The following is a 57,671-nucleotide window of genomic DNA, read 5'->3' on the forward strand; positions in this document are numbered from 1 at the left end:
CCTTGACCTCGGACAACGACATCACCGCCATGCTTCAGCAGGCCACACGCGACACGAATGCCTACTACCAGATCTCGTTTGCGGCAGCTCCGGGGGAGCATCCCGACGAATATCACCGGTTGGATGTGCGGGTCGACAAGCCCGGCCTGATCGCGCGGACGCGAACTGGCTACTATGCCGAGCCGTCAGCCGAAGCCCAGGTGTTTGACAAATAGGCTGCATTCCCACAGGCTAGATACAGATGATTTCAACCTCCACCACCGCTTGTCGCATGTGCCGCAGCTTCTGTTGCTGTATGGCCTACGCGCGTGGGTGTGAGTGTTGTCGATAGTCTTCCTCCTTATCGCAACAACCTCGATGTATCGCACCCACGCACACCCAGCGTGGGTTTTTCGTCTTGCCTTCTAAAAAATCTGAATCAGGTGTGAGTATGTCGGTTTCTACGTTTGAAGAACGAGCGGCTGAAGACGCGGTGAATACCGGCGCCCCGCGTTTAAGCCATCTCCAGCTTCTCGAGGCGGAGAGCATCCAGATCTTCCGCGAGGTGGCCGCCGAGTTTCAGAAGCCCGTAATGCTCTACTCCATCGGCAAGGACTCCTCCGTCATGCTGCGGCTGGCGCAGAAGGCCTTCTTCCCCGGTCCGATTCCGTTCCCTCTGCTGCACGTCGATACCGGCTACAAGTTCCACGAGATGATCGAGTTTCGCGACAACCTGACGCGCGAGCTTGGCCTCGACCTGAAGGTCTGGCGCAACGAGCAGGCCATTCTCGACGGCGCAAACCCGGTAGCCCTGGGAACCCAGCGGTGCTGCGGTCTGCTGAAGACCACGGCGCTTCTCGACGGCCTTCGTAACTACGGCTACGACGCAGCATTTGGCGGCGCTCGCCGCGACGAAGAGAAGTCCCGCGCCAAGGAACGCATCTTCTCCTTCCGCGATAAAGTCGGCCAGTGGGACCCCAAGAATCAGCGTCCCGAGGTCTGGAATCTTTACAACGCAAGGATCTCGCCCGGCGAGAGCATCCGGGTCTTTCCGCTCTCGAACTGGACGGAGCTCGACATTTGGCACTACATCCTGCTCGAAAACATCCCGATTGTGCCTCTTTACTTCGCAAAAGAACGCGAGATGATCGTGCGCGGCGACTCCCTGATCCCTGTCGAGCAGAGCTTCGTAAAGGCCCTGCCCGGCGAGGTCCAGTGGGTCAAGTCGCGCCTTCGTTCGCTCGGCTGCAGCCCTTGCACCGGAGCGATCCGTTCCGACGCGGACACGATCCCGAAGATCATTGCGGAGCTCGTGGGCTTCCGCTCCTCGGAGCGTGCGAATCGCGTCATCGACCACGACACCGATGGATCCATGGAGATTAAGAAGCGGGAGGGCTACTTCTAATGCCAACCCTCACCACAAGAACCTGGGGGCCGCACATCTCGCTTCTCAGATGCTGGACCGCACAACCTCAAAAGTCGGGGTGCCCCATCCATGACGGCTTCATCGTCATGGGTGGGACGTACACCGCGACCCCGTCCCACCGGAGTCCCCAATGCCATCCCTAGAAGGAGTCCTGGAAGACGTGACGGAAGACCTAAGCCCCGACTTCGCCATCGAAGAGTTCCTCCACGCCGAGCAGGCGAAGGACCTCCTTCGCTTCAGCACCGCAGGGAGCGTGGATGACGGCAAGTCGACCCTCATCGGCCGACTGCTCTACGACTCGCGCAACGTCTACGAGGACCAGGTCCGTGCTGTCACCGGGGTTGCCACTTCCAGCACCGGATCGACAAACAGCGGCATCGACTTCGCCCTGCTCACCGACGGTCTGCGCGCGGAGCGCGAGCAGGGCATCACCATCGACGTCGCCTATCGCTACTTCTCGACCCAGCGGCGCAAGTTCATCATCGCGGACACGCCGGGGCATGAGCAGTACACCCGCAATATGGCCACGGGAGCTTCAACCGCGGACCTCGCGATCATCCTGATCGACGCCCGCAAGGGGATCCTTACCCAGTCGCGCCGTCACGCCTTTATCTCCTCGCTGCTAGGCATTCGACACATCGTCGCGGCGGTGAACAAGATGGACCTCGTCGACTACTCGGAGCAGGTCTATCGCGACATCGAAAAGGATCTGCGCGAGCTGGTAGGACGCTCGTTCGCCGCAGCGAATAACGAAGCCGATCTCTCAGCTTCGAGCCACGGAGCACCCGGCCTCTTGACGGTAATCCCGGTCAGCGCGCTCGTAGGCGATAACGTCGTCGATCGCAGCGTAAACATGCCCTGGTACGACGGGCCTACGCTGCTCGAACACCTCGAAGAGGTCCCCGTCGGCGCGAACCAATCAACGGTCGGCTTCCGCCTGCCTGTGCAACGCGTCATCCGCCCCGACCAGAACTATCGCGGCTTCGCGGGACAGATCGCCGCCGGCGTGATTCGCAAAGGCGACGAGATTGTGGCGCTGCCTTCAGGCCGTCGCAGCCGCGTCGCCTCCATCACTACCTTCGATGGCGATCTCGACGAAGCCCGCGCTCCTCTGTCCATCGCCCTCACGCTCGAAGACGAGCTCGACATCAGCCGTGGCGACCTCATCGTCACTCCAGACGCGCAGCCGCAACACGCGACGGCGATTGAAGCCGCTGTCGTCTGGTTCGACGGAGCGCGGCTCGAGACGCATAAGCCGTACCTGCTGAAACACGGGCCGCAGACCGTCAGTGCGCAAGTCACGCAGGTGCTCTATCGCAACAACATCGAGACCCTCGAGCATGAGGCCGTGCCCTCGCTCGGCATGAACGATGTGGGCGTAGTGGAGGTGCATGTCACGCGCCCGCTCTTCTTCGACGCGTACACGGAAAACCGAGCGACGGGAAACTTCATCCTCGTCGACCCCGCTACGAATGCGACCGTGGCCGCCGGCATGATCCGGCGCGGCGTCACCGGCGACCACTGGCGCGCGAAGCATAAGCCAGCGCTGGTCTTCGTACCGGAGGAGCGCGCGGACGCTATGGAGCTTGCGCTGCTGGCCGAGGATGTGCCGGTGGTGCGGACGAAGGTAAAGACCCCACGCGTTTTGCAGGCTCTTCTGGCGGCTGGCGTGGTGGTCTTGATCGAAGGACTGGCGGTGGTGGAGGACAGTGCGATCGATGCGCTGGAGATGACGGAAGGGGAGCTGCTGGAGCGGTTAAATCTCTCTCCGTTCAGTGCGCCGAAGGAAGGAGACGAATGAGCGAAGTTCTTGAAGCGTCTACAGCACCACGCGTGATCGGCACAGAAGAGAAGATCTTCAACGCGGAGCGCCTGGTGCACGACGAGCTTGTGAATCTGCCGCAGGATGCCTGCGTGACCAACAGCTTCCAGGCCGAGGACATGATTGTGCTGCACATGGTGCGGCGTCTCCTGCCCAATGTGCCCGTAGTGTTTCTCGATACCGGCTACCACTTCGCAGAGGTCTATGAGTACCGCGACCGCATGGCTGCCGAGTGGGGGCTGAACCTCATCAACCTCATGCCCGAGCTGACCGTCGCCGAACAGGAGTCGCAGTTCGGAATCCTGAACCAGACCGAGCCCAGCAAGTGCTGCGGCATGCGTAAGGTGAAGCCACTCTTCGCAGCGCTCGAAGGATATGGCCTCTGGTTCACCGGCCTTCGCCGCGAGCAGGCCAAGAGCCGCGCAGCGCTAAAGGAAGTGGAAGACTTTGCTCTCCCTTCCACAAAGACGATCCGCAAGATCAGCCCGCTCACGGAGTGGACGGCGAAGGATGTCTGGCACTACGCGCGAGTGCATGAGATTCCGCTCTTGAAGCTCTACGACAAGGGATATTCGAGCATCGGATGCGAGCCATGTACCAGCCTGCCGACGGACCCGAACGATCCGCGGTCAGGCAGATGGGGCGGCCAGAAGCAGGAGTGCGGGATTCACATTCAGGCCGGGTGAAGAATTCAGTCCGGTTGAAGAAACTCCGGGTGCCCCATCCATCGCGTTCTTGCCTTTTGCGATGGGTGGGAACGTAAAACCTTCCCCACCGCTTGTGTATTTGCTTGTTCCACTTGGTTTGTCATTCCCGAAGGGAATCTGCTTTTTGGCCCTTCAGCTTAGAGCGTGGAGCTCCTGTGTCTTTTTGAGCGGGTTGCAATTTGTAACTGAAAGAGTGGCGTATGGATTACCTGATCGGTTTCGGTATCGCGGTAGTAATTGCTTTGAGCGGGGTAGGCGCGGGCGTCATCACCGCTCCGATGCTCATCCTGTTTCTGCATGTGCCCGTGGAGATCGCAGTGAGCACCGCACTGGCTTACTCGGCGATCGTGAAACTCATCGTCGTGCCGGTACAGGTGGCTCGGCGACAGGTCAACTACCGCGTGCTCGGCGTGATGCTGCTGGGCGGTCTGCCCGGAGTGATCCTCGGGTCGATCTTCTTCAAGCATGTGGCGCAGCATGGCCCGAAGGCAGCGCTGTACTTCGCGCTCGGCCTGATCATCATGTTCACCTCGGGATGGCATCTCTTCCGGCACTTCAAGCCGGCGGCGATTACCCGGCCCGCGGAGCCAGGAAGCGTTGAGGAGCCCGTAAGAAAGAAGACCATCGCAGCCATCATGTTCCCCATAGGCGCGGAGGTTGGCTTCTCGTCCTCAGGCGCGGGAGCGCTGGGAACGGTAGCGCTGCTTAGCCTCACCTCGCTCACCGCGGCCCAGGTAGTCGGAACCGATCTAGCCTTCGGGCTGTGCATCGCTCTGGTCGGAACCGGCGTGCATCTCTTCGGTGGCCAGTATGCCGGAGCGTTGCTCCTCAAGATGGCGATTGGCGGAGTGGTCGGCGGCATCGTTGGCAGCGGAGCGGCGCCGAAGATCCCGAACCGCAAGTTGCGCTTTGCTCTGTCGCTCTGGCTGATGGTGATCGGGTTCCAGTTCTGCTGGCAGGCAGCAGTGAAGTAAGGACCAAGAGAGTTAGGTATGATCGAAAACATTCTCAACGACCTTGCAGAGCAATGGGAGCGATCATGTCTGGGTTCGTGTCACGCGTTCGGGTGGTGGCGGTGCTTCTCTATGCCGTGTCGGGATTCGGGCAGGCGGGCGTAGCCCCTTCGCCGGTACCTCCGGCACGGATGTATCTCAATGTTGAAGTCACCTTGGCGCATGGCGAGCCCGTGACCGGCCTACAGCAGCCGGACTTTTCTCTTCTCAACAACAAGGCTCCGCAGGCGATCACGACGTTCTCCGCGATCGATGGCACCGTCGCGCCCACCGAGGTCGTACTCCTGATCGACGTGATGAACTCGCAGGAGATCACCATGTCGAGGGAGCGCCCGGAGCTGGACAAGTTTCTGCTTGCGCGTGATGGGAAGATGACCTATCCGACCACGATGGGAGTGCTGACCGAGAAGGGCATCCACATACAGCCGGAGCCTTCGACAGACGGCAAGGGCTTGAAGGAGGCCCTGGACAGGTATCTGCCGTCCGTCCGCGCGAACCACATGCTGCCGGGCTTTCATGGTGGCGAGGAACGCGTGGAGCTGTCGCTGCGTGCCCTGAGCGGTCTGGTCGCGCAGATGCGGCAGAGGCCGGGGCGCAAGCTGCTGCTATGGGTCTCGCCCGGATGGCCGGTCTTCTCCGGCCCTGCGATGTACCTCAGCGACAGGCAGCAGCAGGAGCTCTATCACCAGATCGCGTCGATCTCGGAGATGCTTCGGCAGGCGAGGGTCACGCTCTACTGCATCGATCCGCTGGGTAGCTCGGAGAGTGTCTTTCAGTCGCAGTCCTATCAGCAGTACCTGAAGCCCGCGGCGAAGCCGAGCCAGGCCACCCCGGGAGAGCTGTCGCTGCAGGTACTCGCGACCCAGAGCGGAGGCCTCGTGCTCGGAGCCAGCGGCGATGTCGCGGGCCTGATCGAAAAGGCGGTCGACGACACCAGGAGCTTCTACGAGATCTCGTTCGAGCCGAAGCCGGCAGAAGCTCCCGATGAGTACCACCGGCTCGAGGTGAAGGTGGCGAAACCAGGAGCTGTCGCGCGAACGCGCTGGGGATACTACGCACAGCCGTAAAAGGCTTGCGTGAATGGGTGGTTAACGGGACACTAAGCTTGTTCACCCACAACTTGGAAGCCTGTTGAAATACTCGGTTTTGCTTAAGGGCACGGCTTTAGCCGTGCGGTAAACGGTCTATTTCCAATCCGACTTTAGCCGCTGCGGTCCGGTTTTCGTTCTGTCTCTGGCTTTTCCAAAAATCCTAGATACGCGCATTGCGGAGCCCATCCTTATGAGCCTTACCCGACGTGTCTTTCTTCAGCGCGTAGCGCAGATCGGCGGCTACTCCGCCGCATTCTCGGCCATGCACGCGCTTGGACTTACTCCGGCTTCAGGCGCTTCGCCGCTGCCTGAGCTCGCGGCGGACTTCGGCAAGGGCAAGAAGGTGGTCATCCTGGGAGCAGGCATCGCCGGACTCACCTCGGCGCTGGAGCTCACGAAGGCTGGCTTCGAATGCACCATCCTCGAGGCCCGGGACCGCCCAGGGGGAAGATCGTGGACGGTGCGCGAGGGATCGACCGTCGAGTTCATCGATGGCACGAAACAATCCTGTTCATGGAGCGATGGCGGCTACCTCAATGCAGGACCAGCGCGCATTCCTTCGATCCACACCCATCTGCTCGACTACTGCACAAAGCTGGGCGTGCCGCTCGAGGTCGAGGTGAACTTCTCCCGCTCCGCGCTCATGCAGTCGCCGAAGATCAACGGCGGCAAGCCCGTGCTGGAGCGGCAGGTCGTGCATGACACGCGCGGCTACATCGCGGAGCTGCTCTCAAAGGCCGTGAACAAACATGCGCTCGATGAAGACCTCACCGCCGCCGAGCAATCGCAGATGCTGGAGTTCCTGGCGGGCTTTGGCGATCTCGATGATGGCAAGTACACGGGCACAAGCCGCGCGGGCTTTGTAAGCAACCGTGGCGCAGGCCCGCACAAGTCGACCCTCAACCAGCCCTTGCCGCTCGCGGATCTGCTGGCCGCCGACTTCTCCAAGGGCGAGTTCTATGAGGAGCAGATTGACTGGCAGGCGACGATGTTCCAGCCGGTAGGCGGCATGGACCGCATCCCCTATGGATTCGCCAAAGCCCTGCCGCCGGAGATGATCCAGTACAACTCGCCGGTAACCGAGATCAAGACCTCCGCAAGTGGCGTCGCCGTCGCCTACACGCAAGGCGGAACAACGAAGACCATAAGCGGCGACTTCTGCATCTGCACCATGCCGATCCCGGTGCTGGCGAAGACGAAGAACAACTTCTCAGCAGCAACGCAACAGGCCTTCTCCGGCATGCCAATGACAGCGCTCTACAAGATCGCCTGGGAGTCGCCGCGTTTCTGGGAGACAGAAAACCGCATCTACGGCGGCATCTCGTTCCTCAAGGACACGGTCGATCTCGTCTGGTATCCAAGCGCGAAGATGTTTTCGCCCACAGGCGTCGTCGTCGCCGGCTTCAACTCCGAGCGGGAGGACGTAGGCGGCCTCGGCATGGGCGGAACAAACACGTTCAAGCCCACCGCGTTCGGCGCACTCCCAACGATGGAAGCGAAGTTTGCTGCATCGCGCACCGCCGTAGAAACACTGCATCCCGGCAAGGGACACCTCCTGACCAAGCCGATGTACATCCAGTGGAGCAACATCCCGTACTCGATCGGGTGCTTCGCGAACAATCATCTGCAGTCGAGCAATTCGGCTTACGCCCAGCTGGAAACGCCGGAGGGCCGAACCTACTTTGCAGGAGATCACCTCTCGCACCTGGTGGGATGGCAGGAGGGCGCCGTATTGTCCGCGCACCACGCGATCGAGCGGATTGCCAAGAGCATGAAGGGTTAAGAATGCGGCGGAAATCAGCCGTCCGTGTATGTCGCTACAAAGCCCGGTCCTGCTTAAGGGCACGGCTTCTGCCGTGCCGCAAGCGACTTCTCGGCAATCCGGGCTTTAGCCCCATCCATCCTCGCGTTGTTGCGAGGATGGGTGAGACGTACGAAGCTGGGTAACCGCGGCTCTGCATAACGCGTCCACCGCCGCACCCAAAGCATCATCCTCCTTGCACAAAAGCCGTATAAAGTCCCCTGTCACCGCTTGATATCCTGCAGATATCAACAAAGGAAGCCCTATAACTCTCGCCGCCCCATCGCCACACCGCAAGGACGTACGACGCATGACCGAACAAGATCGCCTTGCAGCTCTCTTCGAGCTCGACCTGCTCGACACCGCCGAAGAAAAAGAGTTCGACGACCTCGTCTGCCTCGCGTCCGCCATCTGCGGAACTCCCATCAGCACCGTCACGCTGATCGACAAAGACCGCCAGTGGTTCAAGGCCGCCATCGGCCTCACCGACCGTGAGACCCACCGCAACGTCTCCTTCTGCTCCCACGCCATCGAGCAGACTGGCCTCTTCCTTGTGGAGGACGCCACCGCCGACCATCGCTTCTCCGGGAACGCTCTCGTCACCGGCACCCCGCACTTCCGCTTCTACGCTGGCATCCCCATCCACGCCCCATGCGGCGCGGCCATCGGTACCCTCTGCGTCATCGACACCGTTCCCCGCCAGCTCACCACCGATCAGAAAGAAGCTCTCCGCATCCTCAGCGAGCAGGTCCAGGCACGCATCGACCTCCGCCTGAAGCAAAAGGCCCTCATCCAGAAGCAGGCCGAGCTCGAGCTCATCGCTGCCACCGACTTCCTCACCGGCGTCTCCACCCGGCGCGTCTTCAGCTCCCGCGCCGAGGCAGAGTTCGCCCACTGGAAGCGTCATCGCAGCCCCTTCTCCATCCTCCTCATGGACATCGACAACTTCAAGCAGAGAAACGACCGCCACGGCCACGCCGCCGGAGACGAAGCCCTGGTCCTCATCGGGCAGGTGCTGAAAGCCTGCCTCCGCGTAAGCGATCTCGCCGCCCGCATGGGAGGCGAGGAGTTCGGTGTCCTTCTGCCACACACCGACCTCCACGGCGCCGTCGACTTCGCCGCACGCTTCCGCCGCGCACTCCAGAACGTCGAGCACGGCCCCTTGCCGCTCACTGCCAGCCTTGGCGTCGCCAGCGCAACCAGCGATTGCGCTTCCTGGGAGCAGCTCCTCTCCCACGCCGACGAAGCCATGTACATCGCCAAACGCTCCGGCAAAGACCGCGCCGAAGCCTTCGGCTCACTCCCGGCAGCCCGCGAACTCGCCACACCCGCTCTCTAAAATCCAGCCACCCGCCGAATCAGCAACATCCTCGCGACCAGAGCCACTGCCGGCCCTAGCGCAGCACATTCAGGTAGAGCGGTGTGCCGTCCAGGTCATCGAAGACACAGACCCGGGCCGGATAGTGCGCCGCAGCCGCAGCTCGCTTCAGATTGCCCAGATCCGGCACTCGGGGCGAAGGGTGGACGACGCGCATCCCGCTTCCCGGAACGGCAACAATCAACCCCAGCTCCAGCAAGCCTTCATAAGCCTCCACCACGGTTCCACGCGACACCGTGAGCACTCTGGCCATCAGGCGGGATGAAGGCAAGCGAACCCCATAAGCCAGCCTGCCGTCGCGGATGGCCCGGCTGAGTTGCTGCCCGATCTGGTGGCGTAAGGTCGAAGCCCCCGCCTCACGATCCAGCTTGATCTCAGGCCAGATTGCGCTCGCTCTCATAAAGTGGACCTGCTAACCGGCTCTTCTCAAAAACATCCTGGCAAGAGCAATATTTCTATGGAGGATATTGAGCCATGATTTCAGGCGGGAATGCAACCATCATCGTAGCGGACATGGATAGATCCATTCGCTTCTACACCGAAGTCCTGGGGCTTCGACTCACCAACCGTTTTGGCAACGACTGGGCAACAGTAAACGCAGGTGAAGGCCTCACCATCGGCATCCACCCCGCATCCACCAAGTACCCGGCGCCCGGGACCAAAGGAGCCATCATCCTGGGTCTCGACGTCGATCAACCGATAGAGGTCGCCATCAGGCAGCTCACAAATCACGGAGTGCAGATCAAAGGCAGCGTGGCCCGGACCGAGCCCGGCAACTTTGCGAACTTCGAAGATCCCGACGGCCACGAGATCTACCTGTGGGAGAAGACTGGCTCCGCTGTATCGGACTCAGCGTTGCTCGAAACTGCCGCTCGCTGATCGAGCGGAGACCACGCGCTGGCCCGGCGATGGGATGCCACTCACCCCATCTTCCCCACCCACTCACTCCGCCATCCGGGAGCCTCAAACGGCTCCGCAAAATACTGTGTCTCATGCATCACCTTGCCGTTGCGAAACTCCATGATGCTGACCGTGTAGGCCGGCTTGCCCTGGTAGACGATCGTGTACTCCGTGACCCAAAGCTCCCCTCGTCCCACGATCCGCCTGACCTCAAATCCCGACGGTCGCCCCGGATGATGTCCCCGCAGCGTTTGCAGATTCCTTCGCCCGTAGATCCGCTCGCCCGACTGCGGATAGTCGCAGATCGCATCGTCGGCATAGATCGCGTGCTCCGCCTCTAAATCCCCGTCCGCCGACGCGCGCCAATGCGCATCCAGCGCCGCCCGCATCTCTGCCTCGCCCATACCGTCACGCCCCTTCTCTGATCCTGTCTTTCACCAGAGCCCCGCCCGCCAACGCCGCCGGTACGCTCAACACCGCAGTCAGTATCCACTGCGCCTTCGAAGCATGGCTTCCCTCCGGCGAGAACATCGCCGCAACCGTAAGACCCGCCTGCAACACTCCCAGCACCGCCGCATGTCGCATCGGCGATCGCCTTGCAATCCGCGCCGCGACATACCCTCCCGCGGCCACGCAGACAAAGCCATAGGCAAACATCAGCGTCCTGGCCCACAGGTTCGTCCGCAGCGCGTCGGCGTTCGGCAGCGCTTGCGGGAACCCCCAAAGCAGCAGCGGGTTCAGTGCCGCCTCCATCGCGAACGACGCCACCGTCAGCACAACGATTCCAGCAAGGATCGACAGGACGCTCCGAACCATAAGACCCCCCAACGCAGAATTTGCGGCTGAGCCCGATCTTTCCCGCCCATTCTAGCGCGAGGTGGAACCCTCCAGAACGCCCCTGACCGTCACAACCCCGGCAGTCCTGACGTGTGAATCGCCACAGCAAACCGTCGGCTTTCCTAACTCCAGCTCTCCTCGTAAACTATCCCCGGAGCGCCCCAGATGAACGCCCCGAACCCGGCCGAAGATCACCTCACGCGAGAGCTCTTGCTGGAAAACGAGGCTCGCCTCCATCTCCATCTCGATGGCACCAACGTTGGCCTCTTCGAGTGGGACGTCGCCACCAACAAATCGCGATGGTCCACCGGCTTCTATCGCATGCACGGCCTCGAGCCGAACGGCACCGCAAGCTACGAAGTCTGGCGCAGCCAGCTTCATCCCGACGACCAGGACCGCGTCGAAGCCGACATCAAACGCGCCGTCGAAAAGACCGATACCGTCAAAACCGACTACCGCATCGTCCATCCCGACGGCGAACTTCGTTGAACCCTCCTCCAGGCCAGGGTGCAGCGCGACCCCGAAGGCCATCCCGTCGCCATGAGCGGCTACTGCGGCGATCACCCGCCGCAAGCTCGCCATCGCTGGCCGCATAAGCGCCGCCGTCGCCCACGAGATCAATAATCCCCTCGAGGCGGCCTACAACCTCATCTACCTCGCGCGAAGCGTCGCCGCCGAAGACGAGCATGCCCAGTTCCTCGACGACGCCATCGAACAACTACAACGCGTCTCCGAGATCAGCCACCAGACCCTCAAGTTCGTCCGGCCCGCGCCTCCGCGCATGGTGAAGGTCGGCGAAGTCATCGTCTCCACCCTCCGCCTGCTCGCTCCCAAACTCAGCATCGCCGCCGTCGACCCCGTCACCGACCTCTCCGAGAACTGCGAGCTCTGGTGCTCCCTCGGCGAGCTGCAACAGATCCTCACCAACATCCTCAACAACGCCGCGGAAGCGAGCAGCCAAAGGCGCAAAGCGACCATCCGCGTCCGTGAATCCTTCGACTGGACAAATCCAGCAACCCCCGGCGTCCGCATCACCCTCGCCGACACCGGCCTCGGCATGTAGGTCGTTCAGAAGCTGGTCGCCAAGCTCAAGGGACGAATCTCGATCAAAAGGAGCACCCACCCCAACCACCACGGCACCGCTATCTCCCTATTCTTCCCCAACTCCCGCAGCCCCGAGAACTAGCGCCGCCAAAGATCGACTCCCCTCCGTTACCCACGCACCCCAAATCGCCATCCTGAACGAAGACTCTTGGGCCTCATCGCAAGAGACGCAGTCAAAGAACCTGCATCCCCGCTCGCCCGCCACGACCATTCGAACCTTTCCGCCACAGACTCAGAAATCGTAGCGAAATGCTCCGTTCCGCTCTCGGGTGATTGAGATACGCCGTAGAAGCTCGCTAACGGTCCACTGGCCTGGAAGCCGATTTCGGCCTTCTTCAACCAGCTCCTAGAAACTGCTGAAGTTGTCCTCCATCGGGAAGCTGGCTTCGGCCGAGCCCGCCGCCTTCGACCTGAACGGGCGAACCTTACCCGCGAAGGGTGCAGGAATGCGCCGCGCTGACTTTACATTCGCGGCGATGCGGCTCGGTCGAGACGATAGGCTCGAGCCCAGCGTAGCGCCGATCATCTCATTCAGGCGTGATGTCAGCTCCTTCATGGACTCCGACTGCGCGTTCAACTCCTCCGCCGCGGCCGCGCCCTCTTCCGCGCTCGCGGCCGTAGTCTGGGTCACGTTCTCCATTTGAGAGAGCGCCCTGCCAATCTGTCCGATACCGGCGGATTGCTCCTGGCTTCCATGGCTCACTTCATCGACGAGCGTGCTCAGGCTGGTAAATTCTCCCGAAATACGATGGATGGAGGTGACCACTCCAACCAGCTTCTCCTTACCAGCCTGCGATTTCACGACGGAGTCCTCAATCAGGCTCGCAGTGTCCTTGGCCGCCTGCGCGCTGCGTTGTGCGAGGCTGCGCACCTCATCGGCAACCACCGCGAAACCCATACCCGCTTCACCTGCGCGGGCCGCCTCAACCGCCGCATTCAAAGCCAGGATATTGGTCTGGAAGGCGATCTCGTCGATGATCTTGATGATCTTCGCGATCTTGCCGCTCGAATCGTTGATCCCGTCCATGGCAGCCATCATTTCGTTCAGCTCGCGATTTGTGTTGACGAACTCAACCTTGGACTCGCCTACCAGCGTGGCCATCGCACCTGCATTCTCATTGTTCTTCTGCGCCATCGAATTGATCTCCTCAGCGGAGGCAGACGTCTCTTCGAGGCTTGCAGCCTGCTGCGAGGCCCCCTGCGCCAGGGATTGGCTTGACGACGACACCTGCGACGATGCCGAGGCGATCTGCTCCGCACCCTCCGAAAGTTCGATCACCGTTCGCGTCAGGGCGTCATTGATGTCGCGCACGATGTAGATGACCACTGCGCCCAGGGCAAGCGACAAAAGGACCATGATGCCCACCAGCCAGATGCTGAACGTCACGGTAGAAGCACTTGCGGCAGCGCTCGCCTCTACCTGGTCTGTTGCGACCTTCCGTAAAACGCTGACCGACGCCTGGGCCGCCGTCGACATCGGGAGCAGCGTGCCGCCCTGCAGGGCCGCGGCCGCCGCTCCATCTCCCGACCGCGCCAGCGCGTAGAGCTTGTTGTGCGCCTCGATTCTCTCCCCATACCGCCCGATCAGCGCTTCGATAGTCTGCTTTTCTTTGTCACTCGTTGCCAGCTCCCTCTCCGCTTTCAAGAGGTCCTGGCGGCGGTTTGCATCCCTAAGGAAATCGGCGTGGTACTGGTCGACCTTGGCGGCATCTTTGAGAAGCGTGCGGACGATGATGCCGCGCTCGGAGGAGAGCATCTCGCTTGCAAGGATCCCCAGTTCGCCCGCGATCTCAAGCTTGCGGGTGCTAACCGCGCTCACCTTGACGTTGTCGCCGATACGTGTGATCGAAACCTAGGCAGTAACTCCCAAAATCAATGTGAATACAAGCGCAGCGCCAAAGGCGGCGTAAAGCTTTTTGCTAAGAGTCATGACTTCGCCTTTCATCCAGAGGGTGGTTCTGTGATATCGATATCTTTTTTCAACCCAGAAAGCCGGTAGATCGTTTGGCTTACGACGTCTGCGGAGACTACTCGGTGCGCAGTGGCGGAGGACGGCTCTGGATGGACGTCCGCGTCGTCAGTAAAGACAAGATATCCGCAAAATCAACTAAAATGATGGAGATAAAAGCGTTAACGCCTACAATTTATTGGTGAGACCAGTGACCCTTGGCACTAGTCGACAAGATTGAACGACTTTCTTTTGGCACGGTGAAATCGCCCAGTCTATCCTCGCAGCGCATCCGTTCCTCGCGGACAGGTGGGATAACGGATCCGTACCCGCGCGCGGTTCTAAAATAAGCGAGACGGAGGCCCCTCCACCCTTGAAATCCCTCGCCACGCTCCTGCTGCTCGCCCTCCTCGCCGCAGCCGCCTTCGCCTGGCTCTTCTATCTCCCCTTCGGCCCCTCCTCCGAGACCTTCGTTGACATCCCCACCGGCACCTCCGGCACCGCCATCGGCCAGCAACTAGCGAAGACCGGCATCATCCGCAGCCCTTACGCCTTCGACCTCATGCGCGCCCAGAAAGGCGGCACCCTCAAGGCCGGCGAGTACCGCTTCGACCACCCCGCCCCGCTCGCCGAGGTCTACGCCCGCCTCATCAAGGGCGACGTCTACACCCGCACCGTCGCCATCCCCGAAGGCTTCAACCTCTTCGACATCGCTGCAGCCGTCGAGTCCGCCGGCCTCGGCACCAAAGCCAGCTTCCTCGCCGCCGCCCGCCAGCACACTGAGCTCATCGCCGACCTCAGCCCCCACGCCACCTCGCTCGAGGGCTATCTCTTCCCCGACACCTACCACTTCTCCCGCCACGCCACCCCGCAGCAGATGCTCGCCATCATGGTTCGCCGCTTCCGCCAGGTCACTACCCAGCTCGGCCTCCCCAAAGCCAGCAACACCATCGTCATCCTCGCCTCCCTCATTGAAAAAGAGGTCAGCGTCGACTCCGAGCGCCCCTTGGTCGCCAGCGTCTTCGAGAATCGTCTTGCCAAATCCATGCCCCTCCAGACCGATCCCACAGTGATCTACGCCGCCCTCCTCGAGAACCGCTACCGAGGCACCATCTACGCCTCCGACCTCAAATCCGACTCCCCCTACAACACCTATCGCCACCCCGGCCTGCCACCGGGCCCCATCTGCAGCCCCGGCGTAGCCGCCCTCCGCGCCGCCATCTCCCCCGCAAAGAGCGACTTCCTTTACTTCGTCTCCGACGCCAACGGCCACAGCCGCTTCGCCGCCACCCTCAAGGACCACGCCACGAACGTCACGCAGTACCGCGCCGCAAAGCACTAACCCATACCGCCCCTCCCCACTTGCCGTCATTCTGAGCGCTCCACTCGCCGTCAGACCTAACCCCCACGACGCCGTCATTCTGACCCTTGAGCGCAGCGAAGGGGAAGAATCCCCGCTTTGCTCCCGCCCATGCTCGCTTCCGCATCGGGCGATCGGAGTACCACAGGAACGCTCCTTTCAATCCCAAGCGCCACCCTCCCCAACTCCTTCTCCAATTGCAACTTACGCGGTATAGCCCTCGCGCTTGTGAGCAGAAAAAGTAGTGTCAGTCACATGACCGCGCCGCTGCCGTGGGAAGAAGAGCCCTATGCTCCCGATCGTGCCCGGCGGGGCGATATTCATGAAGATCAATCTGTTTGCCGATGGAATGAGACATGAGTAGGCAAGCTGCGCGCGTTGCATCGGGCACAGCTCTCTATCCGCACCGGCAGGCCTGACCTCGATTCAAGCGATCGCGAGATGCCTTCGCGGGAGATAGGTAATGTTCGACCAAACTCGCCTCCGGAGCAGAATCCAGCGCCTGCTGCCGGTGATCCTCGTCCTGTGGCTCATCGCCCTGGTTCCGGCCACCCGAAAGCTCATGGCCTTCGAGTGGAGCACCGGCGCAACCGGCCTCATCCCCACGCGCCTGAGCACCTCGGCATCCAAAGGCCTCACTCAAAACGACGGCCGCTCCGCTCTCCTCGTCGTCGCCATTCACCCCCTCTGCAGCTGTACCCGCGCCACCCTCAAGGAGCTCGAAGACTCCGCTCCCGGCTGGAAGCTGCCCTACCATGTCACCTTCCTCCTCTATAAAGCGAAGTCCCAGTCCGGCTCCGCCACCCCCGTCTCAACCCACGTTTCAGATTTCGACTGGCGCCACACCGCATACATTCGCGATGCCCAGCAAGCCCTGAACGCCGAAGTCGTCGAAGACCTCAACGGCGAGCAGGCCGCCAAACTCGGCGCTCTCACCTCCGGCGAAGTCCTCCTCTACTCCACACCCGACCCCCAGGGCTCACGCCGTCTCCTCTTCTCTGGCGGAGTCACCGCCGGCCGCGGCATGGAAGGCGAAAACGGCAGCATCACCGCGCTCGAACAAGCCATCAACGCCCAGAACCTCAACGCCGCCAACTCTCAGCCCGATGCCCACGCTCCCGTATACGGCTGCGGACTCGCGGCCCTTTCGAACCGAACCTCAGGAGGTTCTTCCAAGTGAGCTCCATCACGCCGCCGGAATTCAATCCTTCCACCGACGAGCAGATCATATTCCAGCAGGAATACCATCGGGTGTGCCAGCGCACCGACCGCCTCATCGCGCTCGCCATGTGCCTGCAGTGGCCCGCCGCTGTCGCCGCTGCCTACTTCATCAGCCCGAGCACCTGGAACGGCAACGCCGCCTCCCTCCATCCCCACATCATCGCTGCCATCGGCATCGGCGGTCTCATCACCGTGCTCCCGGTTCTGCTCGCCTATCTGCATCCCGGCAAGCGTTCCACCCGCCACGCCATCGCCGCCTGCCAGATGCTGATGTCCGCCCTCATCATTCACATCACCGGCGGCCGCATCGAGAGCCACTTCCACGTCTTCGGCTCGCTCGCCTTTCTCGCGTTCTATCTTGACTGGCAGATCATCATCACCGCCACCGTCGTCACCCTCCTCGATCACCTCCTCATGGGCATCTACGCCCCCGAGCTCATCTTCGGCTCCGCCATCGCCAGCGAGTGGCGTCTGCTCGAGCACGTCCTCTGGGTCGTCTTCTGCGACGCCTTCCTCATCACCTCCTGCATCCAAAGCCTCCGCGGCCTCCGCGAAGCAGCTCACCGCGACGCCCAGCAGAAGGTCCTCATTCACCAGGCCTACCACGACGCCCTCACCGGCATGGGCAACCGTCTGCTCGCCCACCAGGAACTGACTTCGCTCCTGGAGTCTCCCTCCAGCCGGGTCGGCTTCGCTCTCCTCGCCATCGACCTCGACCGCTTCAAGGAAGTCAACGACAGCTTCGGCCACAAGGTCGGCGATGACCTCCTCATCCAGGTCGGCCAACGCCTCCGTCCCCTCATCCGCAAGAAGGACACCCTCGTCCGCATGGGCGGCGACGAGTTCGTCGTCATCCTCGAGAACTGCCCCGACGAGGCCGAAGCCGCCGCCATCGCCGGACGCATCCTCGAGAGCGTCAACATGCCCTTCTACATCGGCAGCCACGTCGTTGGCGTCGGAGCCAGCATCGGCATCTGCCTCTACCCCACCGGAGCCGCCGACGTCAGCGAACTCTTCCACCACGCCGACCTCGCCCTCTACAAGGTCAAGGAGCGCGGCCGCAACGACTACTTCTTCTTCGACGAAGAGATGCGCGCCGAAGTCATGCGCCAGCTCCAGTTCGAAGACCGGGTCCGCCTCGCCGTCCATGACGGCCTCTTCAGCGTCCATTACCAGCCCATCGTCAACAATGAAGGCACCCTTATCGGCTTCGAGGCCCTGCTGCGTTGGACCGATCCCGTCCTCGGTGTCGTTCCCCCTAACGCCTTCATCCCGGTCGCGGAGCGTTGTGGCCTCATCATTCCGCTCGGCCAATGGGTGCTCGAACAGTCATGTCACGAAGCAGCACGCTGGCAGTCTTCTGAGGGCGGCGGCGTCAAGATCTCAGTGAACGTCTCGCCCGTCCAGCTCACCAGCCCGGACTTCGTCAAGCTTGTCACCGACACACTCGCCCGCTCTGGCCTCCGTCCTGAGCTCCTCGACCTGGAACTCACCGAGTCCGTTCTCGTCGAGCACGGAGGCCGTTCCGCCGAAGCCATGCTGCAGCTTCGCGCCCTCGGCGTCCACCTCTCCATCGACGACTTCGGCACCGGATACAGCTCCCTCAGCTATCTCCGCGACCTCCCCGTTCAACGCCTCAAGATCGACCGCTCCTTCGTCCGCGACATCGTCCAATCCGAAGCCGGCCGCGCTCTCATCGAGAGCATGATCGAGATGGGCCGCACCCTCAAGCTCAAGGTCCTCGCCGAAGGCGTCGAGACCGCCGAACAGTTTGAGATCCTCCGCGCCGCCGGCTGCGACGAGATCCAGGGCTTCATCACCTCAAAGGCGATCCCCGCGGCCCAGGCTCAAAACATGGTCGATCACCGCAAACTCCTCTCATCCGGCCAGCGCGAAGCCGTCAAAGTCCCCGCCGACAAAGAAGTCGTCGCTGCCTGACGCGTCACTTCAACCGAACAACAGAAGCGTCATCTCGACCGAAGCGACGGACAGTTTCAACGTTCGTCGCGCAGTGGAGAGACCCCCGCATTTCGTCTTGGCCGGGTGCCCCATATCTGGCAGTTTCATCGCCAGATGTGGGAAACACCCAGCGGGGTAGCAGCGGGCTTCAGCCCGCGGTAACCATCCTCCGCAAGCATGGGCTCTAACCCGGCAATTCGCCAGCCCCCTCAGACCTGCCGTCATGGTGAGCCGAAGGCGAAGAATCCCCGCATTTCGTCTTCACCTTCGGCCGTTCACCAGCACCCACTACCGCTCCCAAAAATGCGGAGGCTCAATCCCAAGCGCCCGCAGATACACATACCCCTCCCCGCGGTGATGGATCTCGTTATCGATCGCATACTGAATGATCGCCAACCCCGACATCTCCCACTGCCCGAACGCCTTATCTACCGCCTGAAACCGCTCCTCTGGAATCGTCGGAAACTTCTCATCGAGCCCCACCGTTTGCGCGTCCCAAAGCTCCAAAAGCTCCTTCTTCGAAGCCGGCTTCCCCGCATGAAACGAGGCCCACTTACCAGTAGCCACGCCCTCAACCGTAGGCACAGCCATACCGATCATCTCCAGCGCCATCTGTCCAAAGCTCCGCATCCCACCCACAGAAAACTCAAACAACTTGTCGTCAGGAAACGCCTCGATGGTCCTCCGCGTGAGCCGTCTATGGCCCTGCCAACTCTCGAGCAGGGCTTCCGCTGTAATCACATTCGTCACCGTCATTTCGCTTGTCATTGGTTCCTTCTCCGTAGCCGTTCTGGCTTACTGTCAGAGTACGAACCATTCCCGACAGCCTATGTCGCAGATCGCATTCAAAATAGATCTTGTCTCTGTTTGTCATTCCCGAAGAGAATCTGCTTTTGCATCGCCCGCCGCCGCATAAGGACACCCATGTACGACCCCATCACGCGCGTCTTCACCGTCCTCGAGATCCTGCAAGGCCGCGACCGCGTCAGCGGAGCCGAACTCGCCCAGCGCCTCGACGTAGACCTGCGCACCGTCCAGCGCTACATCGTCCGCCTCAAGGACCTCAACATCCCCATCGACTCATCGCCCGGGGTAGGCGGTGCCTACCGCCTCCGCCCCGGCTTCCGCTTGCCGCCTCTCGTCCTCACCAACGAAGAAGCCTTCGCCCTGGCCCTCGGACTCCGCGCCCTGCATCAGATCGGCCTCGCCGCCTTCGCTCCCGCCACCGAAGGAGCTCTCGCCAAACTAGGCCGCGTCCTTCCCGAAGCCCTTCGCGAGAGCATCCGCGCCATCGAAGAGGTCGTCGCCATCGAACCCGGCCCCTGGGTCGTCCCCACCTCGGTGGAATCCCTGATCGCTGCCGCCTCCGCCATCCGCACCGGCCACCGGCTCAGCTTCATCTATGAAGCCCACAGCAAGACCATCTCCACCCGCGAGATCGAACCCTACGGCCTCATGCACGGAGACGGCCGCTGGTACCTCATCGGCCACTGCATCGCGCGCAAGGCCATGCGCACCTTCCGCCTCGACCGAGCAACGCAGCTGAAGATCTGTCCCAACACCTTCGAGCCACCATCCGGCTTCGACGCCCGCGGATACCTTGCGAAGAACATGCCCTTCGCTCAATCCGACTATCAGATCGACGTCTGGATCGACATGTCCTTCGAAGAAGCCGACCGCAACTTCGCCCCTTGGCGTATCGCCTCCGAACCCCACAACGGTGGCACCCGCATACGCTGCGGCCGCGACCGCCTAGAGATGTTTGCGGCGATGCTCCTCAGCACCGGCCGCCGCATCGTCGTCAACACGCCTCCCGAGCTCCGCGACACCTTCCGCCAACTAGCCCAACAAGCCACCCAAGCCGCAGAAAGTCTTACCCCTATCGAATAAGAGAGCACCCCAAACCTGTGCCCCATTCATCGCGCCTTTGTATCACGCGATGAGTGGGACTAGCCACAATCCCAAACGACTTACCGAATCGGCTCCCCCACCATCAACCCACCTCGCGTAGACAAACTATTCGCCCCACGCTCCAACCGCATCGGCGACCCCGCCCCCAGCGTCCGGTCGAACAGCTCCCCGTAGTTCCCCACCGCCTCGATCACATGCGCCGCCCAGGCATCGTCCAACCCCAGGAACTGCCCATACCCCTTCTGCGATCCCAGCAGCCGCATCACCACCAGGTCATCCGAGCTCTTCTTCATCGCCAACACGTTCGCCTGCGTCACCCCGGACTGTTCCGCCAGGACCAACCCATTCGCCACCCAATCCACAATCGCCGACCACTGCGCATCTCCCGAGCGGGTCGTCAGCGCCAGCGGGTCGTTCGCCACCACATCCGGCAGGATCTCGCACTTTGCCGCGAACCCTTTGTACGCGATCCGCTCGAACCCAAGCTGCGACACATCCGCCGTGATCGCCGCGCAGTTGCCTGTCACAAACGCCGCTTCCATCTCGCCCTCTTCCTGGAAAGAGAAGGGAAGCCACTTGATCCCCTCGCGCTTCATGAACGCCTGCACCTGGTCCTCGATCTCGGTCCCGCCGATGAAGCAGACCTTCTTCCCCGCAAAGTCCTTGGCGGAGTGAATGTTCATCGACTTATTCACCAGGAAGCCCTGAAAGTCGTAGAACACCGGCTTCGAGAAGGCAAACGTTCCACTCGATGTATTCAAGTAGTTCGCAGATCCCGTCGCCAGCACATCGATCTCGCCCGCCTTCAACCCCTTCAGCGCATCCGCCTCAGCGCGATAGGGAACTGCGGTAAAGTGCGCTCCCGGCCCCAGCACCGCCACAGCCACAGCCTTGCAAAGGTCGAGGTCGAACCGCGAGTGATTTCCATGCGCATCGGCGGTCGAATACTCCACCTCTTCAAAGTCCACGCCGCAGTTCAGAGAGTTTGCGGCACGCACCTTGGCCAGTGTCGGGGACTCAGCAAAGACGACCGTCGAAATCGACGAAGCAAGCAACAGGGAAGCGAGTAACAGGCGCATTAGATTGAAATCAGTCTCGGTTACATCAGGTTGGGACACGCTTCGTTCGTTAAAAGCTCTGCGGTCTTGTTAGGGGCACGGCTTCAGCCGCGCCGCATAGATTCCGAAAGAAACGCGGCTTTAGCCGCTGAGGGCAAAGTCGGGGGAGCCGTCAAAGCCTCCCCCGCCAATCAAACCACCGTTAGTTCGTCGGCCATGTCCCCGAAGTAGGCAGGCCAGGGTTCGTGCTCGGGCGCGGGTTGAAGTCTGCCGGAGCCGGGTCGATCACAACGCCACCCACCACATCCGTAGGCGTGATCTGAAGCGCGCGGCAACCCTGCGCTCCAACGTGAGGCAGCGTCGTTACCTGCGCCTGCGGAATCAGCGCGTACGAAGCCGGCAGCGGAGGAGCGATACCCTGCAGACGAGCGTCGTCGAACGCCGTGAACAGATTGCCAACATACGGCGTAGCGTTCGCGCCCGTTCCGTCCGAGGGTCCAAGGTACTTCTGGTCCAGCGTCTGCTTGCCCTTCAGCCGTGCCTCGGCCTCGTCCGGCAGGTCGGCCAGCGGGGTCAGGTTGAACAACGCATCGATAAACCGGATGATCGATCCGTGCTCACTCGGCTCGTGCGAGATCGCATGCGCCTTCGCGTAGGGGCTGATCACGATCGCCGGAATGCGCGGACCCTGGTCGAGAGCGTTGCCCAGCGGGTCCCAGCTGCGGATCGTCGGCTTCGTGTGGTCGAACAGACCATCCGTCTCGTCATACGTGATGATGATCGCGCTCTCCGGCCAGTACTTGCTGCTCGCAATCGCGTTGATCGAGTCCGCCAGCAGCGACTCGCTGATCTGCGTGTCCGAGTAACCCGGGTGGTCGTCGTTGCCCTTGAACGCCGCTTCAACAGCCGGGCTGGGCGAACGCGGAGTCAGACCATCGAGATTTCCGTAGCCGCCGCGAACGTAGAACACGCCGCCATAAGGAAGCTGGTTGTACTTCAACGCCGTGTAGAAGTCGCCCAGGCCCTTCAGGTGGCGCTGGCTCTCATGCGGGTTGTTCGCCACGTAGCCGAAGTACTGCGGAGCGTTGTGGTGAGCGATGTAGTCCGAGTTCGTGATCGTCCCCTTCGGGTCGGTCGGCTCGTGGTTGTAGCCTTCCTGGAACCAGCCCCAGAAAACAGGCGCATTCTGTTCGCCAGCGATCTTCGTGATGTCCTGCTGCACATCCTGCAGGTCGAAGGTTGGATCGTTGTCGAACGAGGTCGCAATCTGCACGTCCTTGCCCATGAAGCTCAGCGGCAGGGTCGCAAACGTCAGGTTCGACGCCGGGTTCGAGCTCACGCCGCCGGGGTTGTCGACAGGCTGCTTCTCGCTCGGAGGAGTCAGGAAGTCCAGCGACGATCCCCAGAAGGGCTGAGGGTCGGCCGTTACCGGAAGCTGTGCGTTCGTTGTGGTCACGTTGCTCGCCAGCTCAGGGTGCTTCACCCACTGCGTCTCACCCGACTGTCCCGCGATCATCGCGATCGCATTCGGGGTCGAAGGTCCAATCACCGTGTCGAAGAAGTTGTCGAACAGCGTGAAGCGGTCCGCGTAGTTCCACAGGAAGGGAGCCGTATCGCAGTCCACGTGGCCCATCACCAGCTCGCCCTTCTGTACCTGCTGCTCCGTCGGAGCCGGTCCGGTGTAGGTCGTGCCATCGGCGCTCAGCGTTCCCTTCAGACCCTCTTCCGTAACCGCATACCGGTCATTCTTGGCAACATGGTTCGCATCCAGGTCCAGCTTCGCGTCAATCGCCGTGTGCGCGTGGTTTACCGAGTCCACATCCTCGGGGTACAACAGAACCGTCTTGCCGCCGGTCGCAGTCACCGACTGAGGAATCTTGTACGGCGAGATCTTTCCCACCGAACCGTCGGTCAGCACGATCGGCTGGTTGAACCCGGCCGTATCCTGCGCGCGAGCAGAGAAAAGACCGTGCGCTCCGGGAAACGTCCCAAAGTAAAAGTCAAACGACCGGTTCTCCTGGAACAGGACGAACACGTACTTGATCTTCTTCTGCAGCAAAGCAAGACGCGTCGCGTCATCCATGCCCGGGACTGAGTCCACGCTCAGAATCTGGCTGGAGACGGCTGCGCTCGAACGAGGTCCGATCTCTACCATCCCGCTCTGCTTGCTCTGGCTGGAGACGGGAAGCTGCGGAATTGTAGCGGCTGCGCTTAGGTTCTGTTGCGCCACTCCGTAGGGGGACTGTACAAGCGCGCTGATGGCAAACGCAGCGCACGCCTTGGACCAGAGACTGTGCTTCATAGATTTCTCCTTGGTTCGCGGGTGGTTCTGAAACTGCTCTTCTCTCGAAGATCCGGATAGGTTCTTGGCGTTGGAGCGGAAGGTCACGGTACAAACGTGTTAGGTCCGCTCGATAAGTCGTAGTCCGAGAATGTTACGCAGAGGTTGCGCCGCCAAAGATTCAAGGAAGATTCATCAAACGTGTTGACCCGATCAAATCCCAGCAACGTCGCAACGCAGCCGGCAGCCTACCAACCCGGCACCCGCCCACCATTCCGGGTGCCCGATCACGGAAAGACTAGTCATCCCTATCCACACCATCCGGGTGCCCCCACCTTCGCGACAGCTTCTTCGTCGATAAGGTGGGCCTTCGTGCGAAGCACGAACCGCTCTACCTCACCGGAAACTCAGTCAGTCTCGGATCAACCCTGGGCTGCTTTGTCGTAGCCGCGTCCCCGGCCCCATTGATGATGTGCGTGATCTCCCCCTTGTCATCGAGCGCCACCGTCACCATGTGATGAAACCTCACCCCAGGCACCTCCGGCACCTCGATCGCTCGGCTCAACACCACGTTCGGATAACGGAAGACGCTATACACACCCAGCCCCCACGCCTCGTGCTCGCGCACCCCATCCCCCACCTTGTACGACGCCCATCCGTTCACCCCCTTCGCGCTCGTCCACTCCGGCTGGCTCGGCGCGTCATACGCGATCTCAGACTGATAGAAATAAGTCCGCCCGCGCTCCCCGTTCCACACCACCTCGAACTTCTGGTGATGCTCCACAAACAATCCGTAGATCGTCACATCGTCGCCATCCACCGTCAGCCCGTTGTCGCTCAGGTTCTTCGTCCAGCCAACTCCAGCCCCATGGTCTGCCCGCCAGATCCACGTATGATCCACCAGCACGTCGTTGCTCTCGATCACCAGGTTCGACTTCGTCTTCCCAATCCCCGCCCCGCCATCACGAAAGAAGACGTCGCTCAGCGAGATTGGGTCATCCCGATGCGTCCGAGACCCATGCGTCTCACCCACCCGCAGCAGCGAAGGCGAGATCATCTCGCCCGCATCGAACAAGATCCCGCTCACGATGATCCCGTCGCTATCGGCAACCACCATCGCCTCAGTCCCGTGTGTAGGCCGCAGCGTCGCAAACCCCAGTCCCAGGACGATCGCATCCTTGCGCTCCACCTGGATCGGCTCGTCCAGGTCATACGTCCCCGGCGTCAGCAGCAGATGCTTCCCCGAACGCAGCGCCGCATTCATCGTCGCCGCCGTATCACTCTCCGGATGTGCAATATAGAACGCAGCCATCGGCACATCCCGCCCCGCCGTCGCGCCGCCCTTCCAGCTCACCCCGCTCGAGTTTCGCGCCAGCGCCGGCACCCGCACCGCCCATCGCCCATGCCCGTCGCTCACCAGGAACGGCTTCTCCCGCACCACCGGGGTCTCCGCGACCTTCGTATACGCAGGCTTGGGCCACTCTCCCGCCGGAGCCTGCGGCACGCCTACAAACACCATGTTCCAGTTCGATCCCGTCCAGCTCTTCCACTCCGAGTTCCGCGAGATCCACTGCTGCTGCGGCCCCGAGTCCACATTCCCATCCACCATCGTGTCCGACATCCATCCGCCGCTGGCCCACCCGCCCTTCTGGTGCAGCACCATGTCCCCGCTCACATGCATCCTCCGGAACGACACCGCCTGCGAGACCGCCCATCGCACCGTCCCACTCTCCGGCGTCACGTGAATCCCCTCCGCCGACCTCCAGAAAGTAGTCGTCGCATTGTTATTCTTCTCCGCCGCATCCGAGTACAGGCTTCCCGTAAGATGCACCGCATCCGGCGTCCCACCCAGCCCCGCCACCTGCGTATAGAACCCCACCGGCACATTCAGCTTGTACTCACCGGGCATCAGCAGGAACGCATATCGCCCCTTGCCGAACTCGCTATGCTGCTGCTCGGCATACACCGCATCAATCTTCGACTGCATCTCCGCCGTCGGCATCTCAGGCCTGAAGACAAACACATGTGACCCAAAGTCCGGAGCCTTCTGTGCACCAGCCATCGGAGCAAGACCGATCACAACGCCAGCCATTGCGGCAGCACGATACATAAAACGAGAGTTCGACCTAATCATGAACATTGTTCCTTTGTATGATTTCCGACCTGATGTATAGACGGGACGCAACCAGCCGCCCCATCGTCCCCCCACAACCCAAACTCCGTCATTCTGAGCGAAGCGAAGAATCCCCGCTGTTGTCTTTGCTCTTGCCGTCATCCTGAGCGAAGCGAAGGACCCCGAGGGACTACACCTCACCCATACCGCTCGAACCTTTCAACCCATACGCTCATCCAAACCGTCACAGACCTCACCGCAACTCCCCACCCTCCTTCAACCGATAAAACCTATCCCCCACCACATGCTCAAACCTCTGCTCCAACCCATCCGGCCACTTCACCGTGACTCCATCCATCACGCCCACATCCCCCATCCCAAAGTGCAGCCTCAAATCGCTCTGCGACAGATAACTCCCCCCACTCAACACCTCCGCCATCTGCGACACCTTTCCCGTCCTCACCGTCACCGTTGCATTCAAAGCCAGCCGGTTCGACTTCGTCCCTTCAAGCTGAAAACTCACCCAGTGGTTCCCCTTCGGGGGATTCGTCTGCAACACCATCGGCTGCCCGGTAAGGTTCTCGACCACGACATTCAACCGTCCCGTGTTGAACAGGTCCCCCACCGCCAGCCCGCGGCTCACCTGCCGCATTTCGAGCGCCGCACTCTCCGAGCTCACATCCCGAAACGTCCCATCCCCGTTGTTCCAGAACAGCAGCTTCGGCTCCTTGTACGAAGTCGCCAGCTTCGCGTTGTCCACCTGCGGATACACATGCCCATTCGCCACGATCAGATCGAGCAGCCCGCGATTCGCCGTATCCAGAAACGCATCTCCCCACCCCACATCCGGCAACGTAGCCTTCGCAATCCCAGCGCTGTGCGCCACATCGGTAAAGTTCATCCCACCCTCGTTCCGATACAACACCGCATAGTCTTCGCTGAAGTGCGTGATCGCGATACTCTCCCGCCCCGTCCTCGTATAGTCCCCCAGCGCGACACCCATGTTGGCCTGCTCCTGGCCGTTCTCACTCAGCGCAACGCCCGCGTCCGCTCCAATCTCCTTGAACTTACCCCCACCTTCGTTGTGATACAGAAAGTTCGGCTCGCCATCGTTCGCCACAAAGAGATCGAGCTTTCCATCCCCATCGAAGTCCGACCACACCGCCTGCATCCCAAAGAAGTGTTGCGGATCATTCACCCCCGCCGCCACGCTCACCTCGGTAAACGTCCCATCCCCAGTGTTCCGATACAGCGTGTCCGGAGCTCCCTTCAATCCACGCGGCCCGCACTGCACCGCGACCTCGTGATACATGCAAGTCTTCTGCGACCCAAACGTGGGCAGATGCTCCAGATCAAGATCCACATAGTGCGGCACGAACAGATCTACAAGCCCATCGCCGTCATAGTCCCCAAACGCCACGCCCGTAGCCCATCCCTTGTCTACATCGAGCCCAGCCTTCTTCGTCACATCCGTAAACGTCCCATCACGGTTGTTCCGATAAAGCACCACCCCGCCAAAGCAGCTCACTGCCAAGTCCGGCCAGCCATCGTTATCGATGTCCCCCACCGCCGCGCCCATCGCCCAGCACGGAGCCGCCACACCCGCCTTCTCACTCACATCCGTAAACGTCCCATCGTGGTTGTTGCGATACAGCGCACTTCTCGCGCCCTTACCCACCTGCGCCATCGCCACACTGGGAGCGTTCGTGAAGTAGATATCCAGCCACCCATCCCCATCGAAGTCAAGCAGCGCCACGCCCCCGCTCATCGACTCCACAATGTACTTCGCCTCTGGGCTCGATAGATGGTTGAACCGAATCCCCGTCGAAGCCGTAATGTCCGTCATCGCCGCAGCCTCGTTCGCCTTCACCTGCGCCCGCGGACATCGCATCGACAATGCCGCCAGCAGCATCACCCCGCACACCCTCACCCACTCAGTTCTTCGGCGCATCGCTCTTCAAGTCGGAGTCCTTCAAGTCACCACCGCCCGACCCACTTCTCAGCGCCCCATAAACCCCGCGCAGCTTCTCCCGAGTCGCCTTCAGCTTCTGGTAGTCCACAATCTCCCGCTTCGCATCCTCCGTCCGGTGCAGCCTCCGATACAGCGCCGCCAGCCGATAGTGCGCCAGCATGTTCGTCGGATCGCTCTTGACGACACCTTCGAGCAGCGGTAGCGCCGCCTCCAGCTGCTCCTCATCCACCAGCTCATGCGCCAGCCCAATCGCCGCATCCGCGTTCTCCGGCTGCAAAGCCAGCGCCTCCTTGTAGCGCTTCATCGCGCCCGCATGATCGCCCTTATCCGCCGCAAGATCCCCCAGCCGAGTCATCGTCTTGTCGTCCCGCGGATTGTCCTTCAACGCCAGCTCATACTCGCCCTGCGCCTCGGCCTTCTCTGCAGGAGCACTCGATGCCGCCAGCAACTCCGCCAGCTCAAAGTGCGCTCCCGGCAGATGCGGATCGATCTTCACCGCCGCTCGCAGATTCGTAACCGCCGCCGCATTGTCTCTCGCCTTCACCAGCTCATGCGCAATCGCCTGGTGCATCTGCGCGCTCTCCGGCCCCGCCAGCGACAGGTCCAGCAGCGCCTCACCCGCAAGGTCCGTATACACGCGATAAGCCGCATACAGCACCTCCGCATCGGCAGGCATCGCCGCCTTCAACTGCGCAACCGCAGCGGCGGCGGCAGGCAGATCATTCGCCGCCGTATCCATCTCCACCAGCTCCAGCCCCGCCTGCTTGCGAACCTTGTCTTCGGTCAACCCCGGCAGCGCCGCAGCCAGGTCACTCCGAGCCGCAGCCACATCCCCCGCCCGCCGCTCACTGAACCCCAGCAACGCCTGCAGCTTCGCCTGCTGGGGAGCCAACGCCACCGCCGCCTTCAAGTGCGGTATCGCCTCTTGATACTGCCCATCGAAGTAAAGCAGCACACCTAGGTTCGCCTGAGCATCCAGGTTCCCCGGCTCCGCCTCCGCCACGACGGCAAACTCCTTCCGCGCCAGCTCCGGCTTCCGCTGCTGCAGATACTCCCTTGCCTTCCGCTCATGCTCCGCCACATCCGCACTCGGAGCCGAATCCTGTGCCCCATCTTGCGGACTTTGTGCCCCATTTATCGCAGCAGTATCGCGATGAGTGGGGCCAGCCCCAACCGTCTGCGCGGACAATACGCTCCAAGGCATCACCCACAGACACCCACCTACAGCGAGATAGCCAAATACACGGTTCATAACAAGCTTCACTATAGAGCGCCATCTCCCGAACTGTCCCCAGCGACACAAGGCAGTTCAAGCGAGCAAAAAAATGCAATCGGCGACCGAGGCCGCCGATTGCACGTTGGGTAGTTACGCCTTAAAACTCCAGGTGCGCCGCCACCTGCATCCCACGTCCACCGTTCGTCGTGCTGGTGATCTGGTTCGTGTTATCAGCAGTGCGGTAGGCCTGCCCCGGCTGTTGGTTCGTGACGCTTCCATCAGCATTCTTGATGGAGAAGGCCGTCAGGTTGTAGGTTCCGCCACCAGGCAAACCGAAGTTTGCATGGTTGAAGGCATTGGTAGCATCGGCGCGAATCTGCAATTTGACACCTTCGTGTATGTCGAAGGTCTTGCCGATAGACAGGTTGGTCAGGTCCACTCCAGGTCCATAGAGAGCGTTGCGCCGCACGTTGCCGAATGTTCCCGGCGCCGGGAGACTGAACGCTGCCGCATTGAACCACACCGTGTGGTTCTTTCCATTCACATACAGGGGAGCGCCGGTGTAGTTGGGAAACTGCGTACTACTCGTCTGTTGAAAGGTAAGGTCATTGCCACTCACAGCAACGCTGAACGGGTTCCCGCTCTGGATGATGTTTGTCGTCGTCACCTGCCAGCCGCCAAGCGCCTCGTCGAGTATCCAGCTCTTGTTCATGAACTGGCGTCCGCGACCGAAGGGAAGCTGATAGACCAGCCGATTCTTGAACGCATTGTGGATGTCGAAGTTCGAGTTGCTGTAGTTCGCGGCGGCGTCGTTGGCAATCTGGTAGGTCTGGGCACCTGAGCGGCTACCCCAGCTCGAAGAGTCCACGGAGTCAGTGAAATGAGCCCATGTGTAGTTCGAGTCGAAGCTCAACCCATGCGAAAGCCGACGGCTGACCGAGACCTGCAACGAGTTGTAATTCGAGATGCCGTCGTTCGAACTGGTGCTGATCCCCTGGAAGAGCGGATACGGCCGGAACGCCGTATCGTTCGAGCTCAAGTGATTGAGAGGAACCGCGTTGATGTCAGTTGGGTAGTTCAGGTTCTGCGCATGGCTTCCAACATAGGCCATCTCGAAGACCATATTCGACCCAATAGCGTTCTGCATGGAGAGGTTGTACTGGAAGATCCGTGGGGTAGGCGTGTGATACGGGTTCGCACTGACACCCTGCCCATTGAAACGTGCAGGATCGGTCGACGCAGCCGAGTAGGGAAGCGCCGCCCCAGTCTGAGCATTCGTGCCGGTCCCACCGAAGTAGGTGATCGGCGTAATGCCATTGGTCTGGTCGGCGACTCCACCCGAAGCGCTGATCTCCGCACCCATGCCCGAACCATAAGTATCGAGACTCAGGTTATAGGCGTACATGCCGAAGCCACCGCGGATCGTCGTCGTCGGGTGAGGCAGCCACGAGAAGCCTACGCGCGGCAGGAACGTCTTGTACTCGTTCGCCTGCAGTTGCGTCCTTCCGTTCGCATGCGTCGACCCATACCAGAACGCTCCGAGCGTGCCGTTTGCCGGGTTGGTTACAGTCGGATCGAACGTTGCCATGTTGCCGTGCGTCTCACCCCAGCCATGACGAATCTGGTAGCGCAGGCCAACGTTGATGGTCAGGTTCGGACGCACCTTGTAGTCGTCCTGGACGAAGACCTGCGGGCTCTTCAAGCGTCCTGCGTACTCAGGCGATACGCTTGCATACCAGTTGTCCGCCGCACCCAGAAGGAAGTCCGCGTAGTCCAGACCCGTTGAGGAATCCGGCGCAGCGACACCGTTCGCGTTCAGCGTCCAGTTGCGGGTAAACGACCCATTGAACTGCAGGGTGCCGGCATTCGTGTTGCCCCAAGCCGTCGAGTTGTCCTCGTACATCAGGAACTCGCCGCCGAAGTGCAGCACATGCTTGCCCTTGATCAGCGTGACCACGTCAGAAGGATCGAAGACGTGCTCCTTGTAGACTGCGTTCGAGCTTGGGTTGATCCACGCGTACGGATAGGAGCCGTTGAACTGTACCGCCGGCAGGCTATCCGCCTTCGCGAACTGCCAGCCAAGCTGTGCAGGGTATCCCTTGCCGAGCGTGAGGTCAGCGAAAAAATTGCCTTGGTACGTGTAGCCGAAACGGACCTCGTTGACGACATTCGGGCTGATCGTCCAGACTTCGGTGATCTGCGCTGTGTTGCTGTCCACATCGCCGCTCTGGCAGCCGACCGGGCAAGCCGAGACCGAGTTCGGATAAATGACGGGTGTATCGCGCTGCTGGTCCGTCATCGAAAGCCGGTGCGAAGCATTGATGTTGTAGTCGAACCGTCCGAAGTAGCGCTTGTAGGGCGTGGACTGCGGAAGGCTCGAGTACCAGTTGTTCTGCAGAAGTCCGGAGCCGTTCAGTTGGCCAGCCAGGAACTTGCCACCCGCGATATGGTTTGTGGGGGTCGGGTAAAGCTTCTGGAAGGCTGCCGACACCTTGTCGAAGAGCGCATCCGGGATCTCGTTGCTGCCGTACTCGCTCTGGAACGTCTGGCGAACCGGATAGGGGTTTCCAAGGGCGTCATGCGCGATCGTCTGCGTGGTCGGATCGTAGAGCAGGTGCTGCCCACTGAAGTCTCCAGCCTTCACCGCCTCGGTCGGAATCGTCTGCGTCGAGTTGCTCGCCGAACCGTGATTCACAATCTGGTCGTAGTTGAAATAGAAGAACGCCTTATCGTGACCATTGAAGAAGTGCGGAATCAGCACCGGGCCGCCGATCGAACCGCCAAAGTCGTTGTAGCGAAGGAACGGGATCCCGGGGTTGCCGTTGAAGCCATACTGCGCCGCGTTCAACGCATCGTTCTGAAGATACTCATACGCCGTGCCATGGAACTTGTTCGTTCCACCCTTGCTGATCTGGTTGAACACCACGCCGCCAATGCCGTACTGCGCAGAAAACGCCGAGGTATTCACCTGAAGCTCAGCCACCGTCTCGAACGTGTTCACGTCCGAGTTCGCGCTGTGCGAAAGCGTCGTCGAAACACCGTCAGCCAGCACGTTGCTGTAAGGCAGGTTGCCGTTGATCGCCGCTACCTGTCCAGGGTTCGATCCGCCATTCGACTGCTGCGGAGTTCCCGCGCTGCCCGGCAGCAGGATCACGAAGTTCTGCCAGTCCGGTCCCGTTCCGCCGCCCACGTTCGGCAGCTGCGACATGTCCTTCGCTTCGAACGTCGTCGATTGCTCACCATTCTCGGTCGCCAGCAACGGAATGTCGGTCGTAACCACGACCTCCTGGTTCACCGATCCGACCTTCATCGTCGCATTGATCGTCGAGAACCCAACATTGATCGTGACGCTGCTGCGCTCGAAGCTCTGGAAGCCCGGCTTCTCAAACTTGATGCTGTAGGTGCCCGCGACGATCGAGGACGTATCGAACAGTCCGTCCTTGTTAGTCGTCAACGTCTTCACCACGCCAGTCGCGAGGTTCGTCACCGTTACCGTTACGCCGGGAATCAACGCGCCGCTGTCGTCGGTAGCGGTTCCGCGGATATCGCCCGCGTTCACCGCCTGGCCATGAGCCACAGATAGAGATAAGGGCGCGCACAGAGCTGCTGCCAGTGCGATTCGCCTCATGAAATACGTCATCTTGAATCCTCCGAAATGCTACTTGCCGGTTGGTTCCGCCGTCCGCGAAGACCACCGGCCGAAACAAACGTTTATCTTGTGAGTTGCGAGACACATTCAAGCCGATTCGAGATACAACTGTCAAGCTCCACCTTTTGATGGAGTCACCATCACGACACGCTTGAATCTCCCCAAGACAAAGGTTTATCTTTGCGCTGCCTAACAAAATCGTTTACGTCCGCGACTTTCCCATCGCGACGGCGATCCAACCAGAACTTCGAGCGGCCCAGACTCTCCCGGTCCCTTCGCAAAACGCGCTATAAAGGTTCACCATGCGACTTCGCCCAGCAGTCTTGTCCGCCATCTGCCTCGCCCTCGCGCTCGCCCCGCTCACACTGCACGCCCAGCACGTAGACGTCTGGCGCACCAACGCCGACCGGTCCCAGCTCCTCACCCACCAGCGCCTCGCAAAATCCGTAGCGCCAGACGCAACCGCTACCACGATCGTTGTAGACGACACCAAACCCATGCAGCCCATCGAAGGCTTCGGCTTCGCCATGACCGGCGGCAGCGCCCAGCTCATCCACCACATGAGCCCCTCCGCCCGCCGCAAGCTCCTCCACGAACTCTTCCGTTCCGACAAGGACAGCATGGGCATCAGCTATCTCCGCCTCAGCATCGGCGCGTCCGACATGAACGACCACGTCTACACCTACGACGATCTCCCCCCGGGCCAGACCCAGACCGACCCCGCCCTCGACCACTTCACCCTCGCCGAGGACGAAAAAGACGTCATCCCCGTAATGAAAGAGGTCCTCAGCATCGCCCCGAACCTGCACATCCTCGCCTCGCCCTGGACCGCGCCCGCCTGGATGAAGACCAACGACGCCGTCAAGGGTGGCACCCTCAAGCCGGAGTTCTACGGCACCTACGCCGCGTACCTCGTCCGCTACATCAGGGGCATGCAGGCCCACGGCATCCCCATCGACGCCATCACCATGCAGAACGAGCCCCTGAACCCCAAGAACACCCCCAGCCTCGTCTTCGAAGCCGACCAGGAAGGCGCCTTCCTCCGCGACGCCCTCGGCCCGGCCCTGAAGCAGGCCGGCCTCAAGACCAAGGTCGTCCTCTTCGACCACAACTGCAACCACCCCGACTACCCCATCACCATCCTCAAAGACCCCAAGGCCGCGCAGTACGCCGCCGGCTCCGGCTTCCATCTCTACGAAGGCGAGATCTCCGCCCTGACTGAAGTCCACAACGCCTTCCCCGACAAGAGCCTCTACTTCACCGAACAGATGGTCATCGAAGAGATCCACGAAGGCAAACAGCGCCCCGTCTCCGACCCCGTCGCCCGCGTTGTGATCGGAGCCATGCGCAACTGGAGCCGCACCGTCCTCCTCTGGAACCTGGCAGCCGACGAGCACTTCGGCCCGCACACCGACGACGGCGGCTGCCCCGTCTGCCAGGGAGCCATCACCATCGAGGGCGACAAGGTCAGTCGCAACATCGCGCTCTACACCATCGCCCACGCCTCGAAGTTCGTCCCGCCAGGCTCCACCCGCATCGCCTCCAGCGAAGACGAGTCCGCGAAGCCCGAGTCCAGCCTCAGCAACGTAGCCTGGCGCCGACCCGACGGAAAGCACGTCCTCCTGGTAGCCAACAACACAAAGGAATCGAAGCCCATCAAGGTCGAATCCGGCCCGAGCACTTTCTCCACCACCATCACCGCCGGAGAGACCGCTACCTTCGTCTGGTAGCCCGGCACCTCTGCTGGCACAGCCCCTTGTCCGCCCTTTTGTTTGTCATTCCCGAAGGGAATCCGCTTTTGTCTTTGCCGTCATCCTGAGCGAAGGCACCCGCAGCTTCATCGCGGGTGCCGCAGTCGAAGGACCCCGAGCGACCCCACGTCACCCATACCGCTAGAACCTTTCAGCCACCAAACCGGGTACACCATATCTGGCAGCCTCACCGCCAGATGTGGGATACACCGAAACCGTGTGGCCCATTCATCGCAGACTTATCGCAATGAGTGGAGCCCGTCTCATCCCTCCCATTGGCCCCCACCCCCCGAAACCCTATACAGTGTCATCAACCACCATGCCCCGAACCCCACAAGGCCAAAGCAAGCCCGTAAGCCTAAAAATGCTTGCCGAGCACCTCAACCTGTCGCCCGCGACCGTCTCCTTCGTGCTCAACAACGCGCCCAACCGGTCCATCCCGGAGGTCACCCGCGAGCGCGTCCGCGAGGCCGCCCGCCACTTCAAGTACGAGCCCAGCATGGTCGCCCGCCTTCTCCAGGGCAAGAAATCCCAAACCATCGGCATCCTCCTTCCCGAACTCGGCGAGGGCTACCACGCCCAGGTTCTCAACGGCGCAGCCGACGTCTTCATGCGCGAAGGCTACTTCTTCTTCACCGCCCATCACCGGCACCGCAAGGACCTCGTCGAGGAATACCCGCGCCTCCTCCGCCAGCGCGGCGTCGAGGGCATCCTCACCATCGACACCCACCTTGAAGACGCCTTCGACATTCCCACCGTCACCGTCGCCAGCCACAAGGTCATCCCCGGCACCACCAACATCCTGCTCGACCATGACCGCGCCGCCGAGCTCGCCCTAGGCCACCTCGTCCGCAACGGCCACCGCAAGATCCTCTACATGCGCGGCGCGGCCTTCAGCTCGGACTCCAACAGCCGCTGGCGAGCCACCGTCCGCGTCGCCAAACTCCTCGGCCTCAAGATCCCCGAAAGCCACATCATCCGCCTCGAGCGCGACGTCAACACTCCGGAGCTAGGCTACCCCGCCGTAGCCCAGGTGCTCATGCGCCAGCGCGACTTCACCGCCGTCCTCTGCTTCAATGATGTCTCCGCCATCGGCTGCATCCGCGCCCTCCACGACGCCGGCCTCAACGTCCCCAACCAGGTCTCCGTCGTAGGCTTCGACGACATCCAGAGCGCCTCTTTCTACGTCCCGTCGCTCACCACCATTCGCCAGCCCCTGGCCCAGATGGGCCACCAGGCCGCCACCCTCCTGCTCAAGAAACTCCGCGGCGAACACACCGAAAGCCTGGTAAAGATCGAACCCGAACTCATCGTCCGCGAATCGACTTCCAAAGCTGTCGCCAAGGCTGGCTCAACCCTCCGCAAAAAATCCGCAAAGCCCTAGCGCCCTGCTCGTCACCCCAGAGAAGTCGTCATCTCGACCGGAGCCGTGCAGCTTTACCGCACGGCGTAGTGGAGAGACCCCCGCATTTTTACTTTCCCTCAACTAAAGCAGAAAAAAGGAAGCCGTCATCCTGAGCGAAGTCTCTTGCAGCTTCACCGCAAGAGACGCAGTCGAAGGACCCGCCACGCGACCCACATCCCCACAACCGCCCAAAGTTTTCAGCCACAAATTCGGGTGCCGGGTGCCCCATATCTGGCAGCCTCATCGCCAGATGTGGGAATGCCGCCACAAATTCGGGTGCCGGGTGCCCCATATCTGGCAGCCTCATCGCCAGATGTGGGAATGCCGCCACAAATTCGGGTGCCCCACCCATGGCAAGCCTTTGGCCATGGGTGGGTCCGCCACAAACTCACAGGCAGCAGCGATCCCAACGCCCCACGAATAAGAGGAGTAGCAGCGGGCTTCAGCCCGCGGTAAACCACCATCACCAACAAAGGGGGCTTCAGCCCCGGCGAGGTCAACCCCTACCTCACCGAAAACTCCCCATGCAGCTTCGCCTCGGAATCCGTCCCTACCCAAACATCAAACGCCCCCGGCTCCAGCGCCCTCTTATGCGTAGCCGGACTCCAGAACGAAAGCTCCTCCGCCTTCACCGCAAGCTCCACGGTCTTCGTCTCGTTCGCTCCTAGCGTCACCTTGGTAAACGCCTTCAACTCCCGCACCGGTCGAGATGCACTCCCCGCCCGCTGATGCGTATAGAGCTGCACCACCTCAGCCCCAGCAACATCCGAAGCATTCTTCAAAGTCACACTAACCTTCAAAGTCCCATCGCTCGCAACCGTCCCCGAAGCCACTTTCAAATCGCTCACTTCAAACTTCGAATAACTCAACCCATACCCAAACACATACAGCGGAGTGCTCGGCATATCCCAGTACCGCCCGGCAACATCATCCGGAATCTGCGTCAGATAGCGGTTATAAAACAGAGGCTCCTGCCCCGCCGCGCGAGGCCAGCTCACCGTCAGATGCCCGCTCGGATTCGCCTTCCCAAAGAGCAAATTCGCCACAGCATGTCCACCCTCCGACCCCGGATACCAGACGTTCAATATCGCCGGCACATGCGTCGAAGCCCAATTGAGATCGAGCGGCCGCCCCGTCATCAACACCAGCACCACCGGCTTGCCCGTAGCCACGATGGCCTCCAGCAACCGTTCCTGCTCGCCCGGCAGCGTCAGGCTTGCCCTTGAAGCCCGCTCGCCGTTCATCGTCTGCGCCTCGCCCAGCACCATCACCACAACGTCCGCACCCTTCGCGGCAGCAATCGCCCGCTGAAACTCAGCCTCCTTCGCCTCCGGAGTCGTCAACGTCACCGGCGTAGGTGGCACCTGCTCATCGAAGATCGTCGCTGAACCACGCTCAATCTCGACACCCTTCACCGCCGTCACCGTAGCTCCCGGCAGCGCCTCACGAATTCCCTGCGCGACGGTGATCACATTCTCACGATCACCATGGATCGCCCAAGACCCCAGCGTATCCAGCTTGCTATCCGCCAGCGGGCCAATCACCGCGACAGACTTCAGCCCCGAACTCAGCGGCAGCGCATTCCCTTCATTCCGCAGCAGCACCGCCGTCTGCTCCGCCGCCTCACGCACCGCCGTCCGCTGCTCCGGCGATCCCGTCACCACCTTGAAGTGGTCCATGTCCGCATAAGGATGTTCAAACAATCCCAGCCGGTACTTCATCGCAAGAATAGGCTTCACCAGCTCAGTAATCTGCGCCTCGCTTACCAGCCCCTTCTTCACCGCGTCCGCCAGGTTGTCGCGATAGTTCGAGGTCGTCATCTCCATGTTGACGCCCGCATTCGCCGCCCGCACCGCCGCGTCCTCGGCGTCTGCTGCGAACCCATGCGTCTTCAGGCTCTCCACGCTCGCCCAGTCGCTCACCACGAAGCCCTTGAACTTCCACTCCTTGCGCAGCACATCGTCCAGCAACCACTTGTTGCCCGTCGCCGGAACCCCGTTCAAATCCATGTACGCCGACATCACCGTAGCCGCGCCCGCATCCACCGCCGCCTTGTAAGGCCGCAGGTACGTATTCTGCAACTGTTCCTCGGAGAGATCAACGCTGTCATAGTCGCGACCACCCACTGCTCCGCCATACCCCGCAAAGTGCTTCACCGAAACCAGGATGTGTTCCGATGCCCCCACGTACTCGCCCTGAAACCCCTTCACCTGCGCCGCCGCCATCGCCTCGCCCAGCACCGGGTCCTCGCCCGCGCCCTCCATGATCCGTCCCCACCGAGCATCCCGCGCAATGTCCACCATCGGCGCAAACGCCCACTCGATGCCCGCCGCCCGAGCCTCCTGCGCCGCCATCGCCTGCGTCCGCGTCACCAGCGCCGGGTCCCATGACGAAGCCATCGCCAGCGGGATCGGTGCAATCGTCCTGAACCCATGAATCACGTCATAGCCAAAGATCAGCGGGATATGCAGCCGCGACTCCGTCACCGCAATCTTCTGCAGCTCATTGATCCGCACCGGGTCCGTGAAGAACAGAAAGCTCCCCGTTCCGCCGGTGCGCACCAGCTCCTCAGCCTTCGCCGCAGGCGTATACATCGGCTGCCCAGCCGTCTGCTCCATCTGCCCGATCTTCTCGGCCAGCGTCATCTTCTTCACCAGCGAATCGACAAAACGATTCACCTCCGCCTCGCTCGGGGCCTTCGAGGTCTGGGCATAGAGCCCCGCAGTGGTCACGGCAAAAGCCGCCGCAAGAAGCGATACGCCACAAGAAAACACGGAGAACAAACGTTTGCTTCGATACATTCTGGCTTTCCTTTTGGTCTTCAACACTCTACCGGCTGAGCCGCAGCCTTGGCAAAACAAACCTTTGTCTTCGATTCCTTTCGCGGCTCCGATTTCTTCCTGTTGTTTGTCATTCCCGAAGGGAATCTGCTTTCCCGCGCGAAGCCCCTTGACACCACACCCACGGCCACCATCTCCTATCCCTTGCATGGCCAACCCCAAACACCCCGTCATTCTGAGCCGAAGGCGAAGAATCCCCGCATTCCTCCCGCAGCCGCACAAAGCCTGGTTCAGGCACAAAACTGGGTGCCCCGTATCTGGCAGCTTCATCGCCACAACTCCGTGCCCCATTCATCGCAGTCTCACCGCGATGAGTGGGCTAGCCGCCATCCTCCTCACCGCCTCCCTCACCGCCCTATCCCAGGAAAAAATCACCTTCACCAACACAGCCCCCGAATCCCACCTCGCCTTCACCCTCCACAGCAGCACCAGCCCCCACCGCTACTCCATCGAGACCATGACCGGTGGCATCGCCGCCTTCGACTACGACAACGACGGCCTCCTCGACCTCTTCTTCACCAACGGCGCCGACGTCCCATCCCTCGAAAAGTCCAACCCCACCTTCCTCAACCGACTCTTCCACAACAACGGCGACGGCACCTTCACCGACGTCACCGAAAAGGCCGGCGTCGGTGGCCTCGGCTACTCCATGGGCGTCGCCGCCGCCGACTTCGACAACGACGGCTTCACCGACCTCTACGTCACCGGCGTCAACCACAACCAGCTCCTCCACAACAACGGCAACGGCACCTTCACCGACATCACCACCAAAGCAGGCGTAACCGGCATCATCCCCGGCATCGGCAAAGCCTGGTCCGTCACCGCCGGCTGGATCGACTACAACCACGACGGCCTACTCGACCTCTTCGTCGTCAACTACCTCAACTACGACCTCAAGACCGCCGCCAGTTGCAGCACCCACAAGATCGTCACCTACTGCTCACCCGACGACTTCGCCGGCCTGCCCAACATCCTCTACCGCAACAACGGCGACGGCACCTTCACCGACGTCTCCAAAGAATCGAGGGTCGGCAGCTACATCGGCAAAGGCATGGGCGTGGCCTTCGCCGACTACGACGGGGACGGCTTCACCGACATCTTCGTCTCCAACGACACCTTCCCCAACCTCCTCCTCCACAACAACGGCGACGGCACCTTCACCGACCAGGCCACCTCCGCCGGCGTCGCCTACAACCAGATGGGCAAGACCGTCGCCGGCATGGGCGCGGACTTCCGCGACCTCGACAACGACGGCCGCCCCGACATCTTCCACACCGCCATGTTCGGCGACGCCTTCCCCCTCTACCGCAACCTCGGCGACGGCCAGTTCGAAGACGTCACCAGCCCCTCCGGCATCAGCCTCTCAACGGTCAAGCTCACGGGCTGGGGCACCGGTGCCTTCGACTTCGACAACGACGGCCTCAAGGACATCTTCACCGCCAACGCCGCCATCCTCGACAACTCCGCCATCGTCGAGCACCAGCCCTACCCACTCCCCAACGCCATCTTCCGCAACGTCGGGAGTATGGGCAGCATGACCTTCAAAGACGTAAGCGCCAGCGCCGGCCCAGCCTTCAAACTCTCCGCCCCGCATCGCGGCGCAGCCTTTGGTGACTTCAACAACGACGGCAAGATCGACATAGCCGTAACCGTCCTCAACGGCCCCGCCGAACTCCTGATGAACCGCACCGAAGCCCACAACCACTGGATCATCCTCAAGCTGGTAGGCGTGCGCGATGGCAAGGGTGGCGACAACCGCGACGGCTTAGGCACGCAGGTAAAAATCACCACGTCACGAGGCAGCCAGTACAACGAAGCCACCACCGCCACCAGCTACAACTCCTCCAGCGACAAGCGCGTCCACTTCGGCCTCGGCGACGCCACCCTCATCGACACCATCGAACTCCGCTGGCCCACCGGCATCCACCAGACCCTCCACAACATCAAGCCCGACCAGATCCTCACCATCACCGAACACGCCGACCCAAAGCCCTAACCGACCTCCTGGCGACAGATGGGTGCCCCCTATCTGGCAGGCTTCATCGCCAGATGTGGGAGTGCCGCCACCAACCCTCAAGTGCACTTCTGAATGACGGGGCTTCATTGAAAAGGGAGGAGCGGCGGGCTTCAGCCCGAGGGAAAAACCGCCTCCCAGGAGTGGCTTTAGCCTCGGAGAGCGACACACACCCTTCTCCAACATCCCACCTAAGCGTCACTCCCCGTCCCACCCCCGTCCCACCCCTTCACCCCTCCGATTACCCTCCCCCATGCAACCATCAACTAGCTGCGGACTGACATCTACGTCCGTCGCAAGGGGGCTACCATCAGCGTTCGAATGAGGCTAGGCGATCTGCTCGTCCGCGCGAAGCTGGTGACCGCGACCCAGATCGCGCAGGCGCTCCAGCTCCAGGCCCGCCAGGGCGGCCGCCTCGGCGACCACCTCGTCGCCCTCGGTGCCGTCACCCACAAGGCCCTCGAAGCCTTCCTCAACCGCATGCCCGCCGAGCCCCGCGACCTCGACTCCACTGGCATCGACTCCAAGGAACTCCTCACCCTCCTCCTCAAGCTCATTCACCAGAATCAGCTCGAGTCCGTCCGCCAGTTCGTCGACGCCATCAAGCTCCCTGCAACCCTCGTCAAGGAGCTCGTCAAAACCGCCGTCGAACGCCGCTTCCTCCTCGCCCGCGGCCTTCGCCCCACCGACACCGCCATGGAGATGAGCTACACCATGTCCGACGAGGGCCGCCGCTACACCCTCGACGCCCTCCAGCAGCTCCGCTACATCGGCCCCGCACCCGTCTCCCTCGAAGACTTCACCTACCAGGTCAACTTGCAGAAGCTCACCAACGAGACCGTCACAATCGACCGCGTCCGCGAGGCTCTCCGCGATCTCCAGTTCGACAACCTCATCGTCGAACAGGTCGGCCCCGCCCTCAACGCCGGCCGCGCCATGCTCCTCTACGGCCCTCCCGGCAACGGCAAGACCTCAGCCGCCCTCCGCCTCGCCAGCCTCTTCAACGACGTCATCTACGTCCCCTACGCCGTCACCGTCGACGGCCAGATCATCACCTTCTATGATCCAAGCATCCACGCACACATTCCGGGCACCGGCCCCAACGCACTCGCCTCCGACCTCGACGCCGGCGACGGCCCATCGCTCCTCCGCAAGGAAGCCTACGACCTCCGCTGGATCCCCTGCCGCCGCCCCTTCGTCGTCGCCGGCGGCGAACTCACCCTCGAGATGCTCGAGCTCTCCTACGACCACATCTCCCACATCTACGAAGCTCCGCTGCACATGAAGGTCCTCGGCGGCTGCTTCGTCATCGACGACTTCGGACGCCAGCTCGTCAGCCCCACCAAGCTCCTCAACCGCTGGATCGTCCCGCTAGAAAGCGCCGTCGACTACCTCAAACTACACACCGGCAAGAGCTTCTCCGTCCCCTTCGACGAACTCGTCATCTTCTCGACCAACTTAGAGCCCGAAGACCTCATGGACCCGGCCTTCCTCCGTCGCCTGCCCTATAAGATCGAGATCGGCGCTCCCGACCTCAAGCTCTTCCGCCGCATCTTCGACAACCAACTCGAACCCCACGGCATCCAGATCGACGACGAACAGTTCCACTGCATCGTCCACAAGATCCGCGACGAAAAGGGCCTTCCCCTGGCCGCCTTCCAACCCCGCTTCATCGTCGACCAGATCGTAGCCACCAGCCGCTTCCTCGGCCAGCCCGTCCGCCTCGAACAGCGCTTCATCGACTACGCCATCGACAACCTCTGCGTCCGCCGCAACTCCTAGCCCGAGCCACCAGACGGGTGCCCCATCCATCGCGTCTTTGTCTCTCGCGATGGGTGGGACATTCGTGCGAAGCGCGAACCGCTCCCGCCCAAATCCTGGGTGCTCCATGTCTCGCCTTTGAGACATGGGAGGTACACCGCTTCCTCGTCCCGTCAGGCGCCCAAGCTAAAATCAATCCCATGTCCCACACCGCTACTCCCGACCAGGCCTACACTCACGCGATCGACCAGCTCTACGCCCTCGGTCAGGAGCTAGCCCCCGCGCCTCCGCTCCCTGACGGCACACCCGCACCGCGCCGCAAGTGGGACCTCGCCCACATGCGCACCCTCTGCGCCGCTCTCGGCGACCCGCAAAACACCTTCCCCAGCGTCCTCATCGCCGGCACCAACGGCAAGGGCAGCACCGCCTCCACCCTGGCGAGCATCCTCTCCGCCGCTGGCTACAAGACCGGCCTCTACACCTCCCCACACCTCTCCCGCGTCAACGAACGCATCCAGATCCTCGACGCTCAACGTACACCGCACAACGTACACCTCGAGATCGCCGACCAAACCTTCGCCCGCCTCTTCTCCCAGGTCGACGACACCGCCGCAGCCTTAATCTCCGAAGAAAAACTCCCCCACCACCCCAGCTTCTTCGAAGTCCTCACCGCGCTCGCCTTCCTCTACTTCGCCGAAGAGCGCGTCGACATCGCGATCCTCGAAGTAGGCCTCGGAGGCCGTCTCGACGCCACCAACGTCGTCGAGCCCCTCCTCTCCGTCATCACCGACATCTCCCTCGACCACCAGGAGTACCTCGGCAACACCATCGCCGAGATCACCCGCGAAAAGGCCGGCATCCTCCGCGCCAACGGCACCCTCATCACCCTCCCCCAGCACCCCGAAGCCAACCAGGCCATCGGCGAAGCCGCCGCTCTCCTAAACCTCATCGCCATCAGCGCCGCCGACTTCATCCCTTCCCAACTCCCACAAATGTCTCGTGGAGAAGAGGAAGCCGTCATCCTGAGCGAAGCGAAGGACCCCGAGAGGCCCGACGCCACCACGACCGTTAGAACCTTTCAGCCACGAACTAAGACGGTTCTCCCCCGCAACCACTACACCCTCACCCTCAACAACGAACCGCTCGAAGTCGACTCGCCCCTCTCCGGCCACCACCAGCAGCGCAACATCGCCCTGGCCATCGCCACCGCAATCGCATTACGTAACCAAAAAAGTTACAATTCGAAAATAGGTAACTCCAAAAGTTACAAAATAGAAGTTCCCGCCATCGAAGCCGGAATCCGCAACACCCGCTGGCCCGGCCGTCTCGAGTTCTTACCCCCAAACCTCCTCCTCGACGTGGCCCACAACCCCGCCGGCGCGTGGACCCTCCGCGCCGCCATCGCCCGGCTTCCCGAAGACCAGCCCCGCACCCTCCTCTTCAGTTGCCTCGGCGACAAAGACCTCACCGAGATGTCCCGCATCCTCTTTCCCCTCTTCGACTCGAGCCAGGGCGAGGGTCGCGAGAAAGACCACATCCTCCTCGCGCCCATCGCCAACCCACGCGCCGCCAAGGTCGAAGACCTCCTCGCCGCCGCGCACGCTCTCGACATCCCCGCCCACGCCGCCCCGCACCTTGCCGGAGCTCTCGCCCAGGCCCGCGCCATCACGCCTCCCGGCGGCCTCATCATCGCCACCGGCTCCGTCTACTTGGTAGGTGCCATCCGCGACCTGGCCCTTGAACCCGCCGCGGAGGAAGCCACGGCGTGACCTCGCGGCCACAAGCGGGCCTTCTCTTCCGGCTCATCACCTACGTCATCCTCGCGCCCCTCGTCGCGATCTCGACGACCTTCTTTGGCTGCATCTCGCTTGTCTGCGGCCTCTGGGACAAGTCCGGCCGCCAGCAGCACTTCGTCGCCCACCTTTGGGCCCGCTCCCTGCTCCGCATCGCCCTCTCTCCCGTCACAGCCGTCGGCCTCGAGCGCATTAAACCCGGCCCCGCCGTCTACGCCTCCAACCACCTCAGTTACTACGACACCCCGGTCCTCTTCGCGACCCTGCCCTTCCAGTTCCGCATCCTCGCCAAACAGGGTTTGTGGAAGGTCCCTTTCATCGGCTGGTACCTGAATCGTTCAGGCCAGGTTCCGGTCGACTCGAAGGACAACCGCTCCATGATCGCCAGCCTCGGCCGCGGCGTTGCCACGCTCAAAGGCGGCACTCCACTCGTCCTCTTTCCCGAAGGCGGTCGCGCCGCTACCGGCCAGATTCAGGACTTCATGTCCGGTGGCTCCTTCATGGCCATTAAAGCGGGCGTGCCCGTCGTTCCCATCGCCCTCATCGGCACCTACGAGTTGCTGCCGATCCACACCTACCACCTCACCCCGCGACCCCTGCTGGCCGTCATCGGTGATCCCATCCCCACCACCGGGCTCACCACCCGCGACGCCGCCGCCCTCACCGCCCGCGTCCGCGAAGCCATCGCCGCCATGTACGATCAATACCGAAAGCCGCTACTGTAGCCTCGGCGTGAGAATCTATTGGAGAGAGATTCGTCATCTCGACCGAAGCGTAGCGTAGTGGAAAGACCCCCGCATTTGTCTTTTGCCCGGTCGCCACTCCGAAGGAAGCCTGATTAAGCAATGACCAAGACCCGCATCGCCATCCCCGTCCCCACCAGTTTTGATCTCGAGTACAACCAGAAGTCCTGGCCCCAGTACGCCGCCGCCGTCCAGCAGGCCGGAGGCGAGCCCGTAGAAGTTTCCCTGACGCTCACGCCGTCCGAGATCGCCGACCTCATCAACACCTGCCAGGCGATCCTTCTTCCCGGCAGCCCAGCCGACGTCAATCCGCAGAAGTACGGCCACGACCGGATCGAAGCGACCGCCGACGCCGACCACGCGCGCGAGAATGTGGATGAGCTCCTCATCCAGGACGCCCACAATCTCTACAAGCCCATCCTCGCCCTCTGCTTTGGCGTTCAGATCCTGAACGTATGGCGCGGCGGTACGCTGGTTCAGGACCTCACCATCATGCCGGTCAACCACGCTGCTGGCGGCTCAGTCGCCATCGCGCACACTGCCATGGTCGCGCCGGAGTCGATGCTGGGCAGCCTGCTCGCATTCGATGAGGCACCGCCGCAGGACGACTTTCTCCGCCTTCCTATCAACTCCAGCCACCATCAGGCCGTCGGCATTCCCGGCGATGGCCTCCGTGTTGTGGCCCGCTGTCCTCAGGATGGCGTCATCGAAGCCGTCGAAGGCGGCCAGGCCACAGAGGGCGCAACCGCCCACTGGGTTCTCGGCCTGCAATGGCACCCGGAGCGCTCAACTGAGATCAGCGCCGCTTCCCGCGCCATCTTCTCGCGATTCGTAGCCGAAGCCGCTGCATGGGTTCCCCGCACGATTCGCACCTCTGTGGCTTGATCCCCCAAACCCCAAATGTTCCACGTGGAACATTTGGGGTTTCCCCCGCACTAGCCCAACCGAAGCCGTCATCCCGAGCGAAGCGAAGGATCCCGAACGCTCGCATCACCCATGCCGTATCAATTCTTTCACCCTCAAATCCAAGCGATAAGCCAGAACGTGACAGATGTTCCACGTGGAACATTGCAAGATGGAGCGGCAGAAAACTCCCCGACGGCACCGTCAATCTGGACGTTCATCGCGATCTTTCGCTACTCTCAGGACGACGGTTTGGGAGTCAATTGAGAAAGACAGAGCAGATGTTCCACGTGGAACATCTGGGCAGCCGAGCCAATAAGTCATTTATTATCAACACAAGCTCCCCGTTTCAATGTCAAAACGCGCTAATGTTCCACGTGGAACATCCTGCAAATTCAGTTCAAACCCTGTAGTGTTCCACGTGGAACATCTGCCAGATTCGAGATTCGATGCCAGCTTTCACCTTTACCCCGACCCGTATCGCCGAACTCGTCCGCCCCTACCTTGCTCCTGACGCAACCGTGCCCACTCCACTCTACGAGCAGCTCGCCACTTACCTGGATCTACTGTTGAAGTGGAACACCCGCACCAACCTCACCGCCATCCGCGAGCCGGAGGAGATCGTCCGCCGCCACTTCGGCGAGAGCCTCTTCGCCGCCCAGCATCTCGGCGAATGCGTCACCCTGCTGGACTTCGGCTCTGGCGCTGGCTTTCCCGGTCTCCCCATCCAACTCCTCTGGCCTGAGTCGCAGGTCACGCTCGCCGAGTCGCAGAACAAGAAGGCCACCTTCCTGCGAGAAATCGTCCGCACCCTTGGGCTAAAGACCGAGGTCTGGGCCAACCGGGTGGAGGCGATGCCCGGTCCGCGCTCCTTCGATGTGGTCGCCCTGCGTGCCGTCGACAACATGGAAGAGGCCGTAAAGGCTGCCTCCACGAGGGCCACGAGACGGCTGGCAATCATGATGTCTGCCCACCACGCCATCCCTTCGTTGCCCGGGTTTTCTCTTGCGGAGGAGCTCTCTCAACCTGGCGATGACCCTTTGAAACTCGCCCTGCTCGACCGCAATCAGACGCATGAGGGGTGAAGCGCGGTGAATGTTCCACGTGGAACATTTGCCCTTCTGCAAGGAGTTCCGGTCTAACCGGAGGTCTGGCCCATCAGCCGGGAGGGCCAGCCGATGCGGATCAGCATACCGTCCGGCCCGCATATACCAACCTCGTAAAGGCCCCATTCGCGGTGGCGCAGCACGCCGCCGGGACGGATAATCAGGTCCTCTACCCGCGCGGCGATCGCATCCACATCGGGTGTGCGAATGAAGACGCCAAAGGGGTTGTGCTCCTCCGGCACCCGCCATGGGCCGTCTCCCGCCTGGATTAGGTGGACTTCGCATCCCCATCCGCTGAAGATCTTGTAGTTATCGTCGCCGCCCGTGCAAGCGAAGCCAAGACGCTCCCAAAACAGGATCGCGGCAGCCAGATCGTTGCTCGGAATAATGGCGAAAGCGCCTACTTGTGGGACCTTGGACATCTTCTTGTTCCTCCGCTTGGCGGCAGAATACCGCACAGCGGGGATCGAGAAAAGCCTGGCAACCACCGAAATGCAGCCAGCGAAGCCTGAATGTTCCACGTGGAACATTTAGCCGCGAGCGGCCGAGCCAAGCCGACTTCGCTGCAGCCGTGAGAGTCAGAAGCCGCAATGTTCCACGTGGAACATCGATCTGTCCGTCAACGAAAGGTGGTGGCGTCGAGATAGAGTCCTGCCGGATTCGGCCAAAACGCCCTCCTGAACGGCTGCGCGCGCAAATACTTTTCCACACAGGCTTTCGCGGGAACAGGCGTGTTTAGCGGGGATTTCCGCATTCCACACCTTCTCCACAGCCAAAGGCACTTCTGCACAAGGCGCAGCGATTGCCAGCCCGAATGCGGCTCGATACGCTTACTTATTCATGTCGAACGCCAGCGATACCCCCGAACAGCCTGTGGAGACCTCTCCGCCGGAGCCCACTGCCAATCCAGAGCCCACAGCCGAAGCCGCTCCCGCGATTGCGCGCGTGATCGCCGTCGTCAACCAGAAGGGTGGCGTGGGCAAGACGACGACTGCCATCAATCTTGCCGCCGCGTTTGCGCTCGAAGGGCTGCCAACGCTGCTGATCGACTGCGACCCGCAGGCCAACACCACCGGCGGGCTCGGATTTGGCCGCGATGAAGAGCGGGCGAGCATCTACGACCTCATGATGGGAGAGCGGCGACTCGAAGAGGTGATGGTTGCCACCGATGTCGAGAACCTCTCGCTGGTGCCGGGGAGCAAGAACCTGATCGGGGCGAACATTGAGCTGGTCAGTCAAGACCGGCGCGAGTTCCGGCTGCGCGATGCGATCGAAACGGCGCGGACGAAGTATCCGTTTATCCTGCTCGACTGCCCGCCGGCGCTCGACCTTCTCACCCTGAACGCTCTGGTTGCTTCAGACGGGCTGCTGGTGCCTATGCAGGCGGAGTACTTCGCGCTCGAAGGCATCTCTGAGCTGATGAGCACGCTCGACCGGGTGGCGCAGGCGTTCAATCCCGGACTATCGCTCGAAGGCGTGCTGTTGACCATGTACGACGACCGCACCAACCTCTCGCAACAGGTGACCGAGAACCTGAAGGGCTTCTTCGGCGACAAGCTGTTCAAGACGACGATTCCACGGAACATCCGGCTGGCCGAGGCTCCTAGCCACGGTAAGCCGGTGGCGATGTACGACGCGCGCTCGCGTGGAGCAGAGGCGTACCAGGAGCTCGCCATCGAGGTGCTGACCCGCGAGGGGATCGAGAGCCCGAAGATGAGGGAGCGCAAGGCCAATGCGGCTCCGAAAAAAGAGATGAAGTTCTGGCCTTACAACAAGTAGGCGGTTTACGTCCCACCCATCGCAAGAGCGCGATGGATGGGGCGCCCGGGCAGACGTACACCCAATCAGTTTGAGAAAGAGAAGAGATATGGCGATATTGAATGATCCGAAGCGGAGAGCACTGGGTAAGGGACTGGAGTCCCTGCTCCCGAAGCGGGAGCCTGCGCCGGTACCGCGAATCCAGGCTGCGGAAGAGAATCCGGCTCCCGTTGTAGTGGCTGCGCCTGAGGGTAAGCCGCTCGAGATTGAGCTGGACAAGATCTCGCGGAACCCGTTCCAGACGCGAACTACCTTCGATCCGGAGAAGCTAAAGGAGCTTGCGGCTTCGATCGCGGCGAGCGGCGTTGTGCAGCCGATCGTGGTGAGGCCGTTGGGCGGAGGCAAGTATCAGCTCATCACCGGCGAGCGGCGTTGGCTGGCCTCGTTTGAGGCGTCGAAGACGACGATCCCGGCGATCGTGCGCGAGGTCTCGGACGAGCAGGCGATGGAGATGACCATCGTCGAGAACCTGCAGCGCGCGGACCTGAACCCGATGGAACAGGCGCGGGCGTACAAGCGGCTCTCGGAGGAGTTCAAGATGAGCCAGGCGGATATGGCCACGCGGACGGGCATGGCCAGGACGACGGTGACGAACTATTTGCGACTGATCAAGCTGCCGCTGCCGGTGCAGCAGAGGATCGAGTCGGGCGAGCTGAGCTTTGGCCACGCCAAGATCCTGAGCATGATCGAAGACCCGGACCGGCTGCTGTCGGCGGCGCTGCGGGTGATTGGGCTGTCGATGTCGGTGCGGCAGACGGAGACGTATGTGCAGGGGATTCTGAATCCGGAGTCGAAGGAGAAGCAGCAGAAGCTGATCCCTGAGCTCGATCCGAATGTGAAGGAGATCCAGAATCAGATCCAGCAGGCAGTGGGGCTGAAGGTACGGATCGAGGACAAGGAGGGCCGCGGGCGGGTGATCATCGAGTATAAAAAGTTGCATGACTTCGATGCGATCCTGGATGCACTTGGGGTGAAACGGTAGAGCGAATTTGTTCCTTTTTTAGTTACAAATACGATTGCTTGTTTTGATTGGGATAGGAAGAGCGTTCGTGGCGCGCGCGCATGCCCTCGTTGGCGACGATGAAACAGTCGCGAACATGGGGAACAAGGCGCTTACGCAATCGATGAACACGCAGTAGACTTGGGCATCCGTTTTCTGCTGCCTATTTCACTGTGAGGTTCTGCCTGTGTCGATTTTGAAGATTTTTTCGCCGCGCTATTTGTTCCTTCTTTCGTTACAAATTGTTCTGGTGGGCTCGGTGGTAGCGCAGGCGCCGGCTTCTCCTTCGCCTTCTCGGATCCTGGTGCGGGCGGGCAAGCTGCTCGATGTACGGACGGGTGCAGAGGCTTCTGGGAAAACGATTGTGGTAACCGGCGACAAGGTCACGGCGATTGCGGATACTTCGGCAACACCTGCTGCCGCGAGCGACGCAGTGATCGACCTGACGAAGTACACGGTCATGCCAGGGCTGATCGACGTGCATACGCACCTGACGGGAGCGAACAACTTCGACCCTTTCTTTGAGCTGACGATGACTCCGGGGAAGGAGGCGATCATCGGCGTCGAGAACGCGAAGGTGACGGTGGAGGCCGGGTTCACGACGGTGAGGAATGTGGGCGCGGGCGGCTTCACGGATGTGGCGCTGCGCGATGAGATCAACGAAGGACATATTCCGGGGCCGCATATGCAGGTGTCGGGGCCGGCGTTAGGAATCACCGGCGGACATATGGATGAGAACCTTCTGCCCTCGCAGTATCACGTAGTGGGCGAGGGTGTGGCTGACGGCATCCCTGCTGTGCAGCACATGGTGCGGCAGAACATCAAGTATGGCGCGGACCTGATCAAGATTGGGGCTTCGGGCGGGGTGCTGTCGAAGGGCGATGATCCGCAGGCGAGTCAGTACACGGAAGAAGAGATGCGTGCGATCGTCGCCGATGCGCATCGGCTGGGGCGTAAGGTGGCGGCGCATGCGCATGGAGCGCAGGCGATTCTATGGGCGACGAATGCGGGTGTGGATTCGATCGAGCATGGGAGCTATCTGGATGACGCGGGGATCGCGGCGATGAAGGCGCATGGGACGTATCTGGTGCCGACGGCTTATCTGATCGACTGGATGCAGCAGTATGGGAAGCTGCCGGTCTTCTATCAGCAGAAGATGAAGGACGTGAGTGCGGTCGAGAAGCAGAACGCGATCAGGGCCATCAAGGCGGGGGTGAAGATCGCGTTGGGGACGGATGCGGCGGTGTATCCGCATGGGCTGAACGCGCATGAGATCGATGTGTATGTGAACCAGTTTGGGATGACTCCGCTACAAGGGATACAGACGGGGACGATCAATGCGGCGGACCTGATGGGATGGAGCGATAAGGTCGGTGAGTTGACGCCGGGGCACTGGGCGGATGTGATCGCGGTAGAGGGTGATCCGCTGAAGGATGTGAAGGTGTTGCAGGATGTAAAGTTTGTGATGGTGGGCGGGAAGGTGGAGAAGGTGCCGGGGGCGAAGTAGGGAGCGGTCGGGTGCTTTTGGTTCCGGGTGGTTGGAGAAATCTACAGCGATGTTCACTTTCTACATTGATGACAGCGGAACTGCCCCAGATAGCAAAGTCGCAATTGCTGCTGGAGTCGTCATTCCAGCCATCAGGTTACAGCGCTTCGAAGAAGAGTGGACTCGATTCTTGGAGAAATACAAGATCACCAATTTCCATACCTCGGAATGCTTAGCGAGGAATTCAAAATCTGAATTCTCGGCATGGAGCGACGAAGATGTCCAAAGGGCATTTGATCGCGTTCAGCAGATCACGTTCAAGTATGCGATCAAGGGCTTTTGTATCGCGATAAATAAGGAGCTACAAGAACAGTACGTACCACCGCATATGTGGGCCGGCGTTGGCAAATCACCTTTGATGTGGGCCCTCGGAAGTCTGCTAGGGCTGTCCTATGACTTTGCCTTCTCGCGCTCGGTACCGATGGAATACATTTTTGACTCCACGGAGGACAAGCAACTAAAACGCGACATTATTGAGGCTATTGAATATTCGGAAGAGAGGGGATATGGAAAGCACTTCCTTGACCATTACACATTCAGATCCCGGATTCACTCCCCAGGGCTACAGATTGCAGATTTCTATGCGTGGCATGGATTTCATCTCGCACGCCAGCATCACTACCACACTCCATCGCAGGATCTTGCTCTAAAGACTATAGGTGGCTTTGCCTTGAGATCGGCCGGGGTCCCGGATGTGGCATGGTCAACCATGCAAACTCTGGACAAAGGAAGTTTGCAAGAGTGGGTCAAGAAACTCCGCGATAGCGAAGCTGCATATAGCGCTATGGCCTATAAGGCCAAGCGGAAGGCTGAGCGGATGCCAGAGCGTAAAAAGCCAAAACACGCTTGATTCATCAGGACGTGACGCTGCTGCAGCATGTAAGGTCTTTGATGATGAGCCGGGGCTTAAGCAGGAGGCAGGGAGAGAAATGCGGGGGTCTCTCCGCTTCGCTATGCTTCGGTCGAGATGACGCTTCTTTGATGATGGTATGGCTGGCTAGGGATAAAGCAACAGCAGATCCTCCGCTGCGCGAAGGATGACAAGATTTGAGGAATTTGACCGAGTTTCGAACGAGGAGATGACTGGTGTCGAACGCTGCTGAAACGCCGCAATTGACGCTTGAGGTGGAACGCAAGGGAACGACGACGATCGTGCATTGCCGCGGCAAGCTAGTCTACGGAGTTACCGATGTTCTTTACTCGAACGTCAGCAAGCTGATACCGGAGTCGAAGCGGATCGTCCTCGACCTGACCGACCTGGCGTACATGGACAGCATGGGGTTGGGCGTGCTGATGCGGCTCTACGTGTCGGCACAGACCAAGGGCTGCAGTGTTGAGCTAATCCACATTGGCAAGCGGGTGCGCGAGCTGCTGGAGCTGACCAAGATTCTTGAGGTGTTTGGGTCGGTGGGTGAGCATGGGATGAGGTTCTGACTCGTGCACACGAACGCTCGCGCCGGGTCCCACTCATCGCGATACGGCTGCGATGAATGGGCACACGGTTGAGGAAGGCACAGAGTTGGGCGGGGGCTAGGGCTTTGCGGCTAGGATGCCGTTGAAGCTCTCGCGGTACTGGAGAAAGACCAGTATCCAGAGGACGCAGGCTACCACTGCGGGAGTTGCCCCCGGAGCGAGCGTCAGGTGGAAGGCGAGGATGTTGTAGAGTTCTCCCGCGAGCAGGACCAGGGCAAACGGAACGAAGAACCCTGACAGCAGAAGCAGACCGGCCACGAGTTGCACCGCAAAGAAGAACGCACCGAAGTGCGACGCGCTGACAGCCATGAAGAACTGCTGCGCAAGCGGATTTACCGGCGGCGGCTGGTGGATGAAGTTGAGGAATCCATTGAGGCCAAAGACGGTGAACATGAGACCGAGAAGGTAACGCGCTACGAGCGAAGCAATCTTCATGGTGCAGCTCTCCTAATTCGTGCGATTAGACTACCTGGGCGTGGGCCTGGACGGCTTGCAGATGGGGGGCCAGGAAGGTGGCGCGGTCGGCTCCGCGCATGAGGGCGCTTGCTCCGCCGGCGGTGATGACGGTGGCATCGGTGACTCCGAGGAAGCCGAAGACGGTGCGGAGATAGGGCTCTACGTGATCGTAGGAGGCCATCTGGGTGCCGGCGTCGTAGATGCCGCCTGTAGCGATAAGGAAGGTCACCTTCTTGCCGGTGAGCAGGCCTACAGGGGTGCCGGTTGCGTAGCTGAAGGTCTTGTTGACGCGGGCGATCTGGTCGATCCAGAGCTTGAGGACGGAGGGGATGCCGAAGTTGTGCATGGGCACGCCGATGACGTACTCGTCGGCCTCGAAGAGCTCGGAGATTAGGGAGTCGGAGAGGGTGAGGAGCTGCTTCTGCTCGGGGGTGCGGGAGTCTTCGGGAGTGTAGACGGCGGTGACCCATTCCGCGTTAATGGGCGGGATGAAGGTGGAGGTGAGGTCGCGTTCGATGAGGGTGGCGTCGGGGTGCGAGGACTTCCACTGGTCTACGAAGGCTGAGGAGAGCTGGCGCGAGACGGAGTGGCCGTAGAGAGGGCTGGAGTCGATGTGGAGAAGCGTGGGCATGGGTGAAACCTCCTTATACGACATATGACGCTTATTCAACATTCGTTGATTCAAATAAATCGACAGGTGTCGTGTAGGCATCTACTAATAAAGAGGGATTTATGCTCGAAGGTGCGATGGCCGAGACGATGCAATCCGGAAGTACGGCGGCGGGAGTGGTGGAATCGACCGATCCGCGCATCCTGCGGAGTCGCCGGATGTTGATGGATTCGCTGCTGAAGTTGCTCGATGAGAAGGAGTTCGATGCGATCTCGGTGCAGGAGATTGCGGAGCGGGCGACGCTGAACCGGGCGACGTTTTATCTGCACTATCCGGACAAGAATGCTTTGTTGCAGGCGATGACGGCGGCGCGGTTTCACGAGCTGATTGCGCGGCGTGGGCTTTCGTTTACGGACTGCGATGGAGGGCTGCGGGCGATTGCGCTGGGGGTGTGTGACTATCTTTCGGAGACGGCCGGATGCCCGAGCCAACTGACGAAGATGCCGCTCGAGGGGTCGATTATCCCGGCGGTGGAAGGGATGTTCCGGGAGGGCACGGGCAAGCACGAGGTGCCGGCGGGGGTCGATACGGAGATGCTGGGGACGGCGGCGGCTTGGGCGGTTTTTGGGGCGGCTCGGAGGTGGTTGCAGACACCTGGACGCATGCCGGCGGAGGAGATGGCGGCACGGATTGAGGCGATGGTGAAGCCGATTCTGATGAGTGCGGCGGGGTCGGGCTTATCTTGATAGCCCGGGATAGATCGAAAACCGTACCTCAGCGGCTAAAGCCGCACGGCGTAGCGAAACTCTTTGGCACGGCTGAAGCCGTTCCCTTAAGCAATACCGGAATCTTAACCTCTTCTCGGTCTGGGATTGCGGTCGCCGGGCGAGATGCGGGGATTCTTCGCCTTCGGCTCAGAGTGACGGTGGGGGGTGGGATGGCGGCGGGACGGTGGGGATGGGAACCTGATCCGGGAAGGTCGAAGGGAATGCAAGTATTCTGGGGGTATGAAGGCTAGTGCTTTGGAGTTTCGGCTGCGGTTTTTGGTGCATGGAGTGATTTATGTTGTGGGGTATACCGCGCCCTGGAATTATCTGGTTAGCAAAGGCGCTGCGGATGCCGGGTTCTGGTCGGGGAAGGCGATCTGGCTGCCGGCGGCGCTGGCAATCGAGCGGGCGGGATGGACTTCGCTGACCGGGGCGGCGAATCTGCTGCTGGCGCTGGGGATCTTCTTTGCGTTGGCGGGAGCGGCGCTGCGGACGTGGGGTGCGGCTTATATCGGATCGGCAGTGGTCAAGGATGGCGGGATGCATGATGCTTCCGCGCAGACGGCTGCGGCGGGTGTGGTGGCGGATGGGCCTTACCGGTATATGCGGAATCCGCTGTATGTGGGGACGATGCTGCATACGCTTGCGGTGACGCTGCTGATGCCGCTGAGTGGGGCGGTGTTTGTGGTGGTGGCGATTGCGGTTGAACAGATGCGGTTGATCAGTGGGGAAGAGGCGTTTCTTGAGGGCAAGCTGGGTGAGCGGTATCTGGAGTATAAGCGGCTGGTGCCTCGGATTGTGCCTTCGCTGAAGGCCCGGGTGATGGGTTCGGGGGTACGGCCGCAGTGGGGGATGGCGGTGCTGGGCGAGGTCTACTTCTGGGGCGTGGCCGTGGCGTTCGCGTCGGTGGGGATGCGGTATAACGCTTTGTTGGTGATCCAAGGTGTGGTGGTGGCGTTTGGGGCTTCGCTGGTGGCGCGGGCGTTCGTGCCCAAGGTCGTGACCGCTTAGGTTGGCGGTTTACGTCCCACCCATCGCGATGAGACTGCGATGGATGGGGCACCCGGGGCGGTTCGTGGCCAGGCGAGGTGTGCGGTTCGTGCTTCGCGCGAAGGCCCACCTTAGCGACGATGAAACTGTCGCGAAGATGGGGCACCCGGCTTGGAGTGTCTGGGAGCAATGGCGGCGTAGTATGCTCAGGTTCATCCCAACCGTTTCACAGGCCACCTTTTCATGCGAATGCTTTGCCGTAGAGTTCCTCTCGCCTTCTTTGGAGTTCTTTCTGCCTCTTCTCTAACAGCTATTGGACAGACACCAACTTGGGCGCTCGATGGAGCGGCGTTCTCGGCCACGCCTGCGGCGATTCAAAGGGCGGCTACGACAGTTAAGGCTGAGCCATTGATGAGCGTGACGGTGCTCTTCGAGCAGGAGCGGTATGTGCTCTCGGCGGATGGGCGGACGGTGCAGACGCACCAACTGGTCTATCGGATCGAGGACAAAGAGGGCGTCGAGGAGTGGAACCAGACATCGGTGGAGTGGGACCCGTGGTATCAGGAGCGGCCATCGATCAAGGCGCGCGTGATTGGGACGGACGGGAAGGTGTCGGAGCTGGATGCGAAGACGCTGACCGATGTTCCGGCGAAGAACGAGTCGGAGGATACGTTCTCCGATAGCCGGATCTATAAGGGACCCCTGCCGGGTGTGGCCGTGGGGTCGATCGTCGAGGAAGAGACGGTGGTGACGGATAAGTCGCCGTTCTTCGCGGGCGGCGGAATCTATCGCACGTACTTCTCGCGTGCGGTGCCGGTGGTGCGGTCGCGGCTGGTGGTGGTGGCTCCGGAGGGCGTGGAGCTCAAGACGAAGGCGCATTCGCTGCCGGACTCGACGGCGCCGCAGATTGAAGCTCACGGGACGAATAGGACCTACGTGTGGGATCTTTCGACGGTGCCCGAGTCGGTGAACTCCGATATTGCGCTCGCTACGGACAAGCCACGGAGCGTGTTTGTGGAGTTCGCGACCGGAGCTTCCTGGGCGTCGGTGGCATCGGCTTACCGACAGCTCTCGGACTCGCAGATACAGCCGGAGCAGGTGAAGTCGCTCGTCGCGGGGCTGCCGACGGGCGATTCGATGGCGACGATTGCGGCGTTGGTGGCGAAGCTGCATAAGGAGATTCGTTACACCGGGATCGAGTTTGGCGAGTCAGCGCTGAAGCCACAGACTCCGGGCGAGGTGCTGAAGCGGCGCTATGGCGACTGCAAAGACAAGGCCGCGCTGCTGGTAGGGATGTTGAGGGCGTCGGGGATTCCGGCGGAGCTGGCGCTGCTGTCGACCGGGCCGGGGTATGACGTGGGTGCGGAGTTGGCGGGGATGAACCAGTTCAACCATGCGATTGTGCATGTACCTGCGGGGAAGAATGGACGGCAGGAGCTTTGGATCGATGCGACAGCGGAGTTCACGAAGGTGGGCGACCTGCCTTATCCGGACCAGGGGCGGATGGCGCTGCTGATCGCGGAGGGAACGACGGGGCTGACGCAGATTCCGGAGGCGAAGCCGACCGACAGCGTGGATGTGGAGACACGAGAGTTTGAGCTGAAGCAGTTTGGGCCGGCGCGGGTGGTGGAGACGTCGAGCACGACCGGACATATCGATGCGGACTATCGGTATCGATATGGCGGGGCGGAGACGAAGTCGACCAAGGAAGACCTGGAGGCCTATGCGAAGCGGTTCTACAACGCGAAGGCGCTGACGCATACCGAGCACACGGATGGGAGCGATCTGAACAAGCCCTTTGTGCTGCGGCTCGAGATGGACAAGGCCGCGCGCGGGACGTCGGATATTGGCGGTGCGGCGGTGGGGATCCCGCCGGCGGGCACGATGACGATGCTGCCGCGATGGTTCTTCGACGAGTCGGAGGCGGATGAGACGAAGCTGACGGAGGA

The 57,671-nt window shown here is 61.4% G+C and carries 46 protein-coding genes and 1 pseudogene (2 of these 47 cut by a window edge); 32 read left to right on the top strand and 15 right to left on the bottom strand.

The features are described 5' to 3' along the window. The 8 genes from OHL18_RS03605 to OHL18_RS03640 all read left to right on the top strand — a co-directional run. Positions 1-215, top strand: the end of a protein-coding gene (locus OHL18_RS03605; RefSeq protein ID WP_263373460.1) for a VWA domain-containing protein. It extends 850 nt beyond the left edge of the window; only the last 215 of its 1,065 coding nucleotides appear in the window; its start codon lies off the left edge, out of view; it ends in the stop codon at positions 213-215. A gap of 215 nt (positions 216-430) precedes the next feature. Continuing rightward, positions 431-1,384, top strand: a complete 954-nt coding sequence (gene cysD / locus OHL18_RS03610; protein WP_263373461.1) for a sulfate adenylyltransferase subunit CysD — start codon at positions 431-433, stop codon at positions 1,382-1,384. A gap of 151 nt (positions 1,385-1,535) precedes the next feature. After that, a complete protein-coding gene (gene cysN / locus OHL18_RS03615) occupies positions 1,536-3,206 on the top strand; it encodes a sulfate adenylyltransferase subunit CysN (RefSeq protein ID WP_263373462.1) in 1,671 nt (556 codons plus the stop codon). Further along, positions 3,203-3,913, top strand: a complete 711-nt coding sequence (locus OHL18_RS03620) for a phosphoadenylyl-sulfate reductase (RefSeq protein ID WP_263373463.1) — start codon at positions 3,203-3,205, stop codon at positions 3,911-3,913. Before cysN ends, OHL18_RS03620 begins: the two co-directional genes overlap by 4 nt. Before the next feature lie 221 nt (positions 3,914-4,134). Then, a complete protein-coding gene (locus OHL18_RS03625) occupies positions 4,135-4,908 on the top strand; it encodes a sulfite exporter TauE/SafE family protein (RefSeq protein ID WP_263373464.1) in 774 nt (257 codons plus the stop codon). Positions 4,909-4,973: 65 nt separating this feature from the next. Beyond that, positions 4,974-6,014: a VWA domain-containing protein gene (locus OHL18_RS03630; RefSeq protein ID WP_263373465.1), complete on the top strand. Its 1,041-nt coding sequence runs from the start codon at positions 4,974-4,976 to the stop codon at positions 6,012-6,014. Between the two features lie 214 nt (positions 6,015-6,228). Next, complete coding sequence (locus OHL18_RS03635) at positions 6,229-7,821, top strand: flavin monoamine oxidase family protein (protein ID WP_263373466.1); 1,593 nt, start codon at positions 6,229-6,231, stop codon at positions 7,819-7,821. 328 nt (positions 7,822-8,149) lie between these two features. Further along, positions 8,150-9,178: a sensor domain-containing diguanylate cyclase gene (locus OHL18_RS03640; protein ID WP_263373467.1), complete on the top strand. Its 1,029-nt coding sequence runs from the start codon at positions 8,150-8,152 to the stop codon at positions 9,176-9,178. A 55-nt stretch (positions 9,179-9,233) separates the two neighbouring features. Here OHL18_RS03640 and OHL18_RS03645 read toward each other — a convergent pair whose 3' ends face one another. Next, positions 9,234-9,617, bottom strand: coding sequence for a winged helix-turn-helix domain-containing protein (locus tag OHL18_RS03645; protein ID WP_263373468.1), 384 nt, complete (start codon positions 9,615-9,617; stop codon positions 9,234-9,236). Positions 9,618-9,691: 74 nt separating this feature from the next. Between OHL18_RS03645 and OHL18_RS03650 the strand changes: the two genes are divergently transcribed. Beyond that, positions 9,692-10,096, top strand: a complete 405-nt coding sequence (locus tag OHL18_RS03650) for a VOC family protein (protein WP_263373469.1) — start codon at positions 9,692-9,694, stop codon at positions 10,094-10,096. Between the two features lie 41 nt (positions 10,097-10,137). Here the strand turns inward: OHL18_RS03650 and OHL18_RS03655 are convergent, their stop codons facing one another. Continuing rightward, a complete protein-coding gene (locus OHL18_RS03655) occupies positions 10,138-10,521 on the bottom strand; it encodes a nuclear transport factor 2 family protein (protein WP_263373470.1) in 384 nt (127 codons plus the stop codon). A gap of 4 nt (positions 10,522-10,525) precedes the next feature. Further along, a complete protein-coding gene (locus OHL18_RS03660) occupies positions 10,526-10,933 on the bottom strand; it encodes a hypothetical protein (RefSeq protein WP_263373471.1) in 408 nt (135 codons plus the stop codon). A 186-nt stretch (positions 10,934-11,119) separates the two neighbouring features. Between OHL18_RS03660 and OHL18_RS03665 the strand changes: the two genes are divergently transcribed. The 3 genes and pseudogenes from OHL18_RS03665 (at position 11,120) to OHL18_RS03670 (ending at position 12,017) form a co-directional block, all read left to right on the top strand. Continuing rightward, a complete protein-coding gene (locus OHL18_RS03665; protein ID WP_263373472.1) occupies positions 11,120-11,443 on the top strand; it encodes a PAS domain-containing protein in 324 nt (107 codons plus the stop codon). 103 nt (positions 11,444-11,546) lie between these two features. Next, positions 11,547-11,708 (top strand): annotated as a pseudogene (locus tag OHL18_RS23205) (histidine kinase dimerization/phospho-acceptor domain-containing protein); the annotation flags it as partial. Between the two features lie 27 nt (positions 11,709-11,735). Further along, positions 11,736-12,017, top strand: coding sequence for a sensor histidine kinase (locus OHL18_RS03670; RefSeq protein ID WP_263373473.1), 282 nt, complete (start codon positions 11,736-11,738; stop codon positions 12,015-12,017). 387 nt (positions 12,018-12,404) lie between these two features. On the opposite strand, the gene OHL18_RS03675 is transcribed toward OHL18_RS03670, so the two are convergent. Further along, a complete protein-coding gene (locus OHL18_RS03675) occupies positions 12,405-13,877 on the bottom strand; it encodes a methyl-accepting chemotaxis protein (RefSeq protein WP_263373474.1) in 1,473 nt (490 codons plus the stop codon). Between the two features lie 502 nt (positions 13,878-14,379). Here OHL18_RS03675 and mltG point away from each other — a divergent pair. The 3 genes from mltG to OHL18_RS03690 all read left to right on the top strand — a co-directional run bounded on the left by mltG (position 14,380) and on the right by OHL18_RS03690 (position 18,525). Then, complete coding sequence (mltG, locus tag OHL18_RS03680; RefSeq protein WP_263373475.1) at positions 14,380-15,348, top strand: endolytic transglycosylase MltG; 969 nt, start codon at positions 14,380-14,382, stop codon at positions 15,346-15,348. A 481-nt stretch (positions 15,349-15,829) separates the two neighbouring features. Continuing rightward, a complete protein-coding gene (locus OHL18_RS03685) occupies positions 15,830-16,546 on the top strand; it encodes a hypothetical protein (RefSeq protein WP_263373476.1) in 717 nt (238 codons plus the stop codon). Further along, on the top strand, positions 16,543-18,525 hold the full coding sequence (locus OHL18_RS03690) for a putative bifunctional diguanylate cyclase/phosphodiesterase (protein ID WP_263373477.1): 1,983 nt from the start codon (positions 16,543-16,545) through the stop codon (positions 18,523-18,525). Before OHL18_RS03685 ends, OHL18_RS03690 begins: the two co-directional genes overlap by 4 nt. Positions 18,526-18,834: 309 nt before the next feature. On the opposite strand, the gene OHL18_RS03695 is transcribed toward OHL18_RS03690, so the two are convergent. Continuing rightward, positions 18,835-19,314 (bottom strand): DinB family protein, encoded by a 480-nt coding sequence (locus tag OHL18_RS03695; RefSeq protein ID WP_263373478.1) that lies wholly within the window; start codon positions 19,312-19,314, stop codon positions 18,835-18,837. Between the two features lie 156 nt (positions 19,315-19,470). Between OHL18_RS03695 and OHL18_RS03700 the strand changes: the two genes are divergently transcribed. Continuing rightward, positions 19,471-20,436, top strand: coding sequence for a helix-turn-helix transcriptional regulator (locus OHL18_RS03700; protein WP_263373479.1), 966 nt, complete (start codon positions 19,471-19,473; stop codon positions 20,434-20,436). 80 nt (positions 20,437-20,516) lie between these two features. Here the strand turns inward: OHL18_RS03700 and OHL18_RS03705 are convergent, their stop codons facing one another. From OHL18_RS03705 to OHL18_RS03730, 6 genes are all read right to left on the bottom strand, one after another. Then, complete coding sequence (locus OHL18_RS03705; RefSeq protein ID WP_263373480.1) at positions 20,517-21,536, bottom strand: transporter substrate-binding domain-containing protein; 1,020 nt, start codon at positions 21,534-21,536, stop codon at positions 20,517-20,519. Between the two features lie 181 nt (positions 21,537-21,717). After that, on the bottom strand, positions 21,718-23,817 hold the full coding sequence (locus tag OHL18_RS03710) for a phospholipase C (protein WP_263373481.1): 2,100 nt from the start codon (positions 23,815-23,817) through the stop codon (positions 21,718-21,720). A 370-nt stretch (positions 23,818-24,187) separates the two neighbouring features. Next, positions 24,188-25,906 carry a coagulation factor 5/8 type domain-containing protein gene (locus OHL18_RS03715; protein ID WP_263373482.1) on the bottom strand — a complete coding sequence of 573 codons (1,719 nt, stop codon included), beginning with the start codon at positions 25,904-25,906 and terminating at the stop codon, positions 24,188-24,190. A gap of 256 nt (positions 25,907-26,162) precedes the next feature. Next, the gene (locus OHL18_RS03720; protein WP_263373483.1) at positions 26,163-27,860 is read right to left on the bottom strand and encodes an FG-GAP-like repeat-containing protein; all 1,698 of its coding nucleotides are present in this window, start codon (positions 27,858-27,860) and stop codon (positions 26,163-26,165) included. Continuing rightward, positions 27,844-29,133: a tetratricopeptide repeat protein gene (locus tag OHL18_RS03725; RefSeq protein ID WP_263373484.1), complete on the bottom strand. Its 1,290-nt coding sequence runs from the start codon at positions 29,131-29,133 to the stop codon at positions 27,844-27,846. Before OHL18_RS03725 ends, OHL18_RS03720 begins: the two co-directional genes overlap by 17 nt. 121 nt (positions 29,134-29,254) lie before the next feature. Beyond that, the gene (locus tag OHL18_RS03730) at positions 29,255-32,725 is read right to left on the bottom strand and encodes a TonB-dependent receptor (protein ID WP_263373485.1); all 3,471 of its coding nucleotides are present in this window, start codon (positions 32,723-32,725) and stop codon (positions 29,255-29,257) included. Positions 32,726-33,048: 323 nt separating this feature from the next. Here OHL18_RS03730 and OHL18_RS03735 point away from each other — a divergent pair, with 323 nt between their 5' ends. Together OHL18_RS03735 and OHL18_RS03740 are read left to right on the top strand one after the other, a co-directional pair. Further along, entirely contained in the window at positions 33,049-34,476 is a 1,428-nt protein-coding gene (locus OHL18_RS03735; protein ID WP_263373486.1) for a glycoside hydrolase family 30 protein, read from the top strand. 385 nt (positions 34,477-34,861) lie between these two features. After that, entirely contained in the window at positions 34,862-35,881 is a 1,020-nt protein-coding gene (locus tag OHL18_RS03740) for a LacI family DNA-binding transcriptional regulator (RefSeq protein WP_263373487.1), read from the top strand. A 524-nt stretch (positions 35,882-36,405) separates the two neighbouring features. Here the strand turns inward: OHL18_RS03740 and bglX are convergent. After that, a complete protein-coding gene (gene bglX, locus OHL18_RS03745) occupies positions 36,406-38,634 on the bottom strand; it encodes a beta-glucosidase BglX (protein WP_263373488.1) in 2,229 nt (742 codons plus the stop codon). Positions 38,635-39,052: 418 nt separating this feature from the next. Here bglX and OHL18_RS03750 point away from each other — a divergent pair, with 418 nt between their 5' ends. The 6 genes from OHL18_RS03750 to rsmG all read left to right on the top strand — a co-directional run bounded on the left by OHL18_RS03750 (position 39,053) and on the right by rsmG (position 47,041). Beyond that, positions 39,053-40,738 (top strand): CRTAC1 family protein, encoded by a 1,686-nt coding sequence (locus OHL18_RS03750; RefSeq protein WP_263373489.1) that lies wholly within the window; start codon positions 39,053-39,055, stop codon positions 40,736-40,738. A 339-nt stretch (positions 40,739-41,077) separates the two neighbouring features. Next, positions 41,078-42,538: a P-loop NTPase family protein gene (locus tag OHL18_RS03755; RefSeq protein ID WP_263373490.1), complete on the top strand. Its 1,461-nt coding sequence runs from the start codon at positions 41,078-41,080 to the stop codon at positions 42,536-42,538. A 179-nt stretch (positions 42,539-42,717) separates the two neighbouring features. Next, positions 42,718-44,286 carry a bifunctional folylpolyglutamate synthase/dihydrofolate synthase gene (locus tag OHL18_RS03760; protein ID WP_263373491.1) on the top strand — a complete coding sequence of 523 codons (1,569 nt, stop codon included), beginning with the start codon at positions 42,718-42,720 and terminating at the stop codon, positions 44,284-44,286. Further along, positions 44,283-45,035 carry a lysophospholipid acyltransferase family protein gene (locus tag OHL18_RS03765; RefSeq protein ID WP_263373492.1) on the top strand — a complete coding sequence of 251 codons (753 nt, stop codon included), beginning with the start codon at positions 44,283-44,285 and terminating at the stop codon, positions 45,033-45,035. The genes OHL18_RS03760 and OHL18_RS03765 overlap by 4 nt, the downstream gene beginning before the upstream one ends. A 120-nt stretch (positions 45,036-45,155) precedes the next feature. Further along, the gene (locus OHL18_RS03770; protein ID WP_263373493.1) at positions 45,156-45,938 is read left to right on the top strand and encodes a gamma-glutamyl-gamma-aminobutyrate hydrolase family protein; all 783 of its coding nucleotides are present in this window, start codon (positions 45,156-45,158) and stop codon (positions 45,936-45,938) included. Positions 45,939-46,405: 467 nt separating this feature from the next. Next, entirely contained in the window at positions 46,406-47,041 is a 636-nt protein-coding gene (gene rsmG, locus OHL18_RS03775) for a 16S rRNA (guanine(527)-N(7))-methyltransferase RsmG (RefSeq protein ID WP_263373494.1), read from the top strand. 53 nt (positions 47,042-47,094) lie between these two features. Here the strand turns inward: rsmG and OHL18_RS03780 are convergent, their stop codons facing one another. Further along, positions 47,095-47,484: a VOC family protein gene (locus tag OHL18_RS03780; RefSeq protein WP_263373495.1), complete on the bottom strand. Its 390-nt coding sequence runs from the start codon at positions 47,482-47,484 to the stop codon at positions 47,095-47,097. 514 nt (positions 47,485-47,998) lie between these two features. On the opposite strand from OHL18_RS03780, the gene OHL18_RS03785 reads away from it, so the two are divergent. From OHL18_RS03785 to OHL18_RS03805, 5 genes are all read left to right on the top strand, one after another. Next, on the top strand, positions 47,999-48,841 hold the full coding sequence (locus OHL18_RS03785) for a ParA family protein (protein WP_263374585.1): 843 nt from the start codon (positions 47,999-48,001) through the stop codon (positions 48,839-48,841). Between the two features lie 88 nt (positions 48,842-48,929). Beyond that, the gene (locus OHL18_RS03790; protein WP_263373496.1) at positions 48,930-49,862 is read left to right on the top strand and encodes a ParB/RepB/Spo0J family partition protein; all 933 of its coding nucleotides are present in this window, start codon (positions 48,930-48,932) and stop codon (positions 49,860-49,862) included. Between the two features lie 205 nt (positions 49,863-50,067). Continuing rightward, positions 50,068-51,387: a metal-dependent hydrolase family protein gene (locus OHL18_RS03795; RefSeq protein ID WP_263373497.1), complete on the top strand. Its 1,320-nt coding sequence runs from the start codon at positions 50,068-50,070 to the stop codon at positions 51,385-51,387. Between the two features lie 49 nt (positions 51,388-51,436). After that, positions 51,437-52,276, top strand: coding sequence for a DUF3800 domain-containing protein (locus OHL18_RS03800; protein ID WP_263373498.1), 840 nt, complete (start codon positions 51,437-51,439; stop codon positions 52,274-52,276). 236 nt (positions 52,277-52,512) lie between these two features. Then, positions 52,513-52,860: an STAS domain-containing protein gene (locus OHL18_RS03805; protein ID WP_263373499.1), complete on the top strand. Its 348-nt coding sequence runs from the start codon at positions 52,513-52,515 to the stop codon at positions 52,858-52,860. Between the two features lie 96 nt (positions 52,861-52,956). Here OHL18_RS03805 and OHL18_RS03810 read toward each other — a convergent pair whose 3' ends face one another. Together OHL18_RS03810 and OHL18_RS03815 are read right to left on the bottom strand one after the other, a co-directional pair. Beyond that, positions 52,957-53,334: a hypothetical protein gene (locus OHL18_RS03810; RefSeq protein ID WP_263373500.1), complete on the bottom strand. Its 378-nt coding sequence runs from the start codon at positions 53,332-53,334 to the stop codon at positions 52,957-52,959. Positions 53,335-53,359: 25 nt separating this feature from the next. Further along, positions 53,360-53,986, bottom strand: coding sequence for an FMN-dependent NADH-azoreductase (locus OHL18_RS03815; RefSeq protein WP_263373501.1), 627 nt, complete (start codon positions 53,984-53,986; stop codon positions 53,360-53,362). 101 nt (positions 53,987-54,087) lie between these two features. On the opposite strand from OHL18_RS03815, the gene OHL18_RS03820 reads away from it, so the two are divergent. From OHL18_RS03820 to OHL18_RS03830, 3 genes are all read left to right on the top strand, one after another. Continuing rightward, positions 54,088-54,711, top strand: coding sequence for a TetR/AcrR family transcriptional regulator (locus OHL18_RS03820; protein WP_263373502.1), 624 nt, complete (start codon positions 54,088-54,090; stop codon positions 54,709-54,711). Between the two features lie 261 nt (positions 54,712-54,972). Then, complete coding sequence (locus OHL18_RS03825) at positions 54,973-55,743, top strand: methyltransferase family protein (protein WP_263373503.1); 771 nt, start codon at positions 54,973-54,975, stop codon at positions 55,741-55,743. Between the two features lie 390 nt (positions 55,744-56,133). Further along, positions 56,134-57,671 carry the start of a DUF3857 domain-containing protein gene (locus OHL18_RS03830; RefSeq protein WP_263373504.1) on the top strand. It continues 2,479 nt past the right edge of the window, so the window shows 1,538 of its 4,017 coding nt (coding positions 1-1,538); it begins with the start codon at positions 56,134-56,136; its stop codon lies off the right edge, out of view.

The sequence above is a fragment of the Granulicella aggregans genome (genome assembly GCF_025685565.1).
GTDB lineage: Bacteria > Acidobacteriota > Terriglobia > Terriglobales > Acidobacteriaceae > Edaphobacter > Edaphobacter aggregans_B.

Excerpts from the sequence above, each read along its gene's own strand:
- cysD (WP_263373461.1), top strand. The coding sequence starts at position 431 with ATGTCGGTTTCTACGTTTGAAGAACGAGCGGCTGAAGACGCGGTGAAT.
- cysN (WP_263373462.1), top strand. The coding sequence starts at position 1,536 with ATGCCATCCCTAGAAGGAGTCCTGGAAGACGTGACGGAAGACCTAAGC.
- OHL18_RS03620 (WP_263373463.1), top strand. The coding sequence starts at position 3,203 with ATGAGCGAAGTTCTTGAAGCGTCTACAGCACCACGCGTGATCGGCACA.
- OHL18_RS03625 (WP_263373464.1), top strand. The coding sequence starts at position 4,135 with ATGGATTACCTGATCGGTTTCGGTATCGCGGTAGTAATTGCTTTGAGC.
- OHL18_RS03630 (WP_263373465.1), top strand. The coding sequence starts at position 4,974 with ATGTCTGGGTTCGTGTCACGCGTTCGGGTGGTGGCGGTGCTTCTCTAT.
- OHL18_RS03635 (WP_263373466.1), top strand. The coding sequence starts at position 6,229 with ATGAGCCTTACCCGACGTGTCTTTCTTCAGCGCGTAGCGCAGATCGGC.
- OHL18_RS03640 (WP_263373467.1), top strand. The coding sequence starts at position 8,150 with ATGACCGAACAAGATCGCCTTGCAGCTCTCTTCGAGCTCGACCTGCTC.
- OHL18_RS03645 (WP_263373468.1), bottom strand. The coding sequence starts at position 9,617 with ATGAGAGCGAGCGCAATCTGGCCTGAGATCAAGCTGGATCGTGAGGCG.
- OHL18_RS03650 (WP_263373469.1), top strand. The coding sequence starts at position 9,692 with ATGATTTCAGGCGGGAATGCAACCATCATCGTAGCGGACATGGATAGA.
- OHL18_RS03655 (WP_263373470.1), bottom strand. The coding sequence starts at position 10,521 with ATGGGCGAGGCAGAGATGCGGGCGGCGCTGGATGCGCATTGGCGCGCG.
- OHL18_RS03660 (WP_263373471.1), bottom strand. The coding sequence starts at position 10,933 with ATGGTTCGGAGCGTCCTGTCGATCCTTGCTGGAATCGTTGTGCTGACG.
- OHL18_RS03665 (WP_263373472.1), top strand. The coding sequence starts at position 11,120 with ATGAACGCCCCGAACCCGGCCGAAGATCACCTCACGCGAGAGCTCTTG.
- OHL18_RS03670 (WP_263373473.1), top strand. The coding sequence starts at position 11,736 with ATGGTGAAGGTCGGCGAAGTCATCGTCTCCACCCTCCGCCTGCTCGCT.
- OHL18_RS03685 (WP_263373476.1), top strand. The coding sequence starts at position 15,830 with ATGTTCGACCAAACTCGCCTCCGGAGCAGAATCCAGCGCCTGCTGCCG.
- OHL18_RS03695 (WP_263373478.1), bottom strand. The coding sequence starts at position 19,314 with ATGACAAGCGAAATGACGGTGACGAATGTGATTACAGCGGAAGCCCTG.
- OHL18_RS03700 (WP_263373479.1), top strand. The coding sequence starts at position 19,471 with ATGTACGACCCCATCACGCGCGTCTTCACCGTCCTCGAGATCCTGCAA.
- OHL18_RS03705 (WP_263373480.1), bottom strand. The coding sequence starts at position 21,536 with ATGCGCCTGTTACTCGCTTCCCTGTTGCTTGCTTCGTCGATTTCGACG.
- OHL18_RS03710 (WP_263373481.1), bottom strand. The coding sequence starts at position 23,817 with ATGAAGCACAGTCTCTGGTCCAAGGCGTGCGCTGCGTTTGCCATCAGC.
- OHL18_RS03715 (WP_263373482.1), bottom strand. The coding sequence starts at position 25,906 with ATGTATCGTGCTGCCGCAATGGCTGGCGTTGTGATCGGTCTTGCTCCG.
- OHL18_RS03720 (WP_263373483.1), bottom strand. The coding sequence starts at position 27,860 with ATGCGCCGAAGAACTGAGTGGGTGAGGGTGTGCGGGGTGATGCTGCTG.
- OHL18_RS03725 (WP_263373484.1), bottom strand. The coding sequence starts at position 29,133 with ATGAACCGTGTATTTGGCTATCTCGCTGTAGGTGGGTGTCTGTGGGTG.
- OHL18_RS03730 (WP_263373485.1), bottom strand. The coding sequence starts at position 32,725 with ATGAGGCGAATCGCACTGGCAGCAGCTCTGTGCGCGCCCTTATCTCTA.
- OHL18_RS03735 (WP_263373486.1), top strand. The coding sequence starts at position 33,049 with ATGCGACTTCGCCCAGCAGTCTTGTCCGCCATCTGCCTCGCCCTCGCG.
- OHL18_RS03740 (WP_263373487.1), top strand. The coding sequence starts at position 34,862 with ATGCTTGCCGAGCACCTCAACCTGTCGCCCGCGACCGTCTCCTTCGTG.
- OHL18_RS03750 (WP_263373489.1), top strand. The coding sequence starts at position 39,053 with ATGAGTGGGCTAGCCGCCATCCTCCTCACCGCCTCCCTCACCGCCCTA.
- OHL18_RS03755 (WP_263373490.1), top strand. The coding sequence starts at position 41,078 with ATGAGGCTAGGCGATCTGCTCGTCCGCGCGAAGCTGGTGACCGCGACC.
- OHL18_RS03760 (WP_263373491.1), top strand. The coding sequence starts at position 42,718 with ATGTCCCACACCGCTACTCCCGACCAGGCCTACACTCACGCGATCGAC.
- OHL18_RS03770 (WP_263373493.1), top strand. The coding sequence starts at position 45,156 with ATGACCAAGACCCGCATCGCCATCCCCGTCCCCACCAGTTTTGATCTC.
- rsmG (WP_263373494.1), top strand. The coding sequence starts at position 46,406 with ATGCCAGCTTTCACCTTTACCCCGACCCGTATCGCCGAACTCGTCCGC.
- OHL18_RS03780 (WP_263373495.1), bottom strand. The coding sequence starts at position 47,484 with ATGTCCAAGGTCCCACAAGTAGGCGCTTTCGCCATTATTCCGAGCAAC.
- OHL18_RS03790 (WP_263373496.1), top strand. The coding sequence starts at position 48,930 with ATGGCGATATTGAATGATCCGAAGCGGAGAGCACTGGGTAAGGGACTG.
- OHL18_RS03800 (WP_263373498.1), top strand. The coding sequence starts at position 51,437 with ATGTTCACTTTCTACATTGATGACAGCGGAACTGCCCCAGATAGCAAA.
- OHL18_RS03810 (WP_263373500.1), bottom strand. The coding sequence starts at position 53,334 with ATGAAGATTGCTTCGCTCGTAGCGCGTTACCTTCTCGGTCTCATGTTC.
- OHL18_RS03815 (WP_263373501.1), bottom strand. The coding sequence starts at position 53,986 with ATGCCCACGCTTCTCCACATCGACTCCAGCCCTCTCTACGGCCACTCC.
- OHL18_RS03820 (WP_263373502.1), top strand. The coding sequence starts at position 54,088 with ATGCTCGAAGGTGCGATGGCCGAGACGATGCAATCCGGAAGTACGGCG.
- OHL18_RS03825 (WP_263373503.1), top strand. The coding sequence starts at position 54,973 with ATGAAGGCTAGTGCTTTGGAGTTTCGGCTGCGGTTTTTGGTGCATGGA.